Genomic DNA, 57,467 nt, shown 5'->3' on the forward strand with positions numbered 1-57,467 from the left:
AGCTGATCTCGCCGAGCGTCCTGAGCTCCAGCCGGAACATCACGGTGCGCGTGTCCTTGTTGTTCGTGCCGCTCAGCGCCCGGTCAGCGTAGGACTGGGTGTAGGACACGTCGAACACCGTGCATTCGTCGTGGTAGTTGAGCCCGAAATTCAACGAGGCGGTCTGCAATGGTCCGGTCTTCGGATAGGCCGGAACCGCGATCGCCGGGTTGAGCACGGCCGCTTCGTAGGTGTTGCGCCAGACCTCGCGGTCGTACTTGTATTTGTCGAGATCGAACAGGACGCCGGCGCGCACGCGCCAGTACTGCGCCACCTCGAGCGAGCCGTTCAGTCCGAGACCCTCGCGCCGGCGCGGGATGCCGAGCGCGGGCTGCGGCTCGTAGCGGCCGTAGCTGATCGAGCTGGAGAACTTGCCGGTGCTGTAGCTCGCCGCCGCGTCGATGCGCTGCGCCTCCATCGTACTCGCGTCGAAGCGCGCCGCGCCGCTGAAGAACAGGCCCTTCATCGGCGAGAGCTGGGCCCGCGCGACATAGTCGGACTTGTCGGTATCGAGACCGGAATTGAGGCCGGTATTGACCAGGTCGCCCTGCGCATAGGAGTTGCGGCCGGAGAGCTGGTAGGACTGCCCGACCAGGATGTTGGCATAGGCCTCGGAGCCGAAGCGGCCGGTATAGAGCGCGCCGACATTGGCGCGCGAGCCGCCCTCGACCCGGTCGAAGCCGGAGAACTTGCCGTTCCACTCGAACAGGTTGGTGTCGTCGAAGACGAGGCTCTGCGAATCCTCGTTGGCGACGCGCAGGCTGTTCGTCTCGTTCGGCCGGGCGACGACCTGCGCCACCGGCTCGATGATATGCGTGCCGAAGGAGGTCTTCGCCACGAAGGGATAGCGGTACATCAGGCCGACCGCCGGCATGACGCGGCCGAAGGCCTCGTCCGAGGTGTCGGCGATCGAGGAGACGTTGGCGTTGGCATAGCCGGTCGTCGACGGGCTGACCGAGAAGATGTCGGCCCGCACCGAGGCGTAGGGCGTCCACATCTGGCCGAGCGGGTCGATGAAGTTGCGCCGCCAGGACACCTCGGCCGTGGCGCGCGCCACCGAGCCGGCGATGCCGCGCACCAGGCAGGTGCTCTTCTGGTAGATGGCGCAACCGTCATAGAGCGAGCCGTAGGGCGTCGAGATCAGGTAGGTGCTCTGGGTCGGCAGTTCCTTGAACGCCGCCGCCTCGCGGGTCAGGTGCGTGACGTTGGCGGTGAACTCGATCTCGCCGCCGAGGAAGGACGGCTTGTGCACACGCTTGTCGTAGTCGAGCACCGGCAGCACGACGGGCTGCTGCTTCTGCCAGTCGGTCGAGGACAGCGACTGGAAGTAGTAGCCGCGCAGGTCGAACCAGGCGGTCGAGCTCTGGCCGTTGAGATAGGCCGTCGAGATCGATTCCTGGAGGAAGGTGGTCGAGCTGATGCTCTCGCTCTTGATGCGGTAGTTCTTCCAGAACCAGCGGTCGGTCGACATCGCGACGTCCCAGCCGAAGCTCCAGCGCGGGTTGATGAAGAACTTGCCGGAGGTTTCGAGCGAGCCGCGGAACTTGTTGTCGCCGGCGCCGTAGGGCGGGGCGAGGAAGGCTTCCTGCTCCTGCTGGAAGATGCCGGCGGCGCGGATGTTGTACGAGCCGTTCTCCAGCCGGTGCCGCCATTCGACCTGCCCGAGCAGGCCCTGGCGCGTCAGGTAGGTCGGCGTCAGCGTCACGTCGTAGTTCGGCGCGAGGTTGATGAAATAGGGCAGGCCGACGCCGTAGCCGAGCGGGCCGGTGTTGAGGAAGGTCGGCGACAGGAAGCCGGTCTTGCGCTTCACCGTCGAGTCCGGGCCCGACATGTAGGGGATGTAGGCCAGCGGGATGCCGGCGAATTCGAGCCGCGAATCCTCGTAGTAGATCGTCTGCTCGGACTTCTTGTGGATGATCCGCGCCGAGCGGACCTGCCAGAGCGGCGGCCGCTCCGGGTGCTCCTTGCACGGCTCGCAGGCGGTGTAGATGCCCTTCTCGAAGACGAAGGTCTCGCCGTCGGTGCGCTCGGCCCGCGGCGCGGTGAAGCGCGTCTTGTCCGGGTTCACCACGCGCAGCGAATCGATGAAGCCGTCGCGGAAGTCGTCGGTCAGGTTGAAGCGGTCGCCGGTGATGACGGTGCCGTTGGATTCGGTGATGCGGGCATTGCCGGTCGCGATCACGCGCTTGCTGGCGCGGTCATAGGTGACCTTGTCGGCCTCGATCGTGCGGCCCTGATACAGGATCTGCACGTCGCCGACGGCGGAAACGGCGTTGTTCTTGTTGTCGTAGACCAGCTCGCGAGCGTCGACGACCATGCGCTCCTGCGGCTTCTGCGGCGCCTGGGCTTGTGCCCATGCGTCGCCAGCCGGCAGGACATAGGCCAGGCTGGAGGCAAGGGCGGTCGCCGCAGCAAAACGCGCCATTCGTCTCACGCCTGCAGCCATACGCTCAACCCTAAATTAACCATAGGCACAGTACTGTTACCCATCTTCCTGATGCAGGAGGGCGAGGGCGCCGAGCAACGTCCCCACAATCGCGGGCAGCCAAGCGGCCACCGGCGGATTGACGATCCCCGATGCGCCCAGCTCTTCCGATAATTGCGTCGCAACATAGAGCACGAACCCAGCCGCTACGCCACCTATCACCAACTTGGTGACGCCACCAAACCTGAAAAATCTTAAGGAAACGGATGCAGCCACCAGCACCATGGCGACCAGCAGCAGCGGCCGGGCCATAAGTGACTGATAACGCAGCTCGTATCGCGTCGTATCGAGGCCTGCTTTCTGTGTCCTTTCGATGACGCTCGGCATCGACCAGAAGCCGACGGAATCCGGCGGAGTGAAGCTTTGCCGCATCTGCTCGGGCTCGAGCGTCGTCGCCAGCAGATAGGTCTTGTAGCTCTGTGGCTCTTCCGTGGCGGAGACCACACGGGCGTCGCTCAACTCCCAGTAGCCGTTGTAAAGTATCGCCTCGCGCGCCTCGATTCGCTCGCTGAAGCCGCCTTCCGGCCCGAAGGCGAAGATCGCCACCTGCGACAGGCCGCTGCCGTCCGGCAGTGCCGCCGCGGCCCGGATGATCGCCTGGCCGTCGACGCTGCGCTGGCGGATCCAGATGTCCTGGCCGCTGGTGGGCTGGCCGACGCGGGCGAAGATCGCCGCCTCCAGCGCCGTCGCGCGCCGCTTCATCTCGGCCGCGAGCGGGTTGTAGACCATGATCGAGAGCAGCCCGATCAGCAGCGCGACCACCGCCGCCGGCTGCAGGAACTGCCAGGCCGAGACGCCGACCGAGCGCGCCACGACGAGCTCGAGCTTCCGGCTCAGCGTCAGCAGCGCGAACATGCCGCCGAACAGCACGGCGAAGGGGAAGATCTGCTCGGCCACCGCCGGCGCCCGGAACAGCGCGAGCTGGATGACCTTGGGCGTGGTCGCGAGCGGCGAATCGCCGGCGCGCCGCATCAGCTCGACGAAATCGAGCGTCAGCACCAGGAAGAAGAAGGTGCCGAACACGCTCAGCATCGTGCGCGCGAAATACCGCGTCAGATAGCGGCCGAAGGTCGAGACGAGCAGCATCAGGCGCGCCGCAATCTGGCGGTCAGGCCATTGAACGGCGCGAGCAGCGGTGCGAGCAGGCGCGCCAGGAACGGCCTGAGCCTGTTGCCGTAGAAGATCAGCAGCAGCGCGATCGCGATCGTCGCCGCCGGCAGCACATAGAGCAGGACGACGGCGAAGGGCGAGCGGACGCTGGCGGTCCAGGCGGCGTAGGCACCGATGCGCACGGCACCGACGGTCAGGATCGCGGTCTGGATCGCGGCGTTGCGGCCCTGGCGCGTCGTGCGCGCCTCGCCGAGCACGGCGAAGGCGACGAGCATGAAGGCGATCGGGTAGAGCGGCGCCGAGAGCCGGTTATGCAGCTCGGCGCGGAAACGCCCGGCCTGGATCTTGTAGTAGCCCTCGTTCGGGTCCTGGTTGATCAGGGCCCAGGTCGTGCGCTCGCGCGGCTTGTAGACCACCTTGTCGCCATTGCCTTCGCCGTCGCCGCCGGTCGCATCGCCGGAGAGCGCCGAGAGGTTCAGCGCATAGCGCTCGAACGAGATGATCGAGGTCGTATCCCGGTCCTTGTCCTTGGTCTCGCGCTGGATCGTGCCCTTTTCCAGCAGCAGGAAGCTGTTGCCGTCGGCATCGACCGTGCGCCCGCGCTCGGCGATGTAGACCGCCGGCTGGGCCGGGTCGCGCCGGTCCTGCATGAAGATGCCGAGCAGCGCGTCGCCCTGCTTCTCGCGATAGTGGAAGGTGACGCCGGAATCGAGCGAGACGAACTGGCCTTCCTTGACGACGTTGGCGACGAAATCGGCGCGGATCAGCGTGATCAGGTCGCGCAGCGCCCGAAAGCCCGCCGGCATCACCGAGATCGACATGTAGCCGACGAGGAGCGAGGTCGCGATCGTCAGCATGACGAACGGCCGCGTCAGCCGGTGCGGCGCGATGCCGGCGGCGTTCATCACGATCAGCTCGGAATCGCCGTTGAGCTTGTTGAGCGTGTAGAGCGTCGACATGAACAGCGCGACCGGCGCGATGCCCGCGATCAGCGCCGGCAGCGAGAGCAGCGTCACCGTGAAGAAGATGAAGACGGTCTGGCCCTTGCCGGTGATCAGGTCGACCTCGCGCAGCGCCTGGGTCACCCAGATCACGCTCGTCAGCCCGATCAGGATCACGATCGCGGCGAGCGCGGCCATCTTCAGGATGTAGCGATCGATGAGGAGCAGACGCACGCTTTCGCTTCCGGTTTGGCCACCAAGGTACTGGCGCCCTTGGACGGTTCGCCAAACACACCCTATGGTATAGCCTTGATTATGGCGCAAACGGGAATCGTCCGCGCCGTCGACCTTGCCCCTGTCCGACCTCCTATTCCCGCCAATTGTGAGCAGCTTATGTCGCAGCGCCTGAAGCTTGATGTCAAAGCCCTGACCGCCATCGGGGCGGAGGACCTGGTCATTCTCGTCTCCGATCGGCTGGCGCCGGCCAAGGTCACCGAGGAATGGCTGGGCGAGGGCACGCATGCGCTGCTGGCGCGCGCCGCCGCGGCCGAGCGCTTCAAGGGCAAGGCGCTGAGCGCTCTCACCCTGCTCGCGCCCGATGGCGCCGGCTACGAGCGCCTGATCGTCATCGGCACCGGTCCCTCGGCCGAGCGCGACAAGCTCGACTTCGCCAGGCTCGGCGGCGCCATCGCCGGCAAGCTCGGCAGCGGCCGCTCGGCCGATATCATCGCGGCCTTGCCGGAAGGCGAGATCAGCGCGGCCGAGATCGCCGAGATCGGCCTTGGCCTCAAGCTGCGCTCCTACGCCTTCGACCGCTACAAGACCAAGAGCAAGGAGAAGGACGAGGCCGAGCCGATCGCCGTCACCCTGCGCGTCACCGACCCCTCCGGCGTCAAGAAGGCGCTGAAGGCGCGCGAGGCGATCGCGGCCGGCGTCGACATCGCTCGCGACCTCGTGAACGAGCCGCCGAACGTGCTCTTCCCGGAGGAGTTCGCCGACCGCGCCGCCAAGCTGGAGAAGCTCGGCGTCGAGATCGAGGTTTTGGACGAGAAGCAGCTCAAGAAGATCGGCATGCGCGCGCTTCTCGGCGTCGGCCAGGGCTCGCGCCGCGAGAGCCGCGTCGTGGTGATGCGCTGGAACGGCGCCAAGTCGAGCGTGCAACCCGTCGCCTTCATCGGCAAGGGCGTGACCTTCGACACCGGCGGCATCTCGCTGAAGCCCGGCGCCGGCATGGAGGACATGAAGGGCGACATGGCGGGCGCTGCCTGCGTCACCGGGCTGATGCACGCGCTCGCTGCCCGCAAGGCCAAGGTCAACGCCATCGGGGTCATCGGCCTGGTCGAGAACATGCCCGATGGCAACGCCCAGCGCCCCGGCGACATCGTCACCTCGCTCTCGGGCCAGACCATCGAGATCATCAACACCGATGCCGAGGGCCGGCTCGTCCTAGCCGATGTGCTCTGGTACACGCAGGAGCGCTTCAAGCCGCAATTCATGGTCAACCTGGCGACGCTGACCGGCGCCATCCTGGTCGCGCTGGCGCAGGAGAATGCCGGCCTGTTCTCGAACAACGATGACTTGTCCGAGCAGCTTGCCACCGCCGGCAAGGCGACGGGCGAGACGGTCTGGCGCATGCCGCTCAGCCCCGGCTACGACAAGATGATCGATTCCAAGTTCGCCGACATGAAGAACTCGGCCGGCCGCTATGGTGGCTCGATCACCGCCGCGCAGTTCCTGCAGCGTCATGTCAACGACACGCCCTGGGCCCATCTCGACATCGCCGGCACCGGCATGAGCTCGCCCAATACCGAGGTGAACCGCTCTTGGGGTTCGGGGTGGGGCGTGCGCCTGCTCGACCGGCTAGTGGCGGACCACTACGAGAGCTGATTCGATCTCTGCGCTACCCGGCGCAATGATCTGAAATAAAAGAGGTTTCGTGGCTGAGATTCTGTTCTACCATCTCCAGTCGCGCCCGCTTGAGCAGGTTCTCCCGACCTTGCTCGATCGATCGTTGGCGCGCGGCTGGAAGGCGGTGGTCGAGCTGTCGAGCAGCGAGCGGCTGGCGGCGCTCGACGATCATCTCTGGACCTATGCCGACGAGAGCTTCCTGCCGCATGTCACGGCAGCCGATCCCGATGCCCCGAACAACCCGATCGTGCTGACGACGAAGCCGGACAATCCCAACGGCGCGCAGGTGCGCTTCTGCGTCGAGGGGGTCCGCATTCCCGACGCATTGCAGGATTACGAGCGCGTCGTCCTGATGTTCGACGGCGACGATCCCGACGCGCTCGCTGCGGCCCGCGAGGATTGGCGCAAGCTCAAGACGCTCGGCGCGAGCGCCACTTATTGGCAGCAGGACGAAACCGGCCGCTGGGAGAAGAAAGCGTGAGACTACCTGTTCTGTTTGCCTGTGCCGTGGCCCTGGGCGGCTGCTCCGTCGATATCGGCGGCTTTTCCTTCACCCAGGATTCGAGCGGCACCCGCACGAGCAGCGTCTCCGCCCGCGCCTCGACGCAGGAAGCGATGCTGTCTGCCGACGGCTCCTGCACGGCCGATGTCTCGCTTGACCCGTCGACGCGGCCGCTGCCGAAGGAGATCGCGCTCGGCATCACCGAATGCGAGCTGGTCAAGCTCAAGGGCGCGCCGCCGACCGACGTGCTGATCGGCGAGAGCGGCAAGGGCCAGCGCGAGGTCCAGGTGCTCTATTCCGAGCCCGGCGCCCGCGAGATCTACATGTTCACCGACAACCGCCTGAGCCGGATCAACAAGCCGGGGCAGGGCTGACGCCGCGACGGCCGAGGCCGGCGTGGCGTCATGGTCGGGCTTTGTCCCGACCATCTCGGGCAGGAGGCACCTCCCGAGAGATGCCCCGGTCAAGCCCGGGCATGACACAGCTCAGGCGCTTTCCAGCTCCTCGCTCAGTCCGAGCCATTCCTCCTCCGCGGCAGCCAGCGCTTCCGACAGCTCCGCCCGCTGGCGGGAGAGCAGCAGGGCCTTGTCCGGATCGCGCGCGAACGCGGCGCCGTTGCCGAGCACGCCGTCGACCTTCTCGATCAGCCCGGTCAGCTTGGCGATGCGGGCTTCGGCGAGGTTGAGCTTCTGGCGCAGAGGCCCCTGCGCCTGGCGCTTGGCCGCCGTGCCCTTGCGCTCCTCGGCCTTGCCGTTCGCCGCTTCGGGAGCCTGCTTCTCGCGCCGCGCCGCCTTGGCGCCGCCAAGGACGAGCGAGCGGTAATCCTCCATGTCGCCGTCAAAGTTCTTCACGGTGCCGTCGCCGACGAGCCAGAGCCGGTCGGCGCAGGCCTCGATCAGGAAGCGGTCGTGGCTGACCAGGATGACGGCGCCGGGATAGTCGTTGATCGCGGTCACCAGCGCCGTGCGGCTGTCGATGTCGAGATGGTTGGTCGGCTCGTCGAGGATCAGCAGGTGCGGCCCGCCGAAGGCGGCGAGGCCGAGCATCAGCCGCGCCTTCTCGCCGCCCGACAGGTTCTTGACCGGAGTCTCGGCCTTGCTGGCGGGAAAGCCGATCTGTGCCGCCTTGGAGCGCACCTTGGCCTCGGGCGCATCCGGCATCAGGTCGCGCAGATGGGCGATCGGCGTGTCCTCCAGCCTGAGCTCGTCGAGCTGGTGCTGCGCGAAATAGGCGGTCTGCAGCTTGGACGAGCTGCGCATCTCGCCCGACAGCGGCGCCAGCTTGCCGCCGATCAGCTTGCAGAAGGTCGACTTGCCGTTGCCGTTCGAGCCGAGCAGGGCGATGCGGTCGTCCGGCAGCAGGGTCAGGTTGAGCTTCGAGAGCACCTTGCGCTCGCCATAGCCGGCGGCGACGTCGTCGAGCACGACCATGGGCGGCGAGAGCGGCCGCTCCGGCCCGGGCAGGCTGAAGGGCTGCACGTCGCGGTCGATGATGGTCGCGATCGATTCCATCTTCTCCAGCCGCTTGACGCGCGACTGCGCCTGGCGCGCCTTCGAGGCCTTGGCCTTGAAGCGGTCGACGAAGGCCTGGAGGTGCTTGCGCTCGGCGTCCTGCTTCTCGCGCGCCTTGGCGAGCTGCATCTGCTTTTCCGAGCGCTGGCGCGCGAAGGAGGTGTAGCCGCCGCGATAGATCGTCAGCTTGCCCTGGTCGAGATGCAGGATGTGGTCGACGCAGGTGTCGAGCAATTCGCGATCGTGGCTGACGACGAGTACGGTATGTGGATAGCGCTCGAGGTAGTCGTAGAGCCAGAGCGTGCCTTCGAGGTCGAGATAGTTGGTCGGCTCGTCGAGCAGCAGCAGGTCGGGCTCGGCGAAGAGCACCGCCGCCAGCGCCACGCGCATGCGCCAGCCGCCGGAGAAATCGGAGCAGGGGCGTTGCTGCGCCTCTTCATTGAAGCCGAGCCCGTGCAGCACGGTCGCGGCCCGCGCCGGGGCCGAATGCGCGCCGATATCGGCGAGCCGCGTCTCGATCTCTGCGATGCGGTGCGGATCGGTCGCGGTCTCCGCCTCCTTCATCAGGGCGGCGCGCTCGGTGTCGGCAGCGAGCACGACCTCGATCAGCGATTCCGGCCCGCCCGGCGCCTCCTGCGCCACGCCGCCGATGCGCATGCCGCGCGGCACGCTGACCAAGCCGCCCTCCGGCGAGAGATCGCCGGTGATGATGCGGAAGAGCGTGGTCTTGCCGGTGCCGTTGCGGCCGACGAGGCCGACGCGCGAGCCGTCGGGCAGGGCGGCGCTGGCCTTGTCGAGCAGGAGCCGTTCGCCAAGCCGGTAGGTAATGTCGCTGATCGTAAGCATGGCGCGGGATGTAGGGCCTGGCGGTGGGGCAAGCAACGGTTAACGCTGCTGGCTAACGCGATCGAAAGCCCCGTCATGCTTTTGACATGAAGTGGCCACGGCCTCGCCGGAGCTGCCCTTCAGCCAAGGGACTGCGTTTATCTCCATGATTCGCCACGAGAAATCGATGCAGCTTAGCCCCTGGAACCTGGTTCGGCGGCGGTTCTCCAATATGGCCGCGGCTCTTGTGATCGCCTCTCTTCTGCTCGGCAGCGCCGGCGCGATGAGCGTGCTGACGGTCGACGCCTTTGGCCCGGCCGCGCCGCACGGGCCCTATTTGCGCGATGCCGAGAGCCTGCGCGGGCTGAGATAGGTCCGATTCCCGCTCTCGCCCTGCGTGTATTGACCTATGGTTAACCGCGATCGTGTTCACTCGCTCCAAAGCGCAGGAATTGCCATTGGAGCCGGGGGAGATGCGGTTACTATCCAGTCTGCGGTTCCGATTGCCCTTCGCGATGGTCTTCCTCGCCGTGCTCGCGGCCGGAAGCGTGGGCTACGCCGCCTATCACTCCGTCAAATCCTGGGCTGACGAAGCCGTCCGGCATCGCCTTCACGCCGCCGCCGAGAGCGAGGCGCTCGCGATCGAGCGGCGCTGGGACCATATCCGCGCCGAGGTTGCCGTGCTGGCGCGCAGCGCCTTCGCCGCCAACGCCGTCCAGGAAGCCGACAAATGGATGGACTATGACCGCGGCGGCGTCGACGCCATCAAGCGCCGCTATCGCGGCGACGACACCCTGCCGCTGGCGGAACGCCTCGCCATAACCGGTCAGGGCGAAGCCGGCGGCTATGCCTGGCGCCATGTCGCGATGCATGAGACCTATGGCTCGGTCCACGCGAATTTCGGCCATGCCGACATCTTCCTGGTCTCGCCGGCCGGGCGCGTCGTCTACAGCGTCACCAAGGGCAGGGAGTTCGGCGAGATGCTGAACTCCACGGCCCTGTCCGGAAGCGGCCTTGCCAGGGCGGCGGCCTCGGTCAAGGCGGGCGAGCCCGGCGTCCAGACGCTGATCGATTTCGCCCCCTACGCACTGGCGGGCGACGCGATGCGCGCCTTTCTCGCCGAACCCGTCTTCAGCCTCGACGGCCCGCTGGGCACGCCGCGCCGTCATGTCGGAACCCTGGTCGTTGCGATCGGCCTCGAGATGCTCGACGGCGTGCTCTCCGCCACGGCGCAGCGGCGCTCGAGTTCGCGCGTTTTCGTCAGCGGCGCCGATGGCACCACCCGTTCGGCGGTGAACGCGCCCGAAGCCGGCTTCCTGCCGGCGGTGCCGCTCGATGGTTTGCTGCGCAGCTCGATGCCGGACGATACCGCGCATAACGTCCCAAGCCGCAGGGGCGGGCCGCTGGTCGTGGTCGCGCGCGACATCCAGGTCGGGCCCTGGACCTGGTATCTCTGGCTGACCGAGCCGCTCGACAAGGCCTATGCCGTCACCGACCAGCTCCGTTCGGCCATGCTCGCCGCCGGCATCGTCGTCCTGGTGCCACTGCTCTTCATCGCGACGACGCTGGGTTGGTCGGTGGCCCGGCCGATCGCCGGATTGTCCGACGCGCTCGCCGGCATCGCGTCCGGCCGCTCGGACCAGCCGATCACCGGGCGCTTCCGGCGCGACGAGATCGGCGGCATCGCAGCCTCGGTGCAGCGCATCCGCGAGAACATGGTCGCCGAGGAAAAGGCGCGCGACCGGGAGCGCGAGGAGCGCAGCCGCGACGCCGACGAGCAGCGCGCCTTGTTCCTCTCCGACCTCGCGGCCGATCTCGACCGCTCGATTCTTTCGGTGACCGGCGCGGTCTCAACGGCGGCCGAGGAGCTCAGCGTCACCGCCAACCAGCTCTCCGGCGGCGCGCAGGAGACGCAGGCCACGGTGGCGACGATGCATCAGGCGACGGGCCGCGCCATTGCCAGCATCCATTCGATCGAGAACGCGGCGAAGGATCTGCGCTCGGCGATCGACCGGCTCGGCAGCGACGTCCAATCCTCCGACCGCTCGGCGCGCAGCGCCCGCGACTATGCCGGCGAGATGAGCACGGTGGTCGATTCGCTCGCCGCCGGCGCGGCTCAGGTCTCGGACGTGGTCGGCCTGATCTCGGAGATTGCGGCGCAGACCAACCTGCTCGCGCTCAATGCCACGATCGAGGCGGCCCGAGCCGGGGAGGCGGGCCGCGGCTTCGCCGTGGTCGCCTCCGAGGTGAAGGGGCTCGCCGGCCAGACCGCTAGCGCGATCGGCGACATCTCGCGCCAGATCGCCTCGATGAACCAGGCGACGGCGGCGACGGTCGAGGCGATCTCCGGCATCCAGGCGATGATCGCGAACCTCAGCGACACGGTGCGCCGCTCGGCCGAGACGATGCGCCATCAGCAGGGCGTGACCCATGCCATCGTCGCCGATGTCGGCGCCGCGACCGGTGAGTTCAGCCGCATCGGCGAGGCGACGGGCCTGGTCCAGGCCGCCTCGCAGCAGACCGCCGATGCCGCCGGCGCCGTGCTGCGCGCGGCGGGAGACCTGACCGGGCTCGCCCATTCGCTGAAATCGCGCGTCGACGAGTTCATCGCGCAGGTGCGCGCCGCCTGAGCCCGGCTTGTCGCGGCCGCGGCGTAAGGCTAACCCTGTCGCATGAGCCACGTTGCCTTCTACGCCGGGTCGTTCGACCCCGTCACCAACGGCCATGTCGACATGATCGCGGCGGCCTGCCGGCTCTGCGACAGGCTGATCCTCGCCATCGGCGTCCACCCCGGCAAGGCGCCGATCTTCTCGGCGCAGGAGCGCGCCGAACTGCTGCGCCAGATCTGCGAGCCGGTCGCGGCCGAGCTCAACACCCAGCTCGAAGTCATCACCTTCGACGACCTGACCATCGACGCGGCCCGCCGCGTCGGCGCCACCATCCTGGTGCGCGGCCTGCGCGACGGCACCGACCTCGACTACGAGATGCAGCTTGCCGGCATGAACCACACCATGGTTCCCGAGCTGCAGACCGTGTTCCTGCCGGCGACCCCGCCGGCCCGCCACATCACTGCGACGCTCGTGCGCCAGGTCGCCTCCATGGGCGGTGATGTCTCGGCCTTCGTCCCGCCGGTCGTGCGGGACAAGCTGAAGGCGAAATTCGCCAAGCGCTGACATGGCGGCGAAGGCCGCCGGCTGCGGCTTTGCGCCATCTTCATCTGCACCAAGTCGATTAGCGTTTGCATTTTGCAAACCACGATGGTGTCTCTGGCATAACGTGACTCGGTGCGTACTCCCTCGCGCATCGCCCTCGAACGAGTGTTCCGATGCGCCTCTCCCGCTATTTCCTGCCGATCCTGCGCGACACGCCCAAGGAAGCCGAGATCGTCTCGCATCGGCTGATGCTGCGCGCCGGCATGATCCGCCAGCAATCGGCCGGCATCTATTCCTGGCTGCCGCTCGGCCTGCGCGTCCTCAACAAGATCAGCAATATCGTGCGTGAGGAGCAGAACCGCTCCGGCGCGGTCGAGATCCTGATGCCGACCATCCAGTCGGCCGATCTCTGGCGCGAGAGCGGGCGCTACGACGCCTATGGCAAGGAGATGCTCCGCATCAAGGACCGGCACGAGCGCGACATGCTCTACGGCCCGACCAACGAGGAGATGGTCACCGACATCTTCCGATCCTACGTCAAGTCCTACAAGGACCTGCCGCTGAATCTCTACCACATCCAGTGGAAGTTCCGGGACGAGGTCCGTCCCCGTTTCGGCGTGATGCGCGGCCGCGAGTTCCTGATGAAGGACGCCTATACCTTCGACCTCGACCAGGCCGGTGCCCGCCATGCCTATAACCGCATGTTCACGGCCTATCTGCGCACCTTCGCGCGGCTTGGCCTGAAGGCGATCCCGATGCGCGCCGATACCGGCCCGATCGGCGGCGATCTCAGCCACGAGTTCATCGTGCTCGCCTCGACCGGCGAGAGCGAGGTCTTCTGCCACAAGGACTATCTCGACTTCGCGACGCCTTCCGTCGACACCGATTTCGACAGCATCCCCGGCCTGCAGGGCGTCGTCGACAAGTGGACGAGCCTCTACGCCGCGACCGACGAGATGCACGACAAGGAAGCCTTCGAGGCCATTCCCGCCGACAAGCAGGTTTCGGCCCGCGGCATCGAGGTCGGCCATATTTTCTACTTCGGCACCAAGTACTCCGCTCCGATGGGCGCGACCGTGACGGGCCCCGACGGAGCGCAGGTGCCGGTGCACATGGGATCCTACGGCATCGGCCCGAGCCGCCTCGTCGCTGCGCTGATCGAGGCCGGCCATGACGATGCCGGCATCGTCTGGCCCGACGAGATCGCCCCCTTCGACATCGCCGTGCTCAACCTCAAGAAGGGCGATGCCGGCACTGACGGCGCCTGCGAGGAGCTCTACAAGGCGCTCGCCGCCAAGGGCTACGACGTGCTCTACGACGACACCGACGAGAGGCCGGGCGGAAAATTCGCGACGGCCGACCTGATCGGCATGCCCTGGCAGATCATCGTCGGCCCTAAGGGGCTGGCCGAAGGCAAGGTCGAGATCAAGCGCCGCGCCGGCGGCGAGCGCGAGCAGGTCTCGCTCGCGGCGGCGCTCGACCGCTTCCCCGGCCGCTCCGCATGAGCGCGCAGCGATGAACGCGGCGGTGGAGCCGATCGTGGGTGAGGGCGCAGGGCGCGACGCGGCGGATATGCCGACGGGTACGCGTCCCTTCGCCGGTTTCGAATGGCTGCTCGCCGGGCGCTATCTGCGCACGCGTCGGCGCGAGGGCTTCGTCTCCGTCATCGCCGGCTTCTCCTTCCTCGGCATCATGCTCGGCGTCATGACGCTGATCGTCGTGATGTCGGTGATGAACGGCTTCCGCAAGGAGCTGCTGGACAAGATCGTCGGCGTCAACGGCCATATCTTCGTGACCCCGATCGACCGCCCGCTCGACGATTACGAAATGGTCGCCAACCGCCTGAAGCAGATCCCGGGCGTGAAGTTCGCCATCCCGCTGGTCGAGGGCCAGGCATTGGCCTCGTCGCAATATGGCAATGGCGGCGTGCTGGTCCGCGGCGTTCGCGAGGCCGATCTCAAGTCGGTTCCCTATATTGGCGGCAACATCAGGCGCGGCACGCTCGACGGTTTCGACACGTCTGGCGGCATTGCCATCGGCAGCAGGCTCGCGGCGGCCCTGTCGGTGACGGCGGGCGACTCGATCCAGCTCTTCTCGCCGAAGGGCGCCTCGACCCCGTTCGGCACGGCCCCGCGCATCAAGACCTATCCGATCCAGGCGGTGTTCGAGATCGGCATGACCGAGTTCGACGCCTCCTTCGTCTTCATGCCGCTGACGGAATCGCAGGCCTATTTCGGTCGGGACAGCGATGTCAGCGTCATCGAGGTGTTCGTCGACAATCCCGACCGGACGCAATCCGTGCGCGACGCGATCGAGGCCGACGCGCCGCGCCCGCTTGTGCTTTCCGACTGGCGCCAGCGCAACCGCTCCTTCTTCAGCGCGCTCGAGGTCGAGCGCAACGTGATGTTCATCATCCTGACGCTGATCGTGCTGGTGGCGGCGCTCAACATCGTCTCCGGCCTGATCATGCTGGTGAAGGACAAGACCGAGGACATCGCGATCATGCGCACCATGGGCGCCTCGCGCGGCACGGTGCTGCGCGTCTTCCTGATCACGGGGGCGGCGATCGGCGTCGTCGGCACGCTGGCGGGGCTGCTCCTCGGCGTCCTCTTCGCCAACAACATCAAGTCGATCCTGGCCTTCCTGAACTGGATACTGGGCGCCGACCTCTGGAACCCGACTGTCCGCTTCCTGAGCGACATCCCCTCGGTGATCGACTGGCGCGAGGTCGCGACCGTGGTGGTGATGGCTCTGGTGCTCTCCCTGCTGGCGACGCTCTACCCCGCCTGGAAGGCGGCAAGGCTCGACCCCGTCCAAGCGCTGCGGATGGGCTGACGATCATGGCACAGGAAACGCCCACGCTCTTTCTCTCGCAGATCGAGCGCTATTACCCGCAGACGGACGCGCCGCTCGAAATCCTGCGCAAGGCCGATTTCGCGCTCTGGCCGGGCGAGCTCGTCGCGCTGGTCGCGCCCAGCGGCACCGGCAAATCGACCTTGCTGCACGTCGCCGGCCTGCTGGAAAAGCCCGATTCCGGCGAGGTCTTCGTCGGCGGGCTGGCCACGACCAAGCTCGACGACAAGGGCCGCACGCGCCTGCGCCGCACCGAGATCGGCTTCGTCTACCAGTTCCATCACCTGCTGCCGGAATTCACGGCGCTCGAGAACGTCATGTTGCCGCAGCGCATCCGCGGTCTCTCCAAGATCGAGGCGGAGGAGCGGGCGAAGGAGTTGCTGACCTTCCTCGGCCTCGGCCAGCGGCTCGACCATTTGCCGGGCGAGCTCTCCGGCGGCGAGCAGCAGCGCGTCGCCATCGGCCGCGCCGTCGCCAATGCGCCGCGCCTGCTGCTGGCCGACGAGCCGACCGGCAACCTCGACCCCGTCACCTCGCTCCACGTCTTCTCGACGCTGGTCGCGCTCGCCCGCGCCTCCGGGCTGGCGGCGCTGATCGCGACGCACAACCTCGACCTCGCCCGCCGCATGGACCGGCAGGTGACGATCCGTGACGGGCTCGTGGTGCCGCTGGGCTGAGCGGGTCGGCAACCGGACTCACGCCTCGAAGCAAGGGCGCGGGGAACCCTCTCCTGTAAGGAGAGGGCAGGGTGAGGTGTCGGCCCGAACACCAGTGAAGCTGAACCCCGTCATTGCGAGCGCAGCGAAGCAACCCAGGAGATGTAGAGCGCAATCCCCCTGGGTTGCTTCGCTGCGCTCGCAATGACGGTCAGCTTACGGCAGCAGTGTCCAACGGCCGACACCTCACCCAACCCTCTCCTTCCAGGAGAGGGCTCCCGCGCACTGTGCGGTGACCCGAACAGCGCTGCTTCTTTAGGTTTCGTTAACCGGCGATTCAGTCGAGCGACCCCAATCATTCAGGAGAGATTGACGAGAACAAAGCATGAATTAAAGTGAACATATCAGGAAATCAGGAGGCGGACATGGTTCTGGCACGCAAACTGGCACTTGGATTGGCGGAGCTCGCCTCCCTCGGCACCTTCCTCGGCATGATCTGGCTCTGGGCGGCGCTGCTCTCCGGCCCGAACGTTTGATGCGGCGATTTTCCCCTCAGCCCTCATGCTGAGGAGCCGCGCAGCGGCGTCTCGAAGGATGCTCAAGGGAGCGCTGTCACCACGAACTGGAGCATCCTTCGAGACGCGATCTGCGATCGCTCCTCAGGATGAGGGCTGAGGCAGCCGGGCCATCCACAGGCGGCGCATTGTCCTCTCGACGACGCTCGCGCCTGGCAGCCATATGATGTGGTGTGACGGCGCGAGTCGCAGGGCAGGGACGAAGGATGATGGCGGCATGAGCAGCGAGCGGGGCCGCGTCCTGGGCGAGGTGGGGTTCGTCCATCTCCACGTCCATTCCAGCTATTCGCTGCTCGAAGGCGCGATGACCGTCGCGACGATCGCCAAGCTCGCCGCGGCGGATGGCCAGCCGGCCCTGGCGCTGACCGACACCAACAACCTCTTCGGCGCGCTGGAATTCTCCGAGAAGCTCGCGGGCTCCGGCCTGCAGCCGATCGCCGGCGTGCAGCTTTCCGTCGATTTCGCCGATGAGGCCGAGGGCGGGCGCAAGCCCGTCCTGCAGGTCGTGCCCCATATCGTCCTGCTCGCCATGAACGAGGCGGGCTACGGCAACCTGATGAAGCTCGTCACCGAGGCGGCGCTGGCGAGCGGCGGCTCCGGCCAGCCGATATCGACGCTGGACAAGCTCGCCGCCCATCATGACGGCATCATCGCGCTGACCGGCGGCCATGGCGGGCCGCTCAACGCCGCCCTGCGCAATGGCCAGGTCGCCCAGGCGCAGGCGCGCCTCGCCAGCCTCCACGCCATTTTCGGCGATAGGCTCTATGTCGAGCTCCAGCGCCATGGCAGCGACGGCGAGGCGGCGCTGGAGGCGCATCTGCTCAAGCTCGCCTATGATTCCGATCTGCCGATCGTTGCGACCAACGAGCCCTTCTTCGCCAAGCCGGCCGATTTCGACGCGCATGACGCGCTGCTCGCGGTCGCCGAGGGCAGGCTGGTCTCGGACGGCGAGCGTCGCCGCGTCACGCCCGAGCATTATTTCGCCACCAGGGCCGAGATGAAGCGCCGCTTCGCCGACCTGCCGGAGGCGCTCTCCGCTACCGTCGAGATCGCCATGCGCTGCACTTGGCGCGTCGGCCTGCGCAAGCCGATCCTGCCGCGCTTCGGCGAGGAGGGCCGCGACGAGGCGGAGGAACTGGAAGCCCAGGCGCGCGCTGGCCTCGCGGCGCGGCTCGCCAAGCACGGCCCGTCTTCGGGCTACACGGTCGACGACTACGAGAAGCGGCTCGATTTCGAACTCTCCATCATCACCCGGATGAAGTTCCCGGGCTATTTCCTCATCGTCGCCGACTTCATCAAATGGGCCAAGGACCACGACATCCCGGTCGGCCCCGGCCGCGGCTCCGGCGCCGGCTCGCTCGTTGCCTATGCGCTGACCATCACCGACGTCGATCCGCTCCGCTTCGGCCTGCTCTTCGAGCGCTTCCTCAATCCCGACCGCGTCTCGATGCCGGACTTCGACATCGACTTCTGCCAGAACCGGCGCGAAGAGGTGATCGACTACGTCAAGCACCGCTATGGCGAGCAGCGCGTCGCCCAGATCATCACCTTCGGTACGCTGCTGGCCCGCGGCGTGCTGCGCGACGTTGGCCGCGTGCTCGAAATGCCCTATGGCCAGGTCGACAAGCTGACCAAGCTCGTGCCGCAGAACCCGGCCAAGCCGATCTCGCTGAAGGACGCGATCGAGGGCGAGCCCAAGCTGCAGGCTGCCGCGGAAGAAGAGCCGATCGTCGCCCGCCTCCTCGAAATTGGCCAGAAGCTGGAAGGGCTTCACCGCCATGCTTCGACTCACGCCGCAGGCGTGGTGATCGGCGACCGGCCGCTGGAGCAACTCGTCGCGCTCTCGGTCGACCCGCGCACCGGCATGCGCGTCACCCAGTTCAACATGAAATGGGTCGAGCAGGCCGGGCTGGTGAAGTTCGACTTCCTCGGCCTGAAGACGCTGACCACGCTGGCGACGGCGGTGACGCTGATCGCCCAGCGCGGCATCGCGATCGATCTGGCGAGTCTGCCCTTCGACGACCCCAAGAGCTACGAGATGCTGGCGCGCGGCGAGGTGGTCGGCGTGTTCCAGGTGGAATCCGCCGGCATGCGCCGCGCCCTGGTCGACATGAAGGCCGACCGGATCGAGGACCTGATCGCGCTCGTCGCGCTCTATCGTCCCGGCCCGATGGACAACATCCCGAGCTATTGCCGCCGCAAGCTCGGGCAGGAGGCGCCGACCTATCTCCACCCCAAGATGGAGCCGATCCTCTCGGAGACGCATGGCATCATCGTCTACCAGGAGCAGGTGATGCAGGTGGCGCAGGCGCTCTCGGGCTATTCGCTCGGCGAGGCCGACCTGCTGCGCCGCGCCATGGGCAAGAAGATCAAGGCCGAGATGGACGCCCAGCGCGACCGCTTCGTGCGCGGCGCGATCGAAGGCGGCATGACCAAGGACATCGCCTCCGAGATCTTCGACCTCCTGGCCAAGTTCGCCGATTACGGCTTCAACAAGAGCCACGCGGCGGCCTACGCCGTCGTCGCCTTCCAGACCGCCTATCTCAAGGCGAATTACCCGGTCGAGTTCCTGGCGGCGTCGATGACGCTCGACATGGGCAATACCGACAAGATTTCGGAATTCCGCCGCGACGCCGAGCGGCTCAAGATCGTCGTCGAGCCACCCTCGATCAACCGTTCCGGCGTCGAGTTCGACGTTGCCGACGGCGCGATCCGCTACGCGCTCGGCGCGATCAAGGGGGTCGGCCGCGCCGCGGTCGAATCGGTCATCGTCGCGCGCAATGCCGGCGGCCCGTTCAAGGACCTCGCCGATCTGGCCCGCCGCATCGACACCAAGCTGGTCAACCGCCGCACGATCGAGGCGCTGATCGCGGCCGGCGCGCTCGACATGCTGGAGAAGGACCGGGCGCGGGCCATGGCGGCGATCGACGGCATGCTCGCTTTGTCGAACCGCACCCGCGAGGCGGCGGCTGGCGGCCAGTCCGAGCTGTTCGGCGGCGGCATGGTGCAAGAGGCCTTCCGCATCCCGCCGACCGAGCCCTGGTCCCCGGCCGAGCGGCTCAGGCGCGAGCACGATGCCGTCGGCTTCTTCCTGTCGGGCCATCCGCTCGACGAGTACGAGCATGTGCTGAAGCGCCTGCGCGTGCAGCGCTTCGCCGATTTCGCCCAGACCGTGCGCGCCAACGGCACCTCGGTCGCCAAGGTCGCGGTCTCCGTCATCGACAAGTCGGAGCGGCGCACCAAGTCCGGCTCGAAGATGGGCATCGTCCAGCTCTCCGACCCGAGCGGCCAGTTCGAGGCGATCCTGTTCTCCGAGGGCCTGCAGCGCTATCGCGACTTCCTCGAGCCGGGCAGGGCGCTGGTGCTACGGCTGAGCGCCGTGCTCGACGGCGACGACGTCCGCCCGCGCATCGAAGACGTCGAGGTGCTCGACGATCTCGCCAACCGCCAGAAGCAGGACCTGCTGATCTATCTGCGCGACGACAAGGCGCTCGCCAGCATCGCCGAGCGCGTCAAGTCGCGTGGCGATGGCGGGCGCGCCGATGGCCGGATTTCGCTGGTGATGATCCTCGACGACGGGGCGCAGGAGGTCGAGATCGAGTTGCCCGGCCGCTACGGCGTCAACCAGCAAATAGCCAACGCAGTGCGGGCGGCGCCCGGCGTCATCGACGTGCAGTTGCGCTGAGCCGGCGTCCAGGTGCTGCGAAACGGGAGAGGGCGATGATCGATCCGCAAACCGCTCTCATCGTCGTCGACGTGCAGAATGATTTCTGCCCGGGCGGCAGCCTCGCGGTGGCCGGTGGTGACGAGGTCGTGCCGGTCATCAACGCGCTCGCCCAGCGCTTCGCCAATGTCGTCCTGACGCAGGATTGGCACCCCGCCGGCCATTCTTCCTTCGCCTCCAGCCATCTGGGCAAGGCGCCGTTCGAGACGGTCGCGATGCCCTATGGCGCGCAGGCGCTCTGGCCGGAGCATTGCGTGCAGGGCACGCGGGGCGCCGAGTTCCACCCCGGGCTCGACCTGCCGCAGGCGCAAGCCGTCGTACGCAAAGGCTTCCGTTCCGAAGTCGATAGCTATTCCGGCTTCCTGGAGGCCGATCGCACCACCCGGACCGGGCTCGGCGGCTACCTGACGGAGCGCGGCGTCAGCCGCGTCGTCGTTGTCGGCCTCGCCACCGATTTCTGTGTCGGCTGGACGGCGCAGGATGCCGCTGCGGCGGGGCTTGATAGCCTCGTCGTCGAGGAGGCCTGCCGCGCCATCGACCATGATGGTTCGCTGGCGCGGGCCTGGGCCGCGATGGCGGCAAGCGGCGTCCGGCGGGCGCGGGTCGCGGATCTGCCGGGCTGAGCTTCATCCGCGACGACGCTGCCGCAACCTGGCAAGACCTTCGTCTAGCCTGCTGCGGTCACCCACGCGACGGAGGCCGCCATGCTCGATGCCAATTTCATCCTTCTCTATGTTGACAGCCCGGCCGCCAGCGCCCGCTTCTATGCCGACCTGCTCGGCGCCGAGCCGCTCGAACTGTCGCCGACCTTCGCGATGTTCGCCTTGCCCTCCGGCGTCAAGCTCGGCCTGTGGTCGCGTCACACCGTCGAGCCGGCCGCGGCGGCGGCCGGAGGCGGCGGCGAGATCGCGACCGTGGCGCCGAACGCGGAGGCGGTCGATGCGACGCATGCCGACTGGCTGGCGCGGGGCCTCACCATTCTGCAGCCGCCGACCGATCTCGACTTCGGCCGCACCTTCGTCGCGACCGATCCGGACGGGCACCGGCTGCGGGTCTTCTTCCCGTTCGAGGGCTGATTCCCGGGGTGGCAGAGCCCGCAGGCAAGCCGTGCTCTCGACCTGCCCGGAGCAGCCGGCCGAGCCTGGATCGACGGGGCGTTCCGCCATTCCGATACCGTCACATCGCCTGGCCGGCGACACGAACCTGTTGCAGAACGCTGTTTGATCGGAGCCGCCCGGTTGCCTCGGCAGCCTTGCGGCGATATCAGCGCCCCGACGAATGTGCATATTTTTCATGCCCTTACGTCACTACGATACTTAAAAAGGGACACGCCAATGCGTTTCGATGCTTCATTCTCCGTGAAGTCGCTCGGCCTTGCCGCCGCGCTCGCTGCCGGTTTTTCGGCCGCTCCCGCCTTCGCCCAGCAGCCCGACCAGCTCAAGATCGCCTATGAGGCCGGCCGCAACCAGCTCGGCATCCTGGGTTATTGCAGCGACAAGGGCTTCGTCGGCGCTGACGTCGTCGACGTCCAGAGGAAGCTGCTCGGCATCATCCCGGTTCCGGCCGACAAGAGCGGTGGCGACGCCGCCGAGGCGCAGGGCAAGAAGGGCACCTTCGCGGCCATGGGCATGACCCAGGACATCGAGGCGATCGCCAAGGCGCAGAACTCGACGCCGGCGGCCTTCTGCAAGACGGTCGGCGACGCGATCAAGGCGGCCGCCGCTCAGCTGCCGAAGTGAGCTCTTAAGGCAGATTCGCACAACGATGATGCCGGCTCCTGCGGACGACGCAGGAGCCGGCTTGCGTTGGAGCCTTTATTCCTTGCGCAGCGGCGGCCCGAGAAACTCGACGCCCCAGCGCTGCCCGAAGGCGTTGAGCACCTCGCGATCGGGAACCCCGTCCCTCATGACGGCGCCGAGGCCGGTGAAGAAGGCAGTTGCGTCGAGCCCGGGCAGGATCAGGATCAGTTGCCGTGCCGGCTCGTCGGAGACGTTGACGAAGGCATGCGGCGTGCCGCCCGGCACACTGACCACGTCGCCGGCCTCAGTGTGGAAGCGCTTGCCGTCGACCTCGAACAGGTAGCGCCCAGTGAGGACGCGGAACACCTCGGTCTCGGCATGGCGATGCAGCGGCGGACCGAAGCCGGGCTGGTTGGTCGTCTCGATCAGGGTCAGCGTTCCGCCCGAGACGGGGCCGGGCAGGCGGACGAACAGGTCGAGCCCGATCGCCGGCACCCTGATCGGCTCTTCGTCACGGCGGGAATGCCAGGGGCTGAAGCTCATCTCGGACCTCCATGGCGGCTCGCCGGAGCTTGAGCCCGGCGCTGTCCCTGGGTCAATTCCGGATTCGGCTCGGCATTGCGGCGACGACGCCTTGCATTCCTGCCTCATCCCATGTATGGCGCAGCCCATCCCACATGGGGAGCATCGTCTCATCTCCGAGACGTTCCGGTGACTTGGCAGCCTATGCCTCGTTCATTCGCACCCCAGAGGCTCAACCGGAAGGACGATAGACACCATGGCTCTGCCAGATTTTTCCATGCGCCAGTTGCTCGAGGCCGGCGCGCATTTCGGCCACCAGTCGCATCGCTGGAACCCGAAGATGTCGCCGTATATCTACGGCACCCGCAACAACATCCACATTCTCGACCTGTCGCAGTCGGTGCCGATGCTCTCGCGCGCCCTGCAGGCGGTCAGCGACACCGTCGCCCGCGGCGGCCGCGTGCTCTTCGTCGGCACCAAGCGCCAGGCGCAGGACGCCGTCGCTGACGCCGCCAAGCGCTCGGCCCAGTACTACGTCAACTCGCGTTGGCTCGGCGGCATGCTGACCAACTGGAAGACGATCTCGGCCTCGATCCAGCGCCTGCGCAAGGTCGACGAGCTGCTCGCCGGCGGCAGCACCGGCCTGACCAAGAAGGAGCGCCTGATGCTGGCGCGCGAGCGCGACAAGCTCGAGAAGGCGCTCGGCGGCATCAAGGACATGGGCGGCACGCCCGACATGATCTTCGTGATCGACACCAACAAGGAAGCGCTCGCGATCAAGGAGGCCCAGCGCCTCGGCATCCCGGTCGCGGCCATCATCGATTCGAACTCGGATCCCGACGGCATCACCTTCCCGGTCCCGGCCAATGACGACGCCGGCCGCGCCATCGCGCTCTATTGCGATCTCGTCGCCCGCTCGGCCATCGACGGCATCTCGCGCGCCTCGGGCGACCACGGCATCGATCTCGGCGCCGCCGAGGCTCCGATCGTCGAGGAAGCCATCGCCGAGCCGGTTGGCGATGCCGGCCCGGCCTTCGAGTTGCTGACCGCGCCGCGCGGCGCCCCGGACGACCTCTCGAAGCTGAGCGGCATGGGCCCCGAGCTCCTGCAGAAGCTCAACGACGGCGGCATCTACCATTTCTGGCAGCTTGCCGCGATGTCGCCGGCCGACATCACCAAGGTCGACCATGACCTCAAGCTCGCCGGCCGCATCGAGCGCGACGGTTGGGTTGCCCAGGCCCGCGATCTCGCCGAGGCCTGATCGGTTTAAGCGAGGCGTCATCGGCGCGTCGCAAAACCCGATTGTTTGAGTGAAGTCAGCGCCGACGGCCGGAAACGGAGCGTCGGCGCTTCCCCATCGCGCCCAGGCGTGAAGAGAATTCAAAAGACGTGCCGTCGGTCGCCAGCTTCGCGCAGGCCCGGCACAGGACAGCAAGGATACGGACAGATGGCAGCGATCACCGCCGGCATGGTGAAGGAACTCCGCGACAAGACCGGCGCGGGCATGATGGATTGCAAGACCGCGCTCAGCGCCGTCGACGGCGACATCGAGGCCGCCATCGACTGGCTGCGCACCAAGGGCCTCGCCAAGGCCGCCAAGAAGGCCGGCCGCGTCGCCGCCGAGGGCCTCGTCGCCGTGTCGGTCTCCGGCAATCGCGGCGTCGTGGTCGAGGTCAACTCCGAGACCGACTTCGTCGCCCGCAACCTCGAGTTCCAGGCGCTGGCCCGCACCATCGCCGATGTCGCGCTTGAGCGCGGCGGCGATGTCGAGGCGCTCTCGGCGCATCACTACCCGGGCGGCGGCACCGTTGCCGACGCGATCGCGAACGCCATCGCCACGATCGGCGAGAACATGACCCTGCGCCGCGTCGCCGAGGTCAAGGTCTCGTCCGGCCTCGTCGGCCAGTACGTCCATGGCGCGGTCACCGACGGGCTCGGCAAGATCGGCGTCATCGTCGGCCTCGAATCGACCGGCAGCTCGGATGAGCTCGTCACGCTCGGCCGCCAGCTCGCCATGCACGTCGCCGCGACCAACCCCGTCGCGCTCGACCTCGCTTCGGTCGATCCGGCGATCCTGGAGCGCGAGAAGGCGATCCTGGCCGAGAAGAACGCCGGCAAGCCCGCCAACGTGCTCGAGAAGATCACCGAGAGCGGCCTGAAGAGCTACGCCAAGGAATATTGCCTGCTTGAGCAGGCCTATATCCATGACGGCTCGAAGTCGGTCGGCCAGGTGCTGAAGGAGATCGAGGGCAAGGTCGGCGCCCCGGTCAAGCTCACCGGCTTCGTCCGCTTCGCGCTCGGCGAGGGCATCGAGAAGGAAGAGACCGATTTCGCGGCCGAGGTCGCGGCCGCCGGCGGTACGACTGGCTGACGAAGCCGGATGCCGGACAGTGTGAAGCGGTTTTCGGACCACATCATGCGTTGGCTCTATTCCGTGGATGACTGAACGAAAAGGCCGCGCCCCGCGCGGCCTTTTTTGTAAGAAGACAGTGTTGGTGCCGAATCGCGCCCGTCCCAAGCAACGGAGAAAGCCGGTGAGACCCAAACGCGTCCTTGTGAAGCTCTCCGGCGAAGCCCTTGCGGGACCTCAGGGTTCCGGCCTGGACGGCGCGACCCTGACGGCGCTCGCGGCCGACATCGCCAAGGCGTCGCATGAGGGCGTCGAGATCGCCATCGTCGTCGGCGGCGGCAATTTCTTCCGCGGCCTGCAGGGCCTGACCAAGGGGCTCGACCGTCCCAGCGCCGATTCGATCGGCATGCTCGGCACCGTGATGAACGCGCTCGCCCTCGAACATGCGATCGAGAGCGCCGGCGCCCCGGCCCGCGCCATGTCGGCCGTGCCGATGCCCTCGCTCTGCGAGAGCTATGCGCGCCGCCGGGCGCTCGACCATCTCAGCAACGGCAAGGTCGTCATTCTGGGCGGCGGCACCGGCAATCCCTACTTCACCACCGATACCGGTGCGGCCCTGCGCGCGGCCGAGCTCGATTGCGAGCAGTTGCTCAAGGCGACGCAGGTCGACGGCGTCTACACCGCCGATCCGAAGACGGACCCGAGCGCCACGCGCTACGAGAGCCTGACCCATGCCGAGGCGATCCGGAAGGACCTCAAGGTGATGGACACCGCCGCGTTCGCCCTGGCGCGGGATGCCGGCCTCACCATCGTCGTCTTCTCGATCGCGGAGGCCGGCGCGCTCGCCGCCGTGCTGCGCGGCGAGGGCAGGGCGACCTACGTCACGCCCTGAGGAATTTCGGGGATGCCATTTGCAGCCCTCATCCTTCGAGACGCGCTCTGCGAGCGCTCCTCAGGACGAGCGCTGGTCGGTCAGTAACCCGGCCAGTTTCCCGGCGTCATCAATTCCAGCAGATGCCCGTCGGGGTCGCGGAAATACAGGCTCGTTCCGCCGCGCTCCCATTGCATCCGTCCCTCGACCGGGACGCCGTGCTCGCCAAGTCGAACCTCCCACGCTGCCAGCTCTTTGGCATCGACCGCAAAACAGATGTGGATCGGCCCCGCGCCGTCATGCCCGGGGATGCTTCCGTTTGGTAAGCTCTGCGTCTGGCGCGATTCCCCGCGCCGGAAGAGCAGGAGCACGCCCGCGCCGCCGACATCATAGGCTGTGAGGGTTCTGGTCCTGAGCAGGGCGTGAAGGTCGAGCACGGTTTCATAGAATGTGCCGGCACGGTCGAGATCGTCGACATAGAGCGCCGTCTCGATGATGCGGTTCAGCCGCGGCATGGCGTGTCTCCGGCTCTGAATCGGAGTATCGTCGCTGTTTCGGAGCGCAGGATAGCGCATTGTGGGGCAAGGAACCCGTCAGAGCGTCGGTCCCGAGCACGAAATCCTTGACCGTGGCGGGGGGCGTCGCCATGGTCGCGCCCGGTTTTCGGTGATTTGCAAGGTCTTGAATACGATGGCCCAGACGACGTTCGATCTCGCCGACCTCAAGCGTCGGATGCAAGGCGCGGTGCAGTCCTTCAAGGGCGACCTCGCCTCGCTGCGCAGTGGCCGCGCCTCGGCCAACATGCTCGATCCGATCCAGGTCGAGGCTTATGGCGCCCGTCAGTCGCTCAACCAGCTCGCTACCGTGAGCGTTCCCGAGGCGCGGCTGCTCTCGGTCCAGGTCTGGGACCGCAGCATGGTCGCGGCCGTCGAGAAGGCGATCCGCGAATCCGACCTCGGCCTCAACCCGCAGACGGAGGGCCAGGTGCTGCGCATCCGCATCCCCGAGCTGAACGAGCAGCGCCGCAAGGAGATGGTCAAGGTCGCGCATAAATATGCCGAGGAATCCAAGATCGCGGTGCGCCATGTCCGCCGCGACGGCATCGACCTGATCAAGAAGCTCGAGAAGGACGGCCACCTGACCAAGGACGACGTGACGCGCGAGTCCGACCAGGTCCAGAAGGCCACCGACCAGCACATCGCCGAGATCGACCAGGCGCTCGCGGCGAAGGAAAAGGAAATCCTGCACGTCTGAGCGCAATTGGCCGGAAGGTTGCAAGCCTTCCCGCATCCATCCCGCCGAAAGAGGCACGAGAATGTCAGCAGGCCAGCGTCCGGGAGACCACGCGCAAGTGCCTTCCCAAGCGCAAGTGCCTTCCCATGTCGCGGTGATCATGGACGGCAACGGCCGCTGGGCCCAGTTGCGCGGCTTCCCGCGCCAGGAGGGTCATCGCCGGGGGCTCGAGGCGCTGCGCCGCACGGTCAAGAACGCGGCCGATCTCGGCATCGAGTTCCTGACCCTCTACAGCTTCTCGACCGAGAACTGGCGCCGGCCCGCGACCGAGGTCTCCTTCCTGATGGGGTTGCTGCGGCGCTTCGTCGAGAAGGACCTGGCCGAGCTCGACGCCTCCAACGTGCGCGTCCGCATCATCGGCGGCCGCAGCGACCTTGCGCCCGACCTGCGGATGCTGGTCGAGCATGCCGAGGCGATGACGCGCGACAATACCGGCATGACGCTGGTGATCGCCTTCAACTACGGTTCGCGCGACGAGATCACCCGCGTCGCCCGCCAGCTCGCGGCTGACGCCGCCGCCGGCCGCATCGCGCCCGACGCGATCGACGAGGCCGCGATCTCGGCCCGGCTCGACACGGCCGAGATGCCCGATCCGCAACTGGTCATCCGCACCTCCGGCGAGACGCGCATCTCCAATTTCCTGCTTTGGCAGGCGGCCTATGCCGAATTCGTCTTCACGCCGGTGCTCTGGCCGGATTTCGACCGCGCCGCGCTGGAAGAGGCGCTGGCCGAGTACCGCCGCCGCGAGCGCCGCTTCGGCGGCCTGTCCGAGCCGACCGACCGCAGCGTGGGCGCAGCGTGAATGCCAACGCGACCGGCACCCCGGCGGCCGGCCCCGGCGAACTGAGGCTGCGCATCGCCTCGGCGCTGGTGCTGGCGGCGGGCGTCCTCGTCATCACCTGGCTTGGCGGCTGGCCCTTCCGCACCGTCTGGGCGCTTGTCGCCGGGCTGATCGCCTATGAATGGTTGGTCATCACCGCCGGCCCGCGCCCGGCCCTGGCGGGGGCGGCGGTCGCGGTTGCCGGCCTCCTTATCCCTCTCGCTCCACATTCCACGCCCGCGCTGGCCGGACTGGCCTCGCTTGCCGGCATCACCGCGGTCATCGCCAGCCTGCTGGTGCAGAACACCAAGCTCCTCTTCGCCTGCGGGCTGGTCTATGCGCTTGCACTCGCCATTCTCGTGCCGCTGCTGCGCGACCTGCCGCTGATCGGGCTCGGCCTGATCCTCTGGAGCTTCGCCGTCACCTGGTTCACCGACATCGCCGCCTATTTCACCGGGCGCGCGCTGGGCGGCCCCAAGCTGATGCCCGCGGTCAGCCCGAAGAAGACCTGGTCCGGCGCCATCGGCGGCACTTTGGCCGGAATCCTCGGCGGCGTCGCGATCTGGGCGGCGGCGCCGTCCTTCGGCGTGACGCCGCCGGGCTCGCTTGGCGCCGTCGCACTCGCCTCGCTCGTGGCCTCGATCCTGTCGCAGGCCGGGGACCTGTTCGAATCCTCCTTCAAGCGCCGCTTCGGCGCCAAGGATTCCGGGCATCTCATTCCCGGTCATGGTGGCTTCATGGACAGGCTCGATGGCTATTGGGCCGTCATCGTCTTTGCCGGCGCGGTACTCTGTCTGGCTCGGGCCTGGAACTGATGTCACGTCTGGTTACGCTTCTGGGAGCCACCGGCTCCATCGGCCGCTCGACTCGCGCTGTCGTGGCGGAGAATCCCGAGCGGCTGAAGATTGACGTCGTGGTCGGGGGCAGGGATGCCGCGGCGCTGGCCAGGGTCGCGGTCGAGACCGGGGCGCGCTTCGCCGCCCTGGCCGATCAGGCCGGCGGCGCGGCGCTAGCCGAGGCTCTCGCGGGCACAGGTATAAAGTGCGGGGCAGGGCGCTCGGCCGTGCTCGACGCGGCGGCGATGCCGAGCGATATCGTCGTTAGTGCGATCTCGGGCGCGGCCGGGCTCGAGGCGACCTTCGCCGCGCTCGTGGCCGGCCGCGTCATCGCACTCGCCAACAAGGAGAGCCTGGTCTGCGCCGGCGCGGCGGTGATGGCGCGCGCGCATCAGGTCGGCGCTCGCATCCTGCCGCTCGATTCCGAGCACAACGCGCTCTTCCAGGTGCTGGGGGCGGAGCCGATCGCCTCGGTCAGCAAGATGACGCTGACCGCCTCCGGCGGCCCGTTCCGCACCTGGCCGGCCGAGCGCATCGCCGCGGCGACGCCCGAGCAGGCGCTGGCCCATCCCAACTACGCCATGGGCGCCAAGATCACGATCGACTCCGCCAGCATGATGAACAAGGGGCTCGAACTGATCGAGGCCCGCTTCCTGTTCGGGGTGGAGGCCGATCAACTCGACGTGCTGGTCCACCCCCAGCAGATCGTGCACGGGCTCGTCACCTTCCGCGACGGCTCGGTCAGCGCCGGCATGGCCGTGCCGGACATGCGCATCGCCGCAGCCCATTGCCTCGGCGTCGATGGCCGGCTCGATGCGCCGGCTTCACGTTTCCTCGATTTGGCGATGACCGCACCGCTCAGCTTCGAGCGGCCGGACCTCGTCCGCTTCCCGGCGCTGCGACTGGCGCTGGCGGCGCTCGCGGCCAGCGGCGCCGCACCCGCCATCCTCAACGCAGCCAACGAAATCGCCGTCGAGGCCTTTCTCGCCGGACGGATCGGCTTTCCCGGCATCCCCGCACTGGTCGAGGCGACCTGCGAAGCGCTCGCTTCCGGCCTTGCCGCGCCCGAGGATATCGCCGGGGCGCTGGCCGTTGACCATGAGGCGAGAAACCACGCCCGGCTGCTCTTGTCGCAAGGTCGCTTCGCTGTCACCTAGGGGGGCAGGGATCGGGAGAAGTTTATGGACATCGTCACGCACATCTGGAACGCGGGCAGCTTCCTGCTCGGCTATCTGGTGCCGTTTCTGTTCGTCCTCACCATCGTCGTTTTCGTGCACGAGCTCGGCCATTTCCTGGTCGGCCGCTGGTGCGGCGTCGACGTGAAGACCTTCTCGATCGGCTTCGGCCGCGAGCTCTTCGGCTTCAACGACCGCCATGGCACGCGCTGGCGCTTCGCCTTGATCCCGCTCGGCGGCTACGTGAAGTTCTCCGGCGATGCCGATGCCACCTCGAGCGGCGTCGACAATCCCGAGTTCCAGCAGATGACGCCCGAGCAGCGGGCGCGCACCTTCCCGGCCCAGTCGATCGGCGAGCGCGCCGCCATCGTGGCGGCCGGGCCGATCGCCAACTTCATCCTGGCGATCCTGATCTTCGCCGGCACTGTCTATACGTTCGGCCGGCCGGTTCTGGCGCCGCGCGTCGAGCAGGTCGTGGCCGGCAGTGCCGCCGAGCGCGCCGGGCTGCGCTCCGGCGACCTCGTCCTCGAGATCAACGGCAACAAGATCCGCGGCTTCAGCGACATGCAGCGCGAGGTTTCGGTCCGTGCGAACGAGACGCTTTCGATCGTGGTCGAGCGCGCCGGCAGCGCGCTGACGATTCCGGTGACGCCCGATCTCGTCGAGACCTCGTCGGCGCTCGGCAAGCAGCGCATCGGCGTCATCGGCGTCCAGGCCTCGCGCCGGCCCGAGGATTGGTCGGTCCAGCACTTCACCTTCCTCGAATCGGTCAAGACCGGCTTCACCGAGACCTGGTTCGTCGTCGACCGCACCTACGACTACCTCTCCAAGCTGCTGAGCGGGCGGGAATCGACCGACCAGCTCTCGGGTCCGATCCGCATCGCCCAGGTCTCGGGCATGGTCGCCTCCAATGGCGGCGTTCTCGGCCTGATCAACCTCGCAGCGATTCTCTCGGTCTCGATCGGCTTGATGAATTTGCTGCCGGTTCCGATGCTCGACGGCGGGCATTTGATGTTCTACGCCCTCGAAGCGCTGCGCGGCCGGCCGCTGAGCGAGCGAGCCCAGGAGATCGGTTTCAGGGTCGGGCTCGGCCTCGTGCTGATGTTAATGTTGTTCGTGACCTGGAACGACCTCGTTCACGTGCGCTCCCTGCTCTAGTAACGGCAGCCTGGACGCTGTCCCGGGCTGAATCGAAGCGATTCCGCGGCCGCCTGGGCCATGATTCGCCCGAATTTACCGCGCGTTGCCTCATGGCCACGACCCGGTGAAAAATAATTCGTTAACGACAATGGACGTTTGCACCTCGTCGGAAACTTTGTAGAAGCGATTGGTCTGCAATGTCGCCAAGCCTCTGCTCAAAAGGCGGGGTCCCCCGGTCGGGGTTGGTGACCTGAGAAAATGGAATAGGCGACCCGATGACGTCGACCCAAAAGAGCCGGTCTTTCAAAACGCGGCTCTCTCGATCAGTCGGACTTTCGGCCGTCATGTTGGCCGTAAGCGGTGGCGTTGTTTTTGCGCAAGCCGTGATTGTCCAAGGCAATCGTCGCGTGGATGCGGAGACGATCCGCAACTACGCCACCCAGGGCGGCCCCCAGGATATCCGGCAGAACCTGCTGGCCACTGGGCTGTTCTCCAATGTCCAGGTCAGCCGCCGCGGGGCGCAGACGGTCATCTCCGTGCAGGAGAACGACACGATCAACCGCGTCGCCTTCGAGGGCAACCGCCGCCTGAAGAGCGAAGTGCTGATCCAGCAGGTCCAGTCGAAGGCGAGCGGGCCGCTCAGCCAGGCGCTGATCGACGCCGACGCGGCGCGCCTGCGCGAGGTCTACAAGCGCTCCGGCTATGCCGCGACCTCTGTCAGCGGCCGCATCGCGCCGCTGCCGAACGGCCGCTCCGACGTCGTCTTCACGATCAACGAGAGCGGCAAGACCGGCGTCAAGCAGATCAACTTCTCCGGCAACGGCGTCTATTCAGCGTCCCGCCTGCGCGGCCTGATGACCACGACCGAGTCGAATTTCCTGAGCTGGATCAAGACCTCCGACGTCTATGATCCCGATCGCATCACCTCCGACCTCGAGCTGGTCCGCCGCTTCTACCTGAAGAACGGCTATGCTGATTTCCGCATCGTCGGCCATACCGACCGCTATGACGACGCCCAGCAGGGCTGGATCGTCGACGTCACCGTCGATGAAGGCCCGCAATACAAGGTCGGCAACGTTACGGTCGATTCCGCCCTGCGCGACATCGATCCGGCGAACCTGCAGCGCTACGTCGCGACCTCTGCCGGCGACACCTACAACGCCGAGAACGTCGAGAAGTCGCTGGTCAACCTGACCACCGAGGTGGCGCGCCGCGGCTATGCCTTCGCTCAGGTCCGCCCGCGCGGCGACCGCGACGCGTCGGGTCGCCTGATCGGCATCACCTATGTCGTCGACGAGGGCCCGCGGGTCTATGTCGAGCGCATCAACGTGCGCGGCAACACCCGCACCCGCGATTATGTCGTGCGCCGCGAGCTCGATCTTGGCGAAGGCGATGCCTATAACAAGGTCATGGTCGACCGCGCCGAGCGTCGGTTGAACAACCTCGGCTTCTTCACCAAGGTCCGCATCACCAATGAGCCGGGCAGTGCTCCCGATCGCGTCGTTGTCAACATCGACGTCGAGGACAAGGCGACCGGCTCCTTCTCGATCTCGGGTGGCTACTCGACCTCGGACGGCGTGATCGGCGAGGTCTCGCTGTCGGAATCGAACTTCCTCGGCCGCGGCCAGTTCGTCCGCATCGCCGGCACGATCGGCCAGCGCACCCAGGGCATCGACTTCTCCTTCACCGAACCGTATTTCCTCGGCCACCGCATCGCAGCCGGCATCGACCTGTTCTCGAAGTACAACGACAACTACAACACCGGTCGTTTCGAGAGCCGCGTGACCGGTGGGCAGGTCCGCTTCACCTTCCCGATCACCGAAGAGTTCTCGGTGACGCCGCGCTACTCGATCTACACGACTGAGATCGAGATCCCGAACAAGTACGACCGGCCCTATAACGACTGTACTTTCCCGATCCCGGGTATCACGCCTGGCACCGCCGGTGCTCCGGCCGGCGTCGTCAACGGCTATAACTGCTTGACCAACGGCGAAGCCACGGTCGCGGTGAAGGAAGCGCAGGGCACCACGCTCACCTCGCTGGTCGGCCTGAACTTCAACTACAACTCGCTCGACAGTTACCAGAGCCCGCGCAACGGCTTCGTTGCCGAGCTGAAGCCGGAGTTCGCCGGCGTCGGCGGCGACTCGAAGTTCCTGCGCATTGCCGGTGACGCTCGCTACTACCGCGAGATCTTCGACGACGTCGTCGGCTTCGTCCGCGTCCAGGGCGGCCACGTCCAGGCGACCAGCGGCGACCTGCGCATGGTCGATCACTACTTCCTCGGACCGACACTGGTGCGCGGCTTCGCGCCCTCCGGCATCGGCCCGCGCGACGTGCTGAACGACCCGACTGCCAACGCGCTCGGCGGCACCACCTATTTCGGCGGTTCGCTCGAAGTTCAGTTCCCGATCTGGGGTCTGCCGCGTGACCTCGGCCTGCGTGGTGCGATCTTCGCCGACGCCGGTACGCTGTTCAACTATGACGGCGGGTCCAAGAGCATCACCTCGCCCGTGTCCTGCCCGAGCGGTTCTGAAGCGCGGCAATTCAATGTGTCCGTGGCTGCGAGCCAGTCGGCCTACCAGACCAACGTGGCCTGCGTTCGCGACAAGAACGTGCTGCGCTCCTCGGTCGGCGTCAGCTTGCTCTGGCAGTCGCCGCTCGGACCGATCCGCTTCGACTATGCTTACGCGCTGTCGAAGGATGACGGCCAGTGGGGCATGGGTCCGCAGGGCTTCGCCAAGTACGGCGGCGACCGTCTCCAGGCCTTCCGCTTCTCGGGCGGCGCCCGCTTCTGACGCGGCGGGGCGGCAGCGCCCCGCAACGGACTTTTTTCATGGCAGAACCTCAGTTCTTTCCGCTCGCGACCTCGCTGGACTTCGGCGAGGTCGCTGCCATTTCGGGCGCGCCGCTGCCTGACGGCGTCGATCCGGCACGGCGCGTCACCGGCGCCGCCGCGCTCGAACATGCCGGCGCGAACGACGTCGCCTATATGGACAACGCGAAATACGTCGACGCCCTGGCCGGGACAGCAGCAGGCCTCTGCCTGGTGTCGCCGCGTTTCGCCGGGCGCGTCCCCGCCGGCACCACGGCGCTGGTCTCGCCCGCGCCCTACCATGCCTTCGCCAATATCCTGGCGCGCCTGTTCCCGACGGCGCTGAAGCCCGGCTCGGTCTTCGGCTCGCAGGGCGTGGCGCCCGGCGCCTTCGTCCATGCCACCGCCCGGCTCGAGGATAACGTCACGGTCGATCCGGGCGCGGTGGTCGGGCCCGGCGCCGAGATCGGCTCGGGCACCGTGATCGCCTCGCATGCCGTCATCGGCCCACAGGTCCGCATCGGCCGCGATTGCGCCATCGGCTCCGGCAGCACGATACAGGCGGCGCTGATCGGCAACCGCGTCATCCTTCATCCCGGTGTCCGCATCGGCCAGGATGGCTTCGGCTTCGCCATGAGCCCGAAGGGCCACATGAAGGTGCCGCAGATCGGCCGCGTCATCATCCAGGACGATGTCGAGATCGGCGCCAATAGCTGCATCGACCGCGGCGCCAGCCGCGACACGGTGATCGGCGAGGGCACCAAGATCGATAACCTCGTCCAGATCGGCCATAACTGCGTCATCGGCCGCCATTGCGTCATCGTCTCGCAGGTCGGCATCGCCGGTTCCTCGACGCTTGAGGATTTCGTCGTGCTCGGCGGCCAGGTCGGCCTCGCCGGCCACCTCACGGTCGGGATGGGCGCGCAGGTCGCGGCCCAGAGCGGCGTCGCCGGCGATATCCCGCGCGGCGCCCGCTATGGTGGCTATCCGGCCCAGCCGGCGCTGAACTGGGCCCGCGAGAGTGCGCTCCTGAAGATGCTGGTTGCCAAGCGCAGCAAGATCTCGGGCGGCTCCGAGGGCTGATTCATGTCGAATTTGCTTGATCGATTCAGGCAAGTTCCGGCAAACGGACGCTGAGCCGGCATCGCCGGATAGTGTCGCTGGTGAATGATATTGCGGCCGGCAGCCGATCGGACCGCAGAGGAGACGGGACAGCATGAACGAAGCGACTGCATCGCTGGGTGTGGCCGACATCCAGAAGATCATGGCCTGCATCCCGCACCGCTATCCCTTTCTTCTGGTCGATCGCGTCATCGAGATGAATGGCGACGAATCCGGCATCGGGATCAAGAACGTCACCGCCAACGAGCCGCAGTTCACCGGGCATTTCCCCGGCCGGCCGGTCTTCCCGGGCGTGCTGATGATCGAGGCGATGGCGCAGACCGCCGGCGTGCTCGTGGTCAGCGCGCGCGGCATCGACGAGGCTGCGGTCAGCACGGTGCTCTTCACCACGATCGACAAGGCCAAGTTCCGCAAGCCGGTCGTGCCGGGCGACACCTTGCACTTCCACCTCACCAAGGTCGCCCGCAAGCGCAATCTCTGGTTCTACCGCGGCGAGGCCAAGGTCGACGGCGTGCTCGTCGCCGAGGCCGAGATCTCCGCGATGGTGGCGTGAGCCAGCCGCAATCTGCCGTAATCAGGACGGGCCTTCTATGAGCGCGACTATCCACCCGATGTCGGTTGTCGACCCGGCGGCGCAGCTGGGCGAGGGCGTGGTCATCGGCCCCTTCTGCACGGTCGGGCCCCATGCGGTCCTCGGCGATGGGGTCGAGCTGATCAGCCACGTCTCGATCGCCGGCCGGACCACCGTCGGCGCGCGGTCCAAGCTCTACCCTTTCGCCTCGATCGGCCACCCGCCGCAGGACCTGAAATACCGCGGTGAGCCCTCGACCCTGATCATTGGCGCCGATTGCATGATCCGCGAGGGCGTGACCATGAACCCGGGCACCGAGGGCGGCGGCATGACGACCACGGTCGGCGACCGTTGCTTCTTCCTCGCGAATTCGCATGTCGGGCATGACAGCAAGATCGGCAGCAGCGTCATCTTCTCGAACAACGTCATGTGTGCCGGCCATGTGACTGTTGGCGATTTCGTCATTGTCAGCGGCGGCGCCGGGCTGCAGCAGTTCATCCGCATTGGCGATCATGCCTTCATCGGCGGCGGGGCCGGCGTGCTGAACGACGTCATCCCCTTCGGCATGGTGCGGGACAATCCGGCGCATCTGGCTGGCCTGAACCTGATCGGCCTGAAGCGGCGGAATTTTACGCGCGAGCAGATCCACGAGTTGCGCCGCGCCTACCGCCTGCTCTTCGCCGACGAGGGCACCTTGTCGGAGCGGGTCGAGGATGTCGCCAGCGAGTTCGCCTCGCATCCGCAGATCCACGAGATCCTCGACTTCATCCGCGAGGGCGGCGACAAGGCCATTTGCGTGCCGCGCGACGTCAACGCGCCCGACCGGTGAGCGCCGCGCCGGCACAAGCGGCGTTCCCGCTCGCCATCATTGCCGGCAGTGGCGAATACCCGCCGCGCCTCGCCAGCCTCGCTGCGGCGCGCGGGCATGAGGTCTACGTCGCGGCGATCGAGGGCGCGGCCCAGCCCGGCGATTTCGCGCCCCATTCGGTTCGCGCCTATCGCCTCGGCCAGCTCGGCCGGTTGCTCGACGAGCTGAAGCGGCGCGGTATCGGCGATCTCGTCATGATCGGCGCGCTGCCGCGCCCGAGCTTCGGCTCGCTGTTGCCCGAACCCTCGACGCTGAAATACCTGCCGCATTTCGCCCGAGCCTTTCAGGGCGGCGACGATCACCTGCTCAAGGGCGTCGTCCAGTTCTTCGAGAACCAAGGCTACCGCGTCCATGGCCCGGCCGATATCGCGCCGGCATTGACCGCGCCGCTTGGCGCTCTCGGCCGGCGTCAGGCTCCCACCGTGGCGCGCGCCGTCATCGAGCAGGGCTTTGCCTTGCTCGCCGCCCTGTCCCCCTTCGACGTCGGCCAGGCCGCCATCGTCGCCGATCACCGCGTCGTCGCGATCGAGGCGGCCGAGGGCACGGACGCGATGATCAAGCGCGTCGCCGAGCTCGTCGCTTCCGGCCGGCTCAAATTCGCGCGGCACGACGGCGTGCTGGTCAAGGCGCCGAAGGACGGCCAGGACCTGCGCGTCGACATGCCGGCGATCGGCCCCGACACGCTCCGCAACCTCGCTCAGGCCGGCCTTTCCGGTGTCGCCTTGCGGGCCGGCAAGGTCCTGGTCGGCGACAGCGACCGCCTTGGCAAGCTTGCCGACGAACTCGGCCTTTTCGTCGAGGGCGTGGCGTGAGGCCCTTTCGCCTCGTCATCGTCGCGGGCGAGGCCTCGGGCGACGCGCTCGCGCTGCGCTTCCTGAGGGTGCTGCGCCAGCGCCTTGGCGAGCGGCCGCTCGAACTCGCCGGCGTTGGTGGACAGGGCCTGATCGAAGACGGCCTCAAGCCGTTCTTCCCGCAGGCCGATATCGCGGTGATGGGCTTCGGGCCCGTGATCGCCCGCCTGCCGCTCCTGCTGCGGCGGATGAGCGACGCGGCCAAGGGCACGGCGGAATTCAAGCCGGACCTGCTGCTCACCATCGACGCCCCGGATTTCGGACTGCGGGTGGCGCAGAAGGTCCGCAAGCGCGCCCCGGCGATCCCGATCGCGCATTGGGTCTGCCCGAGCGTCTGGGCCTGGCGCTCCGGCCGGGCGCGCCGGATGGCGCCGCATGTCGACCGCATCCTGGCGCTGCTGCCCTTCGAGCCCGCGGCGCTTGAGCGGCTGCACGGGCCGAAGACCGTCTATGTCGGCCATCCGCTGGTCGAACGGCTGGCGGAACTGCGCCCCGATGCCGATGAGGCGACCCGCCGTGACGATGCGGCCACGCCCGATATCCTGATCCTCCCCGGCAGCCGCCGCTCCGAGATCAACCACCTCATGCCGGTCTTCGGCGAGGCGGTGGCGCTGATCGCCAAGGCGGTGCCCGGCGCGCGCTTCCTGCTGCCGGCCGTCCCGCATTTGCACGGTCTCATTGCCGAGAGGGCCGCGTCCTGGCCGCTCGCGCCGCAACTCGTCGGGGGCGAGGCCGGCAAACTCGCAGCTTTCCGCAGCGCGCGCGCGGCGCTCGCCGCTTCCGGTACGGTGACGCTCGAACTCGCGCTGGCGCAGGTGCCGACCGTCGCCGCCTATCGCGGCGCCGATTGGGAGGCCGCCATCGCCAAGCGCCTGATCAAGCTGCCCAGCGTCATCCTGCCGAACCTGATCGTCGGCCGCAGCTTCGTGCCCGAATTCATCCAGGAGACCGCGACGGCGGAGGCGCTCTCCGGCAAACTCCTCGACGTCCTGGCCGAGGGTCCGGCGCGCGCGGCGCAGCTCGCGGGTTTCGACGAGGTCGAGGCGATCATGCGCTCGGCTGGGGCGAGCCCGGCTGCCAACGCGGTCGATGCGGCCCTGGCGCTGCTGGCTGAGCGTGGCTCGAGCGTCTGAGCCCAAAGCTTTAGGCGGATGAGCTTCAAAGAGCCGAGCACGGCTCAAGCAAAAAAAAGCCGGCGGGAGTGATCCCGCCGGCTTCCTTGTCTCAAAGCTCTGATCAGCGGCGGCCGATCGGCGTGTACTCGCGCTGCGGCGCGCCGGTATAGAGCTGGCGCGGCCGGCCGATGCGCTGGGACGGGTCCTCGATCATCTCCTTCCACTGCGCGATCCAGCCGACGGTGCGGGCCAGAGCGAACAGGGCGGTGAACATCGTGGTCGGGAAGCCCATCGCCTTCAGGGTGATGCCCGAATAGAAGTCGATGTTCGGGTAGAGCTTCTTCTCGATGAAGTACTCGTCGCTCAGCGCGATGCGCTCAAGCTCGATCGCGACGTCGAGCAACGGGTCGTCCTTGATGCCGAGCTCGTTGAGGACCTCATGCGTGGTCTTCTGCATGATCTTGGCGCGCGGGTCGTAGTTCTTGTAGACCCGGTGGCCGAAGCCCATCAGGCGGAACGGATCGTTCTTGTCCTTCGCCTTGGCGATGTATTTCGGGATGTTCTCAACGCTGCCGATCTCCATCAGCATCTTCAGCGCCGCCTCGTTGGCGCCGCCATGGGCGGGGCCCCACAGGCAGGCCGTGCCGGCCGCGATGCAGGCGAACGGGTTGGCGCCCGACGAGCCGGCGAGGCGCACGGTCGAGGTCGAGGCGTTCTGCTCGTGGTCGGCGTGCAGGATGAAGATGCGGTCGAGCGCGCGCGACAGCACCGGGTTGACCTTGTACTCCTCCGCCGGCACCGCAAAGCACATGCGCAGGAAGTTCGAGGTGTAGTCGAGCGAGTTCAGCGGATACACGAAGGGCTGGCCGATCGTGTATTTATAGGCCATTGCCGCCAGCGTCGGCATCTTGGCGATCAGCCGCATCGACGCGATCATGCGCTGCTGCGGGTCCGAGATATCCGTCGAGTCGTGATAGAAGGCCGACATCGCGCCGATCGAGCCGACCAGCACCGCCATCGGGTGCGCGTCGCGGCGGAAGCCCTGGAAGAAGCGGGCCATCTGCTCGTGCACCATGGTGTGGCGCGTCACGCGATAGTCGAAATCGGCCTTCTGGCTCGCCGTCGGCAACTCGCCGTACAGCAGCAGGTAGCAGGTCTCGAGGAAGTCGCCATGCTCGGCGAGCTGCTCGATCGGGTAGCCGCGATGCAGCAGCACGCCAGCGTCGCCGTCGATATAGGTGATCTCCGACTCGCAGCTCGCCGTCGAGGTGAAGCCGGGGTCGTAGGTGAACATCCCGGTCTGGGCGTAGAGCTTGGCGATGTCGATGACGGAGGGGCCGATCGAGCCCGTCTTGATCGCCATGTCGACCGTCTTGCCGTCGACACTCAGCTGGCTGGTGGTTCCGCTCATCGATACCGATCCTTTCAGACTCGCTGCTTCTCAGTCTTCAGTCCCGCTCGCCCCGGTCGGGGCTACCGGCCAGCATCCGTCATCGAAGAGGCCAAGTATGTCGGCCCCATGACAGGTGCGGCTGGCGGAGGAGTTGGCTGGCGGGTTCATCCGACTGATTTACAAGCAATATTTGTGCCCGGGAGAGGGATGTTACGCTAGGCACATGTCGCGTCACTAGCTCATTTGCCGGGGCCGTTCAACCGATCCGAACGGCTGGTCGGACCTGCGCCAGTTCACGATTGATCAGCCAGCCGGGCCAAGGTCTCCTCGCGGCCGAGCACCGCCATCACGTCGAACAGGCCAGGCGACATCGCCCGGCCGGTCAGTGCCGCGCGCAGCGGCTGCGCCACCTGGCCGAGCTTCAGCGCATGCGTCTCGGCGAAGCTCCTGACGACCGCCTCAAGCGGCGCCGATGTCCAGTCGTTCACGGCGGCGAGCTTCGCCGCGAGATCGGGCATGCGCTGGCGCGCCGACTCGTCGAGCAGGATCGCGGCCTTTTGATCGAGCGCGAGCGGGCGCTTGGCGAAGAGGTAGGAGGCGCTGTCGAGCAACTCGACCAGCGTCTTGGCCCGCTCCTTCAGGCCGGGCATGGCGGCGAGCAGCTTCGCCTCCAGCTCCGGCGACAACGTCGGGCCGAGCCCATGGGCCGCGCCGATCTCGGGCAGGATCGTCTTCAGCGCCGCGAGCAGGTCGCGATCGTCCGACTGGCGCATGTAGAGCCCGTTCAGGCTCTCGAGCTTGGCGTAGTCGAAGCGCGCCGGCGAACGGCCGATCGAGGAGAGGTTGAACAGCGAGATCATCTCCTCGGTCGAGAAGATCTCCTGGTCGCCATGGCTCCAGCCGAGCCTGAGCAGGTAGTTGCGCAGCGCCACCGGCAGATAGCCCATCGAGCGATAGGCATCGACGCCGAGCGCGCCATGGCGCTTCGAGAGCTTGGCGCCATCCGCGCCATGGATCAGCGGGATATGCGACATGCTCGGCACTGTCCAGCCGAGCGCCTGGTAGATCTGGCTCTGCCGTGCCGCATTGGTCAGGTGGTCGTCGCCGCGGATGATATGGGTGACGCCCATGTCATGGTCGTCGACCACGACGGCGAGCATGTAGGTCGGGTTGCCGTCGGAGCGCAGCAGCACGAGGTCGTCGAGATTCTCGTTCTGCCAGGTGACGCGGCCCTGGACCTCGTCCTCGACGATGGTCTCGCCGGTCTGCGGCGCGCGCAGGCGGATCACCGGCTTGACGCCGGCCGGCGCCGTCGCCGGGTCGCGGTCGCGCCAGCGCCCGTCATAGCGCATCGGCCTGCCCTCGGCGCGGGCGGTCTCGCGCATCTCCTCGAGCTCCTGCTGGGTCGCGTAGCAGTAATAGGCCTTGCCCGTGGCGAGCATCTGCTCGGCCACCTCGCGGTGCCGGGCGGCGCGCTGGAACTGGTAGACGGTGTCGCCATCCCAATCGAGCCCAAGCCAGGAGAGCCCGTCGAGGATCGCGGCGATGGCCGGCTCGGTCGAGCGTTCGCGGTCCGTGTCCTCGATCCTGAGCAGCATCTTGCCGCCATGGCGGCGCGCATAGAGCCAATTGAACAGGGCGGTGCGGGCCCCGCCGATATGCAGGAATCCGGTAGGCGACGGGGCGAAGCGCGTGACGACCGCATCACTCATGAAATGAAGGCTCCGACAAAGGCGGGAGGAGAAGAACGCCGGCATTGCGGCAATGAAACGACGCGCCGGCTCTGGAGACATGACAACCGGCGCGGCCCCTGTAACATGGTGTCGGGGCCGGCGTTAAGCACAACATCGCCGGATTTGGGGGAGGGCGGATGCGCTCGGCGCCGCCGGAGCTTGGACCGCGTCGCGGCGCCTTGGCCTGGGCCTTGCCCGGCCGGCCCGAACGCTCGCGCTTTCCCGGTGCGGGTTTGGAACTTGCGCTTGCCGAGACGCGCAAGCGCCTGCTTGCAGCCTGCGCGGCCGAGGCCGAGCGCCGCCGGCTCTTCCTCTGGCTGCCGGTGCTGATGGGCCTCGGCATCCTGCTCTATTTCGCCGCCGATCGCGAACCGGCGCTCTGGGCCCCGGTGGCGGGTTTCGCCGCGGCCTCGGCTTCCGCCATTCTGCTGCGCTCGCGCCGGACGGCGATGTTGGCCTGCATCGCCATCGCCGCGATCTTCGCCGGCTTCGGCGCGGCCGCGTGGCGTACAGCGAGCATTGCCGCGCCGATGCTCGACCGCACCCGCATCGGCCAGCTCAGTGGCTTCGTGGAAACGGTCGAGGCGCGTGATGGCGGCGCGCGGCTGATCGTGCTGGTGACGAGCATTGCCGGACTCGAGCCGGCGCAGCAGCCCAGGCGCGTGCGCGTCAACGTCAAGGCCGGCTCGGTCGCGCCCGGCGATCACATCAGCGCCCTCGCGCGGCTTCTGCCGCCGCCGGGGCCGGCTCGGCCGGGCGGCTATGATTTCGGCCGCGACGCCTTCTTCCGTGGCCTCGGCGCCGTCGGCACCATTCCAGGCAAGGTCAGCCTGTCGCCGCCGCCCTGGCCGGCGCCGTTCGACTTGCGGCTGCGCGCCGCGATCGACCAAGCGCGCAACGCCCTGACCGAGCGCATCGCCACGATCGGCGGCGGGCAGGCGGGAGCGATGGCTGCGGCGCTGGTCACCGGCAAGCGCGGCCTGATCACCGAGGCGACCAATGTCGACCTGCGCGCCGCCGGCATCTACCACATCGTCTCGATCTCGGGCCTGCACATGGTCCTGGCGGCGGGCACGATCTTCTGGCTGGTCCGGGCGCTGCTGGCGCTCTCGCAGACGCTGGCGCTGCGTTGGCCGATCAAGAAGCTCGCGGCGCTCACGGCAATGGCCGGCGCCGTCAGCTATTGCGTCTTCTCCGGCGCGGAGGTCGCGACCGTGCGCTCGCTGATCATGACGCTGGTGATGCTCGGCGCGATCCTCGTCGACCGGCCGGCGCTGAGCATGCGCAACCTAGCGTTCGCGGCGATGATCGTGCTGATCCGCGAGCCCGATGCGCTGCTCGGCCCGAGCTTCCAGATGTCCTTTGGTGCGGTTGCCGCGCTCATCGCCTTCGCCGAGCGCTGGGAGGAGCGACGGCAAAGCGAGCCGCCATCGCTCTGGCCCTGGCCGCTGCGCCCGCTCGTTCAGGCCGCGATCGGCATCGTCGTCACCACGCTGGTCGCGACGGCCGCCACAGCGCCCTTCGGCGCCTATCATTTCCAGGCCTTCAACCCGTTCGGCCTGATCGGCAACGCGCTCGCCTTGCCCTTCGTCTCGCTGATCGTGATGCCTGCGGCGGTCTTCGGCGTGCTGGCCTATCCGTTCGGGCTGGACTGGCCGGCCTGGGCGCTGATGGGGCTCGCGTCCGGCTGGGTCATCGATCTCGCCCATTGGGTCGCGAGCTTCGACCATTCCAGCCTGATCATCCCCGCCTTCGGCCCGGCCGCGCTCGCCTGCTTCGCGGCCGGCCTGCTCTGGGCCACGCTCTGGACGACGCCGATCCGCTATCTCGCGATCCTGCCCTTCGCCGCCGGGCTCGCGGTCGCGTCAAAGCCGGAGCGGCCCGATATCCTGATCGAGCGCGACGGCTCCGGCATCCTGGTGCGCGGCGCCGAGGGTAGGCTCATCCTGGCCGGCAAGCCGAGCCCCTTCGTGTTGCAGCAATGGCTCAACGCCGAGGGCGACAGCCGCAAACCGGACGATGCCAGCCTGCGCGAGGGCGCCGCCTGCGACGCGCTCGGCTGCGTCGTCCGCGACAGGAACGGGCGCAGCATCGCCTATGCCCGCGATCGACTCGCGATCGCCGAAGATTGCCGGCGTGCCGACCTCGTCGTCACGCCGATTCCCTGGTCGGCCACCTGCGCCGCCAAGCTGATCGACCGCACGGCATTGTCACGCGATGGCGCGACGGCGTTGACAAGCCAGGCCAGCGGCTGGCGCGCGCATCTCTCCGAGCAGGCCGAGACGAACCGGCCGTGGAGTCGCAAGCCGCGACAAGCACAGGTCACGCAGCCCGCAGCGGCTGCGCCGTCAGCGCAGCCGGATGGGGCAGGGGATGAGCTGGAGCGGCTGCAGTGACCTGAGCAGCGGCTCAGGAAGCCTCCACCGTCATGGTCGGGCTTGTCCCGACCAACCACGTCTTATCCAAGCCGCGCGGTCGCAAGACATGGATGCTCGGCACAAGGCCGAGCATGACGGCGAGGGCCGAACGTCCATGACGAAGTGTCAGTAGCGCCGGAACAGGTTCACCAACCGGCCCTGAATCTTGACCCGGTCGGGGCCGAGCACCCGCGTCTCATAGGCTGGATTGGCGGCTTCCAGTGCGATCGAGGAGCCGCGCTTGCGCAGCCGCTTCAGGGTCGCTTCCTCATCGTCGATCAGGGCGACGACGATGTCGCCGGTATTGGCCGTGTCCTGGCGGCGGATCACCACCGTGTCGCCGTCGAGGATGCCCGCCTCGACCATCGAGTCGCCGCGGACCTCGAGCGCATAATGCTCGCCGCCGCCCAGCATGTCGGCCGGCATCGAGACGTTGTGGCTGCGGCTCTGGATCGCCGAGATCGGCGTGCCGGCGGCGATCCGGCCCATCACCGGGATCGCGACCATCGAGCGGATGTCCTCTTCCGGCGCGGGCGGCTTGGCCTTACCGAGCCCGCCCTGGACGACCGAGGGGCTGAAGCGCGCGCGCGGCGCCTGCGGCCCGCCGCCGCCTTCCGGCATCTTGATCACCTCCAGCGCGCGGGCCCGGTTCGGCAGCCGGCGAATGAAGCCGCGCTCCTCGAGCGCCATGATCAGCCGGTGGATGCCGGATTTGGAGCGCAGGTCGAGCGCGTCCTTCATCTCGTCGAAGGAGGGCGGGACGCCGGTCTCGCGCAGGCGCTCCTGGATGAAGCGAAGCAGCTCGAACTGTTTACGTGTCAGCATGACCTGCGAGTGCCCCCAAAACGGAATCGAAACAAATCACGAACACCATACATGTTCGCGCTGTGTTCCGCAAGCCGAGCCAGAGAAAGGGCTCAGCGCAGCCGGATGATCCGGCAGGGGGAGTTTTGCTTTGCCGACTCCGCGAACGCCGACCTGATGACGAGGGCGTCGGCCCGCGACAATGCGGCGAGCATCGAGGAATCCTGCTTTTCGAACGGCGTCGCCTGCCAGCCGGCTTCGGTCAGCGCCAAACTGGCCCGCAAATAGTCCTGCCGCTCATCATTTGCCGGCAAATCTCTTCCAAGAATGCCCGGCTCGCTGCGGTCGCGCTGCGGCTCCGGCATGCCGAGCAGGGCCTCGACCAGCGGCAGCACGAAGAGATGGCCGCAGACGATCGAGGAGACCGGGTTGCCGGGCAGGCCGAGCGCGACCATGCGGCCGAGCCGGCCCGTCATCATCGGCTTGCCCGGCCGCATCGCGATCTTCCAGAAGCCGAGCGCCATGCCCTGCGCCTTCAGCGCCGCCTGCACGAGGTCGTGCTCACCCACGGAAGCGCCGCCCAGCGTGATCAGCACATCGGCATCGGCGCTGCGGGCGCGGCCGATCTTCTCGGCAAGGTCCTCATGCGTGTCGCGGGCGATGCCGAGATCGAGCGCGGCGGCGCCGGCCTGCTCGACCAGCGCGGCGAGCGCATAGCTGTTCGAGGCGACGATCTGGTCGGGACCGACCGGCTCGCCCGGCAGCACCAGCTCGTCACCGGTCGCCAGGATCGCGACCAGCGGCTTACGGCGCACCGAGAGCGTCGGGTGCCCCATCGCCGCGGCAAGGCCTAGCGAGGCGCTGTCGAGCCGGCTGCCGGCCTTGAGCAGGATTTCGCCCTCGCGGAAATCGAGGCCGGCAGGCCGCACGAACAGCCCTTTCCGAGCGCCTTCGCGCACCTTGATCACCGGGGTGCCGACGCCCTCGGCATTCTCCTGGATCAGGATCGTGTCGGCGCCTTCCGGCAAAGGCGCGCCGGTGAAGATGCGCACGGTCTCGCCGGCCGAGAGCGCGCCGTTGAAGGCCCGGCCGGCTGCGGATTCGCCGACGACATGCAGCTCGGCTCCAACGGAAAGGTCATCGCCCCGTACCGCATAGCCGTCCATCGCCGAGTTGGCGAAGGGCGGCTGGGTCCGGAGTGCCTTCAGATCCTCGGCGAGCACGCGGCCCGCGCAAGCTGCCAGCGGCAAGCTCTCAGCCGGCATCACGCCGGGTACGCTGTCGATCAGCGCCTTCAGCGCGACGGGAACGGGGGTGAGGCTCACGCTGCCGGCTCCGCGATGTCGTAGGCGCCCGATTTGCCGCCGGATTTATGGACGAGCCGGATGCCCTCGATCCGCATGGCGCGGTCGACGGCCTTGACCATGTCGTAGACGGTTAGGCAGGCGACGCTGACGGCCGTGAGCGCCTCCATCTCGACGCCTGTCTGGCCCCTCATTCTGACCTCCGCGCGCACGCGGACGCCGGGCAGGGCCTCGTCGATCGCGAGGTCGACCGCGACCTTGCTGATCAGCAGCGGGTGGCAGAGCGGGATCAGCTCATGCGTGCGCTTCGCTGCCATGATGCCGGCGAGCCTTGCGGTGCCGAGCACGTCGCCCTTCTTCGCCTCGCCGTCGCGGACGATGGCCAGCGTCGCCGCCTGCATCAGCACCAGGCCTTCGGCGATGGCGATGCGGGAGGTCTCGTCCTTGTCGCCGACATCGACCATGTGGGCCTGGCCCTGCGCGTCGAGATGGCTGAGCCGGCTCATGCCGCCAGCAGCTCCCGCGTCGCGGCGGCGACGTCCTGCTGCCGCATCAGGCTTTCGCCGACCAGGAAGGTATTGACGCCGCTGCGCTGTAGCCGCGCGATGTCGGCCGGCGTGAAGATGCCGCTCTCGCCGACGATGATCCGGTCGGCCGGAACGCGCGGTGCCAGCGTTTCCGTGACCGCAAGGTCGACATGGAAGCTGCGCAGGTCGCGGTTGTTGATGCCGAGCAGCTTGCTGTCGAGCCCGAGCGCGCGATCAAGCTCAGCCTCATTATGGACCTCGACCAGCACATCCATGCCGAGCCCCTTGGCGGTCTCGTTGAGCGCGCGCGCAGTCGCATCGTCGACGCCGGCCATGATGATCAGGACGCAGTCGGCGCCCCAGGCCCGGGCCTCGAAGACCTGATACGGCTCGTAGAGGAAGTCCTTGCGCAACACCGGCAAGCCGCTCGCGGCCCGCGCCTGTTCCAGGAATTCCGGCCGGCCCTGGAAGGAGGGCGCATCGGTCAGCACCGAGAGGCAGGCGGCGCCGCCCTCGGCATAGGCCTTGGCCAGCGCCGGCGGGTCGAAATCGGCGCGGATCAGCCCCTTGGACGGGCTCGCCTTCTTGATCTCGGCGATCAGCGCCGAACGGCCAGCCGCATGTTTCGCGGCCAGCGCCCCGGCGAAGCCGCGCACCGGCGCTGCCGCCAAAGCCAGCTTTTCGATCTGCGCCTCTGAGACCAGCGCCTTGGCGGCGGCGATCTCCTCGCGCTTATAGGCTTCGATGCGGGCAAGGATGTCGGTCATCGCCCCCTCATGCGTTCGAGCTTGCGACCAGCGCCGCCAGCGTGGCCTTGGCCTTGCCTGTGTCGATGGCGGATGTGGCGCGCGCCAGGCCGTCGCGCAAGTCGCCGGCCTGGCCTGCGACGACGAGGGCCGCGGCGGCGTTGAAGGCGGCGATGTCGCGGAACGCGGTCTTCTGGCCGTCGAGCACGGCGCGCAGCGCCTCGGCATTCTGCGCCGGCTCGCCGCCGCGCAGGTCTTCCGGCTTGGCGCGCGGCAGCCCGACATCGTCGGGGCTGATCGAAAAACTCTCGATCTTGCCGCTATCGAGCGAGACGACGCGGGTCGGGCCCGTCGTGGTGATCTCGTCGAGCCCATCCGAGCCGTGCACGGCCCAGATGCGCTGCGAGCCCAGCGTCTGGAGCACCCGCACCATCGGCTCCAGCCAGGTCTCGGAGAAGGCGCCGACGAGCTGCTTCTTGACGCCGGCCGGGTTGGAGAGCGGGCCGAGCAGGTTGAAGATCGTGCGAGTGCCGAGCTCGGTGCGCACCGGCGCGACATGGCGCATCGAGGCGTGATGCGTCGGCGCGAACATGAAGCCGACGCCGGCCTCGGCGATACAGCGCTCGGTCCCGGCCGGGTCGAGCCCGACCTTGACGCCGAGCGCGGTCAGCACGTCGGCCGCGCCGGAACGCGAGGACGCCGCGCGGTTGCCGTGCTTGGCCACCGGCACGCCGCAGGCTGCGGTGATGATCGAGGCCAGCGTCGAGACGTTGTAGGAGCCCGAAGCGTCGCCGCCGGTGCCGACGATGTCGATCGCGTCGGCCGGGGCCTTCACGGTCAGCATCTTGCCGCGCATGGCGCTGACCGCGCCCGCGATCTCCTCGGTGGTCTCGCCGCGCACGCGCAGAGCCATTAGGAAGGCGGCGGCCTGCGCGTTGGTGACCTCGCCGGAGAGGATGGTGTCGAAGGCGTCCCTAGCCTCCTCGCGTGAGAGCGAGGCGCCGGTCGCCACCTTGGCGATGAAGGGTTTGAAATCGTCCATGATCGTTCTTGGAAACTCAGGCTGTCTCGGTGAGGGCGGCACGGCTGTTCGCCTTCGACCATCGTTCGGCGAGGTCGAGGAAATTGCGCAGGATCGTCGCGCCATGCTCGGAAGCGATGCTCTCGGGATGGAACTGCACGCCGTGCAGCGGCAGCTCGCGATGCGACAGCGCCATGATCAGGCCGTCCTCGGTCGCGGCCTCGATCTCCAGCTCGGTCGGGCAGCTCTCGCGCGCCACGATGAGCGAGTGATAGCGCGTCGCCTGGATCGGCCCGTTGATGCCGTGGAACAACCCGCGGGCGCGATGCGTGATCGTCGAGATCTTGCCGTGCATCGGCAGCGGTGCGCGGATGACGTCGCCGCCAAAGGCCTGGCCGATCGCCTGCAGGCCGAGGCAGACGCCGAAGATCGGCACGCTTGCGGCGCCCTCGCGCACGAGGTCGAGGCAGATGCCGGCCTCGTTCGGCGTGCAGGGGCCGGGCGAGAGCACGATCGCGTCATGGCCGCCGGCGAGCGCCTCTTCAGCGCTTAGCGCATCGTTGCGGCGCACTTCGACCTCGGCTCCGAGCCCGCCGATCAGATGGACCAGGTTCCAGGTGAAGCTGTCGTAATTGTCGATCAGCAGGACGCGCATTGTCGCTCTCGGCCTCCCGACCGCGATTGTTGGCGAAGGTCATGCCCGTTCAAGGGTCTGCCGGTCAAGCTGTTGTACCGGCAAAGCCATTCCGCGCAGGCGGATCGACGCCTTCGCGATTGCCTAACGGCACCGGCAGGCGACATGATGCGAACCACTTGATAAATGCGATGCGGCCGTCACGGCTGCGTCAAGCGGCGGTGGCATGCGGTAGCGTGATGGTTGGAGTGTCTCAGATCGGGCGATGGCTGGCGGTTGGCGCAGCGCTTGTGCTTGCCGCATGCAATACCGGCGAGCGGCCCCGCGCGTTGCCAATGGAGGAACTGGCGACGGCCGAGGTCGTCAACTACGGCACGATCCGCTTCTGGGGCGATGCCGTCGCCGAGAACACCAGCCAGTATCTCGACAACCAGTACAAGCAGATCGCCGCCTCCGGTTGCCGTCCCTGCCAGTCCGCCGCGACCTTCCTCGCGCTGTCCGGCGGCAGTGGTGACGGTGCCTATGGCGCCGGCTTCCTCGCTGGTTGGACGGCGCGCGGCGACAGGCCGCAATTCGAGGCCGTGACCGGCGTCAGCACCGGCTCTCTGGCCGCGCCCTTCGTCTTCCTGGGATCGAAATACGATGATGCGCTGCGCGAGATCTACACCCGCTACGGCGACGAGCAGCTCTTCCGCACCAAGGGCGTCTTCGGGCTGCTCAGCGAGTCGCTCTACGACAACGCGCCGCTGCGGCTGATCATCGAGCGCTACACCACCGACGCACTGCTGGACGAAATCGCCGCCCAGCATCGCAAGGGCCGCCGGCTGCTGGTCCAGACCACCAACCTGGATGCGCAGCGCCCGGTGATCTGGGACATGGGCTCGATCGCGGCAAGCGGCCAGCCTGACCGCAAGAAGCTCTTCGTCGACATCCTGCTGGCTTCGGCCGCGATTCCGGCAGTGTTCCCGCCAGTGCGGCTCAACGTCACCAGCAATGGCCGGGCCTATGACGAGCTCCATGTCGATGGCGGCGTGACCTCGCAGATATTCTTCGCGCCGCCGGGGCTCGATCTGAAGGGCGCGGCGCAGCGCAATCTCGGCCATCAGCGCAAGCTCTCGCTCTACGTCATCCGCAACGGCAAGCTGAAGCCGGAATACCGGGCCTCGGTCCAGACCGTCGTCGGCCTCGCGACCCGCTCGATCGCGACGCTGGTGAAGTACCAGGCGCTGGCGAACATCTGGACGATCTCGGCTGCGGCCGAGCGCCTCGGAGCCCGCTTCTCCTTCACGGCGATCCCCGAGAGCTTCCAGGAAAAGCAGCGCTCGGATTTCGACACCAACTACATGAAATCGCTCTTCGATCTCGGCTTCGAGCAGGCGCAGAGCGGCAAGGCCTGGGAGACCGAGCCGCCGCTTTCGCCGACGCTGTCGATGCGGTGAGGCGAGGGAAGCAATGCTGCAGCGCGATCACCTGACCGTCATTGCGCCCTCGCTCGCCGAGGGCGTCGCCCATGTCCGGAGCTGCCTCGACCTCGACATCCCCTATGGCCGCGCCCATGACGGCATGGGCACACATAACCACCTGCTGCGGCTGGGCGACGACGTCTATCTCGAGGTCATCGCGGTCGACCCCGCTGCGCCGCCCCCCGGGCGCCCGCGCTGGTTCGGACTCGATGATTCCGGGCTGGTGCGAAGCAACTGGGACGAGGGCTTTCGCCTGCGCGGCTGGGTCGCGCGGACGACCGGCATCGCCGACATGCTGGCGCGGCACGGCGCCATTCTCGGCGAGGAGGTCCGGCTCACGGGCTCGGGGCGCTCCTTCTCCTTCGCGGTTCCGCCAGGCGGCGCGCTGCCGCTCGCGGGGCTCGCACCCTCGGTGATCGATCGCGGCGGGTATCCTCCGTCGATTGCCGCCATGCCGGAGCTCGGCGCCCGGCTGCGCTCGTTCACCGTCGAGCATCCGCAGCCCGAGGACGTGGCGGCGCTCTATGAGAGGCTAGGCGTCGAAAACCCGCCCGATATCCGCCGCGGCGAGCGCCTGCGCTATCGGGCGATGATCGAGACGCCGGCCGGGCTGAGAGAGCTCAACTGAAGCGGAGCGCTCCCGCTACTGCCCCCGCCCGGCCCGCGAGGCGAACCTGATCGCCTCTTCCGCCGCCTTGAACAGGGCCTTGGCCTTGTTGATGCACTCAAGCTGCTCGGAGACCGGGTTGGAATCGTAGACGATGCCGGCGCCGGCCTGGACGTGCATGCGCCCATCCTTGACCACCGCGGTGCGCAGCACGATGCAGGTGTCCATCTCGCCATTGGCGCCGAAATAGCCGATGCAGCCGCCATAGGCGCCGCGCGCGTCGTGCTCAAACTCGTCGATGATCTCCATCGCCCGCACCTTCGGCGCGCCCGAGACCGTGCCGGCCGGGAAGCCCGCCGCGAGCGCCGCGAGCGCGTCATGCTGCGGATCGATTTCGCCCTCGACATTCGAGACGATGTGCATGACCTGGCTGTAGCGCTCGATGAAGAAGGAATCCGTCACCTTCACCGTGCCGATCTTGCTGACGCGGCCGACATCGTTGCGGCCGAGGTCGAGCAGCATCAGGTGCTCGGCCCGCTCCTTCGGATCGGCGAGCAGCTCCTCGGCCAGCGCCTCGTCCTCCTGCGCCGTCTCTCCGCGCCGCCGCGTGCCGGCGATGGGGCGGATGGTGACGGTGTCGTCGCGCAGCCGGACCAGGATCTCCGGGCTGGAGCAGACGATCTGGAAACTGCCGAAGTCGAGATAGCACAGGAAGGGCGCCGGATTGACCCGCCGCAGCGCCCGGTAGAGCGCGAAGGAGGGCAGCGCGAACGGCGCCTCGAAGCGCTGCGACAGCACGACCTGGAAGATGTCGCCGGCGCGGATGTACTCCTGCGCCTTGCCGACCATCTCGTGGAACTCGGCCTCGCTCGTATTCGAGACGACCGCGGGCTCGGGCAGGGCGCTGATGTCGATCGCGGCCTCCGAGGGCAGGGGACCCTCCAGCGCCATCACCACGGCGTCGAGCCGCTCCTGCGCCCGCTCATAGGCGGCCCGCGCCGGAACGCCGACCTGCGGCCGGACCGGGGTGACGAGATGGATCTCGTCGCGCACCGAATCGAACACCACCATCAGCGTCGGCCGCATCAGGATGGCGTCGGGAACGCCGGTGCCGGTCTCCTTGGGTTCGGGCAGGCGCTCCATCAGGCGCACCATGTCGTAGCCAAGATAGCCGAAGATGCCGGCCGCCATCGGCGGCAGGTCGTCCTCACTCGGGATCGCGCTTTCGGCGAGCAGGGCGCGCAGGCTCTCGAAGGCCGGGCGCGGATCGGGCTGGAAGCTCTCGCCGAGCGCCGTGCGGCAGAGCGAGGCCTCGCCGTGGTGGCAGCGCCAGAGCACGTCTGGCTCGATGCCGATCATCGAGTAGCGGCCACGCACGGCGCCGCCCTCGACCGATTCGAGCAGGAAGGCCGGCCCTTGCGTGGCATGGCGCAGCTTCAGGAAGGCCGCGACCGGCGTCTCGCAATCGCCGACCAGCGCCTGGCGCAGCAACTGGACGTTGCCCGCGTCATAGGTCGCGGCGAAGCGTTCGAAATCGGAGAGAAGCGGCATCAGTTCGTCGTGCCGCCGGTGGCGTTCCTGAATGCGGCGTCGTTGAACGAGACGCCGAGATCGGCCTGCAGCTTGGCGACATAGGCCGTCAGCATGTCCTCGCTGATGCTGGAGCCGAGCAGGCGGGCGAAGTTCTCGGCCTCCTGCGTGGTGCGCGCATAGGGCGGCACCGTGGCGCTGTCGACCTTGAACAGCACGCGCCCGTCGCCGGCTGCGGCGGAGTTGCTCTTGCCGACAGGGGTGCCGAAGATCAGCGTCACGACATTGGCTGGCAGCTCCGGCTTCTGGTCCTGGCGTCCCAGGTCCTGCGCCTGCTCGATCGTCAGCCCGGCCGCGGCCGCGACGACCTCGAAAGCCTCGCCGGCATCGAGCTTCTGCACCAGCTCGCGGGTCTTGGCCGAGAGCCTGTTGGCGACCTCGTCGCCGTGCCATTGCGCCTCGACCTGCGCCTTGACCTCGTCGAAGCTCTGGTCGCGCGAGGGATCGATCTTGGTGACGTCGAACCAGACATAGCCGGCGTCGCGCGGTAGGCGGATCGCCTCGTTGTCGACGCCGATATCGGAGCGGAAGATCGCCTGCAGCGTGCTGTCGCCGCCCGGCAGCGCCTCTTCCTGGGTGCCGTCGGGCTTGCGCAGGCGGGCGTCGGCCGGGCCGAGCGCGCGCAGGTTCAGCTTGAACTCGGCGGCGATCTCGGCGAGCGGCTTGGCGGCGGCGCGCTGGTCCTCGATCTTGTCGTGCAGCTCGGTGAGCTGGCTCGAGGCCTTGCCGGTGGCGATCTCGGCCTTCACCTCGCCGGCGACCTCCTCATAAGGCCGCACATGCCCGGGCTCGACCTTGGTGACGCGCAGCAGCACCGGGCCGAAGGCGCCGTCGACCGGCGCGCTGACCGCGCCTTCCGCAAGCTCGAAGGCGCCGTTGCGCACGGCCTCGTCGAAGACCTGCGGGCGGGTGAAGGTGCCGAGCGTCAGGTCCTTCTCGGCGACGTTGCGCTCGGCCGCGATCGACTCATAGGTCGCGCCGCCGTCGATCTTGGCCTTGGCCGCCTGGGCGTCCGTCAGCGAGGGGAAGCTGATCTGCTGGATCGTGCGCTGCTCGGGCGCGGTGAAGCGCTGCGCCTTGATCTGCTCGTAGCGCGCCTTGGCCTCGTCGTCGCCGATGGTCGCAGGGTTGGCCAGCGCCTCGGCCGTGATCGCGAGCAGGTTGGCGCTGCGGTATTCCGGAGCGCGGAACGAGGTCTTGCGTTCCTCGAAATAGGTCTTGAGCTGCGCCTCGCCCGGCGCGGCGATCTCGCCGGCGGCGCTGGCCGGCACCTTGGCGAAGGTCACGGTGCGGCGCTCGTTGCGCAGGCGGTGGCCGAGCTCCTGCAGGGCGACGGGCGCACCCACTGCGCCGACGACCATCTCGGCCAGCTCCTGGCGCAGGATCGTCTCGCGCTGCGTGCGCACATAGCTCTGCTCGGTGAAGCCGTTGGTGCGCAGCAGGTCGTTGAAGCGCGGCGCCGAGAAATTGCCGGAGGCATCGCGGAAGTTCGGATCGTCGAGGATGAGGTTGCGGATCGTCTCGTCGGAGACGGCGAGGCGCATGTTGCGCGCCGTCTGGTCGAGCGTCGCCTCGGTCAGCAGCTTCGCCAGCACCTGGCGGTCGAGGCCGATCGCGCGGGCCATTTCAGGCGTGATCGCCCGGCGCTGCTGGCGCGTCAGGTTTTGCACCTCGTTCTGGTAGGCGGTGCGCATCTGCTCGATGCCGATCTCCACCTTGCCGACCTTGGCGACCTCGTTGCGGCCATAGCCGCGGAAGATGTCGCCGACGCCCCAGATCGCGAAGGCGCCGATCAGAACGCTGAACATCAAGACGATGAGAAGCTTGCCGAGGAAGGTCTCGCCCGCCTTGCGGATGCGCTGCATCATCATGTCAGTCGTTCTTTCCTGCGTCCTGCCGCGTGGTCGCGGCGTGAGCCTTCAGCTTTAATCGTTGGCGCTTATAGGAACCGATCGTGCCGCCCGCAATCGCCGCGTGCTCTTGCCGCCTGATTGCGGCGCCGGCTAGGCGTTGCTAGACGCAAAACGGACAACAAAAAGGGAGATCCGGCAGGTGACGCGCAGCATCAGGCCACTGGTGGCCGGCAACTGGAAAATGAACGGGCTCAAGGCCGATCTCGCCGTCGCGACGGAGGTGGCGAAGGGCTACGCGCCGGAGCTGAAGGGCAAGGTCGATCTCGCCATTTGCCCGCCCGCGAGCCTGCTTTTCATGGCGAGCGCCGCGCTGATCGGCTCGCGCATCGCCACCGGCGGGCAGGATTGCAGCGCGCAAGGCTCCGGCGCCTTCACCGGCGAGGTCTCCGCCGCGATGCTGACTGACGCGGGCGCGACCTATGCCATCGTGGGTCATTCCGAGCGCCGCACGCTCCATGGCGAGACCAACGCGATCGTGAAGGCCAAGGCCGAGGCCGCGCAGAAGGAATTGCTCGTCCCGATCGTCTGCGTCGGCGAGACCCGCGAGGAGCGCGAGGCCGGCAAGGCGCTCGCCATCGTCCGCAGGCAGATTCGCGGCTCGGTTCCGGATGGCGCGAGCGCCGCCACATTGGTCGTCGCCTATGAGCCGGTCTGGGCCATCGGCACCGGGCTCACGCCCACGGCGCAGGATGTCGCGGAGATGCACGCGGCGATCCGCGCCGAGCTCGGCAAGCTGCTCGGCAAGGCCGCTGCGGCCGGCGTGCGCTTGCTCTACGGTGGCTCGGTCAAGCCTTCGAACGCGGCCGAATTGATGAACGTCGCCAATGTCGACGGCGCGCTCGTCGGCGGCGCGAGTTTGAAGGCCGAGGAGTTCCTGGCCATCGCCAAGGCTTGCGTCTGAAAACCTGCGCCTGACGCCTCTGCAATCCGGCCGTTGCAGGAATGACGCAATTGCCGGGTGGCACAGTCTGAAACTGCGTGCTATGTGCCGCGCCGAAGCCGCTACCGGCGGCACGCGGCGCGGGCACCCTTGGCGGCGGCCTGCGCCATACCTATTTCGCGAGATCATGCAGAACGTTCTCATCGTCATCCATCTGATCATCGTGATCGCGCTCGTCGGCGTGGTCCTGCTGCAGCGTTCCGAAGGCGGCGGCCTCGGCATGGGCTCGGGCGGCGGAGGCGGCGTCGGCGGCTTCATGACCGGCCGCGGCCAGGCCAACGCGCTGACCCGCGCCACTGCGATCCTGGCGGGCGCCTTCTTCCTGACCTCGATCGCGCTCGCGATCCTGGCCAATCAGGGCCGCACGCAGCGCTCGATCATCGATGGCGCGCCGGCCTCGACTGCGCCTGCCGCGCCGACCGGCCCGAGCGCCCCCAATGCCAGCGGGCAGGGCGGCGTGCTCGACCAGCTCCGGCAGATGCAGAACCAAGGCAGCGGCGGCTCGCAACCGCCGACGCCATCGGCGCCCCCGGCGCCGCAGCAGTAACGGACGACAGGGCAGGGGCCGGGAAACCGGCCCTTCTCTTTTGTGGGAAAGCTGCCGGGAAACCGGCCCTTTTCTTTTGGTGTGAGCCTGCCGATGCGTCAGCGCGGCTAGGCTGTGGACAAGCGTGCGGGGCAGGGCGGTGTTGCACGCCGGCGCTTCGCGAATCGCAAACCTGGGTCTAGAGGAGAACTCCCATGACGCGGTACGTTTTCATCACCGGCGGCGTGGTGTCCTCGCTTGGCAAAGGCCTGGCGGCGGCGGCTCTGGCAGCCCTCCTTCAAGCGCGCGGCCACACGGTTCGCCTGCGCAAGCTCGACCCCTACCTCAATGTCGATCCGGGCACGATGAGCCCGTATCAGCATGGCGAGGTCTTCGTGACCGATGACGGGGCCGAGACCGACCTCGACCTCGGCCATTACGAGCGCTTCACCGGCCGGCCCTGCAATAGGGGCGACAACATCACCACCGGCCGCATCTACATGGACATCCTGACCAAGGAGCGCCGCGGCGACTATCTCGGCGCAACCATCCAGGTCGTCCCGCACGTCACCAACGCGATCAAGGAATTCGTCCTCACCGGCAACGAGGACTATGACTTCACCCTGGTCGAGATCGGCGGCACGGTCGGGGACATCGAGAGCCTGCCGTTTCTCGAAACCATCCGCCAGGTCAACCAGCAGCTGCCGCGCGGCCAGTGCATCTTCATTCACCTGACGCTGCTGCCCTATATCCCGACCGCCGGCGAGCTGAAGACCAAGCCGACCCAGCACTCGGTCGCCGAGCTGCGCTCGATCGGCATCCAGCCCGACATCCTGCTCTGCCGCACCGACCGCGAGATTCCGCGCGAGGAGCGCCGCAAGCTCGCGCTGTTCTGCAACGTCCGCGAGACCGCCGTGATCGAGGCCCGCGACGCCGCGTCGATCTACGACGTGCCGCTGTCCTATCATGCCGAGGGGCTCGACAACGAGGTCCTGGCCGCCTTCGGCATGGATGCCAGCGCCGAGCCCGACATCAGCGGCTGGAAGCGCATCTCCGAGCGCGTCAAGAACCCCGAGGGCGAGGTCACCATCGCCGTCGTCGGCAAGTATACCGGCATGAAGGACGCCTATAAGTCGCTGATTGAGGCGCTGACCCATGGCGGCATCGCCAACCGGGTCAAGGTCAACCTCGACTGGATCGAGTCGGAGGTCTTCGAGAAGGAGGACCCGGCGCCCTTCCTCGACCACGTCCACGGCATCCTGGTGCCCGGCGGCTTCGGCCATCGCGGCGCCGAGGGCAAGATCAAGGCAGCAACCTTCGCCAGAATGCGCAAGGTGCCCTATTTCGGCATCTGCTTCGGCATGCAGATGGCGGTGATCGAGGCCGCCCGCTCGCTCGCCCATATCGAGAACGCCAATTCGAGCGAGTTCGGCCCCACGGACGAGCCGGTCGTCGGCCTGATGACCGAATGGATGCGCGGCAA

General features: G+C 67.6%; 49 protein-coding genes (2 of these 49 running past the window's edge). 33 read left to right on the plus strand and 16 right to left on the minus strand.

The window, feature by feature from the left end; translation table 11 throughout:
* The 3 genes in view from DWF00_RS03535 to lptF are tightly spaced (at most 57 nt apart) and all read right to left on the minus strand, a layout consistent with a single transcriptional unit that may run on beyond the window.
* Positions 1 to 2,464 carry the 5' portion of an LPS-assembly protein LptD gene (locus DWF00_RS03535; protein WP_114830025.1) on the minus strand. Its footprint begins 62 nt before the window's first position, so only the first 2,464 of its 2,526 coding nucleotides appear in the window; it begins with the start codon at positions 2,462 to 2,464; the stop codon falls past the left edge of the window.
* Between the two features lie 57 nt (positions 2,465 to 2,521).
* Positions 2,522 to 3,610 (minus strand): LPS export ABC transporter permease LptG, encoded by a 1,089-nt coding sequence (gene lptG / locus DWF00_RS03540; RefSeq protein WP_114830026.1) that lies wholly within the window; start codon positions 3,608 to 3,610, stop codon positions 2,522 to 2,524.
* Positions 3,610 to 4,809, minus strand: a complete 1,200-nt coding sequence (gene lptF, locus DWF00_RS03545; protein WP_245973731.1) for an LPS export ABC transporter permease LptF — start codon at positions 4,807 to 4,809, stop codon at positions 3,610 to 3,612. Before lptF ends, lptG begins: the two co-directional genes overlap by 1 nt.
* A gap of 159 nt (positions 4,810 to 4,968) precedes the next feature.
* Here lptF and DWF00_RS03550 point away from each other — a divergent pair, with 159 nt between their 5' ends.
* From DWF00_RS03550 to DWF00_RS03560, 3 genes are read left to right on the plus strand one after another with little or no spacing between them, the layout of a single operon-like run.
* Complete coding sequence (locus DWF00_RS03550; RefSeq protein ID WP_114830027.1) at positions 4,969 to 6,462, plus strand: leucyl aminopeptidase; 1,494 nt, start codon at positions 4,969 to 4,971, stop codon at positions 6,460 to 6,462.
* Between the two features lie 49 nt (positions 6,463 to 6,511).
* Positions 6,512 to 6,964, plus strand: a complete 453-nt coding sequence (locus tag DWF00_RS03555; protein WP_114830028.1) for a DNA polymerase III subunit chi — start codon at positions 6,512 to 6,514, stop codon at positions 6,962 to 6,964.
* The gene (locus DWF00_RS03560; RefSeq protein ID WP_245973732.1) at positions 6,961 to 7,359 is read left to right on the plus strand and encodes a hypothetical protein; all 399 of its coding nucleotides are present in this window, start codon (positions 6,961 to 6,963) and stop codon (positions 7,357 to 7,359) included. Before DWF00_RS03555 ends, DWF00_RS03560 begins: the two co-directional genes overlap by 4 nt.
* A gap of 111 nt (positions 7,360 to 7,470) precedes the next feature.
* On the opposite strand, the gene DWF00_RS03565 is transcribed toward DWF00_RS03560, so the two are convergent.
* Positions 7,471 to 9,342, minus strand: coding sequence for an ABC-F family ATP-binding cassette domain-containing protein (locus DWF00_RS03565; RefSeq protein WP_114830029.1), 1,872 nt, complete (start codon positions 9,340 to 9,342; stop codon positions 7,471 to 7,473).
* Between the two features lie 145 nt (positions 9,343 to 9,487).
* On the opposite strand from DWF00_RS03565, the gene DWF00_RS03570 reads away from it, so the two are divergent.
* From DWF00_RS03570 to DWF00_RS03615, 10 genes are all read left to right on the plus strand, one after another.
* Positions 9,488 to 9,694, plus strand: coding sequence for a hypothetical protein (locus DWF00_RS03570; protein WP_147283723.1), 207 nt, complete (start codon positions 9,488 to 9,490; stop codon positions 9,692 to 9,694).
* 100 nt (positions 9,695 to 9,794) lie between these two features.
* Entirely contained in the window at positions 9,795 to 11,951 is a 2,157-nt protein-coding gene (locus tag DWF00_RS03575) for a methyl-accepting chemotaxis protein (RefSeq protein ID WP_114830031.1), read from the plus strand.
* Positions 11,952 to 11,993: 42 nt separating this feature from the next.
* On the plus strand, positions 11,994 to 12,494 hold the full coding sequence (coaD, locus tag DWF00_RS03580) for a pantetheine-phosphate adenylyltransferase (protein WP_114830032.1): 501 nt from the start codon (positions 11,994 to 11,996) through the stop codon (positions 12,492 to 12,494).
* Between the two features lie 152 nt (positions 12,495 to 12,646).
* Complete coding sequence (gene proS, locus DWF00_RS03585) at positions 12,647 to 13,978, plus strand: proline--tRNA ligase (RefSeq protein WP_114830033.1); 1,332 nt, start codon at positions 12,647 to 12,649, stop codon at positions 13,976 to 13,978.
* 10 nt (positions 13,979 to 13,988) lie between these two features.
* Positions 13,989 to 15,308, plus strand: coding sequence for a lipoprotein-releasing ABC transporter permease subunit (locus DWF00_RS03590; protein ID WP_425453049.1), 1,320 nt, complete (start codon positions 13,989 to 13,991; stop codon positions 15,306 to 15,308).
* Between the two features lie 5 nt (positions 15,309 to 15,313).
* Positions 15,314 to 16,003 carry an ABC transporter ATP-binding protein gene (locus DWF00_RS03595; protein WP_114830034.1) on the plus strand — a complete coding sequence of 230 codons (690 nt, stop codon included), beginning with the start codon at positions 15,314 to 15,316 and terminating at the stop codon, positions 16,001 to 16,003.
* A 771-nt stretch (positions 16,004 to 16,774) separates the two neighbouring features.
* Positions 16,775 to 20,242 carry a DNA polymerase III subunit alpha gene (dnaE, locus tag DWF00_RS03600; protein ID WP_114830035.1) on the plus strand — a complete coding sequence of 1,156 codons (3,468 nt, stop codon included), beginning with the start codon at positions 16,775 to 16,777 and terminating at the stop codon, positions 20,240 to 20,242.
* A 35-nt stretch (positions 20,243 to 20,277) separates the two neighbouring features.
* On the plus strand, positions 20,278 to 20,904 hold the full coding sequence (gene pncA, locus DWF00_RS03605; protein ID WP_114830036.1) for a bifunctional nicotinamidase/pyrazinamidase: 627 nt from the start codon (positions 20,278 to 20,280) through the stop codon (positions 20,902 to 20,904).
* An 81-nt stretch (positions 20,905 to 20,985) separates the two neighbouring features.
* A complete protein-coding gene (locus DWF00_RS03610) occupies positions 20,986 to 21,357 on the plus strand; it encodes a VOC family protein (protein ID WP_114830037.1) in 372 nt (123 codons plus the stop codon).
* Between the two features lie 258 nt (positions 21,358 to 21,615).
* A complete protein-coding gene (locus tag DWF00_RS03615; protein ID WP_181832713.1) occupies positions 21,616 to 22,020 on the plus strand; it encodes a pore-forming ESAT-6 family protein in 405 nt (134 codons plus the stop codon).
* A 75-nt stretch (positions 22,021 to 22,095) separates the two neighbouring features.
* On the opposite strand, the gene DWF00_RS03620 is transcribed toward DWF00_RS03615, so the two are convergent.
* Positions 22,096 to 22,563, minus strand: a complete 468-nt coding sequence (locus tag DWF00_RS03620) for a cupin domain-containing protein (RefSeq protein ID WP_114830038.1) — start codon at positions 22,561 to 22,563, stop codon at positions 22,096 to 22,098.
* A 235-nt stretch (positions 22,564 to 22,798) separates the two neighbouring features.
* Between DWF00_RS03620 and DWF00_RS03625 the strand changes: the two genes are divergently transcribed.
* From DWF00_RS03625 to pyrH, 3 genes are all read left to right on the plus strand, one after another.
* Entirely contained in the window at positions 22,799 to 23,803 is a 1,005-nt protein-coding gene (locus DWF00_RS03625; RefSeq protein WP_114830039.1) for a 30S ribosomal protein S2, read from the plus strand.
* A 186-nt stretch (positions 23,804 to 23,989) separates the two neighbouring features.
* Complete coding sequence (gene tsf / locus DWF00_RS03630) at positions 23,990 to 24,913, plus strand: translation elongation factor Ts (protein WP_114830040.1); 924 nt, start codon at positions 23,990 to 23,992, stop codon at positions 24,911 to 24,913.
* A 163-nt stretch (positions 24,914 to 25,076) separates the two neighbouring features.
* Positions 25,077 to 25,784, plus strand: coding sequence for a UMP kinase (gene pyrH / locus DWF00_RS03635; protein WP_245973733.1), 708 nt, complete (start codon positions 25,077 to 25,079; stop codon positions 25,782 to 25,784).
* An 80-nt stretch (positions 25,785 to 25,864) separates the two neighbouring features.
* On the opposite strand, the gene DWF00_RS03640 is transcribed toward pyrH, so the two are convergent.
* Positions 25,865 to 26,278, minus strand: a complete 414-nt coding sequence (locus DWF00_RS03640; RefSeq protein ID WP_114830042.1) for a VOC family protein — start codon at positions 26,276 to 26,278, stop codon at positions 25,865 to 25,867.
* 175 nt (positions 26,279 to 26,453) lie between these two features.
* Here DWF00_RS03640 and frr point away from each other — a divergent pair, with 175 nt between their 5' ends.
* From frr to lpxB, 11 genes are all read left to right on the plus strand, one after another.
* Entirely contained in the window at positions 26,454 to 27,017 is a 564-nt protein-coding gene (frr, locus tag DWF00_RS03645; protein ID WP_114830043.1) for a ribosome recycling factor, read from the plus strand.
* Positions 27,018 to 27,078: 61 nt separating this feature from the next.
* The gene (locus DWF00_RS03650) at positions 27,079 to 27,858 is read left to right on the plus strand and encodes an isoprenyl transferase (protein ID WP_114830044.1); all 780 of its coding nucleotides are present in this window, start codon (positions 27,079 to 27,081) and stop codon (positions 27,856 to 27,858) included.
* Positions 27,855 to 28,691: a phosphatidate cytidylyltransferase gene (locus tag DWF00_RS03655; protein WP_114830045.1), complete on the plus strand. Its 837-nt coding sequence runs from the start codon at positions 27,855 to 27,857 to the stop codon at positions 28,689 to 28,691. Before DWF00_RS03650 ends, DWF00_RS03655 begins: the two co-directional genes overlap by 4 nt.
* Positions 28,691 to 29,869 carry a 1-deoxy-D-xylulose-5-phosphate reductoisomerase gene (gene dxr, locus DWF00_RS03660; RefSeq protein WP_114830046.1) on the plus strand — a complete coding sequence of 393 codons (1,179 nt, stop codon included), beginning with the start codon at positions 28,691 to 28,693 and terminating at the stop codon, positions 29,867 to 29,869. The genes DWF00_RS03655 and dxr overlap by 1 nt, the downstream gene beginning before the upstream one ends.
* A 24-nt stretch (positions 29,870 to 29,893) precedes the next feature.
* Positions 29,894 to 31,045 (plus strand): RIP metalloprotease RseP, encoded by a 1,152-nt coding sequence (gene rseP / locus DWF00_RS03665; protein WP_114830047.1) that lies wholly within the window; start codon positions 29,894 to 29,896, stop codon positions 31,043 to 31,045.
* A 257-nt stretch (positions 31,046 to 31,302) separates the two neighbouring features.
* Positions 31,303 to 33,822, plus strand: coding sequence for an outer membrane protein assembly factor BamA (bamA, locus tag DWF00_RS03670; protein WP_114830048.1), 2,520 nt, complete (start codon positions 31,303 to 31,305; stop codon positions 33,820 to 33,822).
* A gap of 38 nt (positions 33,823 to 33,860) precedes the next feature.
* The gene (gene lpxD / locus DWF00_RS03675) at positions 33,861 to 34,922 is read left to right on the plus strand and encodes a UDP-3-O-(3-hydroxymyristoyl)glucosamine N-acyltransferase (RefSeq protein WP_114830049.1); all 1,062 of its coding nucleotides are present in this window, start codon (positions 33,861 to 33,863) and stop codon (positions 34,920 to 34,922) included.
* A gap of 133 nt (positions 34,923 to 35,055) precedes the next feature.
* A complete protein-coding gene (gene fabZ, locus DWF00_RS03680; RefSeq protein ID WP_114830050.1) occupies positions 35,056 to 35,514 on the plus strand; it encodes a 3-hydroxyacyl-ACP dehydratase FabZ in 459 nt (152 codons plus the stop codon).
* 37 nt (positions 35,515 to 35,551) lie between these two features.
* Positions 35,552 to 36,361, plus strand: coding sequence for an acyl-ACP--UDP-N-acetylglucosamine O-acyltransferase (gene lpxA / locus DWF00_RS03685; RefSeq protein ID WP_114830051.1), 810 nt, complete (start codon positions 35,552 to 35,554; stop codon positions 36,359 to 36,361).
* Positions 36,358 to 37,212, plus strand: a complete 855-nt coding sequence (locus DWF00_RS03690) for an LpxI family protein (protein WP_181832714.1) — start codon at positions 36,358 to 36,360, stop codon at positions 37,210 to 37,212. Before lpxA ends, DWF00_RS03690 begins: the two co-directional genes overlap by 4 nt.
* The gene (gene lpxB, locus DWF00_RS03695) at positions 37,209 to 38,384 is read left to right on the plus strand and encodes a lipid-A-disaccharide synthase (RefSeq protein WP_114830053.1); all 1,176 of its coding nucleotides are present in this window, start codon (positions 37,209 to 37,211) and stop codon (positions 38,382 to 38,384) included. Before DWF00_RS03690 ends, lpxB begins: the two co-directional genes overlap by 4 nt.
* A 103-nt stretch (positions 38,385 to 38,487) precedes the next feature.
* Here the strand turns inward: lpxB and gltA are convergent, their stop codons facing one another.
* Both gltA and gltX read right to left on the minus strand, forming a co-directional pair.
* Entirely contained in the window at positions 38,488 to 39,777 is a 1,290-nt protein-coding gene (gene gltA / locus DWF00_RS03700; RefSeq protein ID WP_114830054.1) for a citrate synthase, read from the minus strand.
* A 275-nt stretch (positions 39,778 to 40,052) separates the two neighbouring features.
* Positions 40,053 to 41,471: a glutamate--tRNA ligase gene (gene gltX, locus DWF00_RS03705; RefSeq protein ID WP_114830055.1), complete on the minus strand. Its 1,419-nt coding sequence runs from the start codon at positions 41,469 to 41,471 to the stop codon at positions 40,053 to 40,055.
* Between the two features lie 158 nt (positions 41,472 to 41,629).
* Between gltX and DWF00_RS03710 the strand changes: the two genes are divergently transcribed.
* Positions 41,630 to 43,888 carry a ComEC/Rec2 family competence protein gene (locus DWF00_RS03710; protein WP_114830056.1) on the plus strand — a complete coding sequence of 753 codons (2,259 nt, stop codon included), beginning with the start codon at positions 41,630 to 41,632 and terminating at the stop codon, positions 43,886 to 43,888.
* Positions 43,889 to 44,035: 147 nt separating this feature from the next.
* Here DWF00_RS03710 and lexA read toward each other — a convergent pair whose 3' ends face one another.
* The 6 genes from lexA to DWF00_RS03740 form a co-directional block, all read right to left on the minus strand.
* Positions 44,036 to 44,734: a transcriptional repressor LexA gene (gene lexA / locus DWF00_RS03715; RefSeq protein WP_114830057.1), complete on the minus strand. Its 699-nt coding sequence runs from the start codon at positions 44,732 to 44,734 to the stop codon at positions 44,036 to 44,038.
* 92 nt (positions 44,735 to 44,826) lie between these two features.
* Complete coding sequence (locus DWF00_RS03720; protein ID WP_114830058.1) at positions 44,827 to 46,038, minus strand: molybdopterin molybdotransferase MoeA; 1,212 nt, start codon at positions 46,036 to 46,038, stop codon at positions 44,827 to 44,829.
* Complete coding sequence (gene moaC / locus DWF00_RS03725; RefSeq protein ID WP_114830059.1) at positions 46,035 to 46,523, minus strand: cyclic pyranopterin monophosphate synthase MoaC; 489 nt, start codon at positions 46,521 to 46,523, stop codon at positions 46,035 to 46,037. The genes DWF00_RS03720 and moaC overlap by 4 nt, the downstream gene beginning before the upstream one ends.
* Positions 46,520 to 47,311, minus strand: coding sequence for an indole-3-glycerol phosphate synthase TrpC (gene trpC / locus DWF00_RS03730; RefSeq protein WP_114830060.1), 792 nt, complete (start codon positions 47,309 to 47,311; stop codon positions 46,520 to 46,522). Before trpC ends, moaC begins: the two co-directional genes overlap by 4 nt.
* A 7-nt stretch (positions 47,312 to 47,318) precedes the next feature.
* Positions 47,319 to 48,332 (minus strand): anthranilate phosphoribosyltransferase, encoded by a 1,014-nt coding sequence (trpD, locus tag DWF00_RS03735; RefSeq protein WP_114830061.1) that lies wholly within the window; start codon positions 48,330 to 48,332, stop codon positions 47,319 to 47,321.
* A 16-nt stretch (positions 48,333 to 48,348) separates the two neighbouring features.
* Positions 48,349 to 48,966, minus strand: a complete 618-nt coding sequence (locus tag DWF00_RS03740) for an anthranilate synthase component II (protein WP_114830062.1) — start codon at positions 48,964 to 48,966, stop codon at positions 48,349 to 48,351.
* A 314-nt stretch (positions 48,967 to 49,280) separates the two neighbouring features.
* On the opposite strand from DWF00_RS03740, the gene DWF00_RS03745 reads away from it, so the two are divergent.
* Both DWF00_RS03745 and DWF00_RS03750 read left to right on the plus strand, forming a co-directional pair.
* Positions 49,281 to 50,384, plus strand: coding sequence for a patatin-like phospholipase family protein (locus DWF00_RS03745; RefSeq protein ID WP_181832715.1), 1,104 nt, complete (start codon positions 49,281 to 49,283; stop codon positions 50,382 to 50,384).
* Positions 50,385 to 50,397: 13 nt separating this feature from the next.
* Entirely contained in the window at positions 50,398 to 51,036 is a 639-nt protein-coding gene (locus DWF00_RS03750; RefSeq protein WP_114830064.1) for a VOC family protein, read from the plus strand.
* 15 nt (positions 51,037 to 51,051) lie between these two features.
* Here DWF00_RS03750 and trpE read toward each other — a convergent pair whose 3' ends face one another.
* Together trpE and DWF00_RS03760 are read right to left on the minus strand one after the other, a co-directional pair.
* On the minus strand, positions 51,052 to 52,566 hold the full coding sequence (gene trpE / locus DWF00_RS03755; protein WP_114830065.1) for an anthranilate synthase component I: 1,515 nt from the start codon (positions 52,564 to 52,566) through the stop codon (positions 51,052 to 51,054).
* Positions 52,566 to 54,476 (minus strand): peptidylprolyl isomerase, encoded by a 1,911-nt coding sequence (locus DWF00_RS03760; RefSeq protein WP_114830066.1) that lies wholly within the window; start codon positions 54,474 to 54,476, stop codon positions 52,566 to 52,568. The genes trpE and DWF00_RS03760 overlap by 1 nt, the downstream gene beginning before the upstream one ends.
* Before the next feature lie 181 nt (positions 54,477 to 54,657).
* Between DWF00_RS03760 and tpiA the strand changes: the two genes are divergently transcribed.
* From tpiA to DWF00_RS03775, 3 genes are all read left to right on the plus strand, one after another.
* Positions 54,658 to 55,419, plus strand: a complete 762-nt coding sequence (gene tpiA, locus DWF00_RS03765) for a triose-phosphate isomerase (protein ID WP_114830067.1) — start codon at positions 54,658 to 54,660, stop codon at positions 55,417 to 55,419.
* Between the two features lie 166 nt (positions 55,420 to 55,585).
* Positions 55,586 to 56,005, plus strand: coding sequence for a preprotein translocase subunit SecG (gene secG, locus DWF00_RS03770; protein ID WP_114830068.1), 420 nt, complete (start codon positions 55,586 to 55,588; stop codon positions 56,003 to 56,005).
* 194 nt (positions 56,006 to 56,199) lie between these two features.
* Positions 56,200 to 57,467: the 5' portion of a CTP synthase gene (locus tag DWF00_RS03775; protein ID WP_114830069.1), read on the plus strand. The gene runs 361 nt beyond the window's last position; only the first 1,268 of its 1,629 coding nucleotides appear in the window; its start codon is at positions 56,200 to 56,202; its stop codon lies beyond the right edge, outside the window.

Origin of the sequence: Allobosea caraganae (assembly GCF_003351345.1) — a bacterium.
Taxonomy (GTDB): Bacteria; Pseudomonadota; Alphaproteobacteria; order Rhizobiales; family Beijerinckiaceae; genus Allobosea; species Allobosea caraganae.

Bases quoted from the DNA above. Each gene is read 5' to 3' on its own strand.
- lptG (WP_114830026.1), bottom strand. From the start codon at position 3,610: ATGCTGCTCGTCTCGACCTTCGGCCGCTATCTGACGCGGTATTTCGCG.
- DWF00_RS03550 (WP_114830027.1), top strand. From the start codon at position 4,969: ATGTCGCAGCGCCTGAAGCTTGATGTCAAAGCCCTGACCGCCATCGGG.
- DWF00_RS03565 (WP_114830029.1), bottom strand. From the start codon at position 9,342: ATGCTTACGATCAGCGACATTACCTACCGGCTTGGCGAACGGCTCCTG.
- DWF00_RS03570 (WP_147283723.1), top strand. From the start codon at position 9,488: ATGATTCGCCACGAGAAATCGATGCAGCTTAGCCCCTGGAACCTGGTT.
- DWF00_RS03575 (WP_114830031.1), top strand. From the start codon at position 9,795: ATGCGGTTACTATCCAGTCTGCGGTTCCGATTGCCCTTCGCGATGGTC.
- coaD (WP_114830032.1), top strand. From the start codon at position 11,994: ATGAGCCACGTTGCCTTCTACGCCGGGTCGTTCGACCCCGTCACCAAC.
- proS (WP_114830033.1), top strand. From the start codon at position 12,647: ATGCGCCTCTCCCGCTATTTCCTGCCGATCCTGCGCGACACGCCCAAG.
- DWF00_RS03590 (WP_425453049.1), top strand. From the start codon at position 13,989: ATGAACGCGGCGGTGGAGCCGATCGTGGGTGAGGGCGCAGGGCGCGAC.
- DWF00_RS03595 (WP_114830034.1), top strand. From the start codon at position 15,314: ATGGCACAGGAAACGCCCACGCTCTTTCTCTCGCAGATCGAGCGCTAT.
- dnaE (WP_114830035.1), top strand. From the start codon at position 16,775: ATGAGCAGCGAGCGGGGCCGCGTCCTGGGCGAGGTGGGGTTCGTCCAT.
- pncA (WP_114830036.1), top strand. From the start codon at position 20,278: ATGATCGATCCGCAAACCGCTCTCATCGTCGTCGACGTGCAGAATGAT.
- DWF00_RS03610 (WP_114830037.1), top strand. From the start codon at position 20,986: ATGCTCGATGCCAATTTCATCCTTCTCTATGTTGACAGCCCGGCCGCC.
- DWF00_RS03615 (WP_181832713.1), top strand. From the start codon at position 21,616: ATGCGTTTCGATGCTTCATTCTCCGTGAAGTCGCTCGGCCTTGCCGCC.
- DWF00_RS03620 (WP_114830038.1), bottom strand. From the start codon at position 22,563: ATGAGCTTCAGCCCCTGGCATTCCCGCCGTGACGAAGAGCCGATCAGG.
- DWF00_RS03625 (WP_114830039.1), top strand. From the start codon at position 22,799: ATGGCTCTGCCAGATTTTTCCATGCGCCAGTTGCTCGAGGCCGGCGCG.
- tsf (WP_114830040.1), top strand. From the start codon at position 23,990: ATGGCAGCGATCACCGCCGGCATGGTGAAGGAACTCCGCGACAAGACC.
- DWF00_RS03640 (WP_114830042.1), bottom strand. From the start codon at position 26,278: ATGCCGCGGCTGAACCGCATCATCGAGACGGCGCTCTATGTCGACGAT.
- frr (WP_114830043.1), top strand. From the start codon at position 26,454: ATGGCCCAGACGACGTTCGATCTCGCCGACCTCAAGCGTCGGATGCAA.
- DWF00_RS03650 (WP_114830044.1), top strand. From the start codon at position 27,079: ATGTCAGCAGGCCAGCGTCCGGGAGACCACGCGCAAGTGCCTTCCCAA.
- dxr (WP_114830046.1), top strand. From the start codon at position 28,691: ATGTCACGTCTGGTTACGCTTCTGGGAGCCACCGGCTCCATCGGCCGC.
- rseP (WP_114830047.1), top strand. From the start codon at position 29,894: ATGGACATCGTCACGCACATCTGGAACGCGGGCAGCTTCCTGCTCGGC.
- bamA (WP_114830048.1), top strand. From the start codon at position 31,303: ATGACGTCGACCCAAAAGAGCCGGTCTTTCAAAACGCGGCTCTCTCGA.
- lpxD (WP_114830049.1), top strand. From the start codon at position 33,861: ATGGCAGAACCTCAGTTCTTTCCGCTCGCGACCTCGCTGGACTTCGGC.
- fabZ (WP_114830050.1), top strand. From the start codon at position 35,056: ATGAACGAAGCGACTGCATCGCTGGGTGTGGCCGACATCCAGAAGATC.
- lpxA (WP_114830051.1), top strand. From the start codon at position 35,552: ATGAGCGCGACTATCCACCCGATGTCGGTTGTCGACCCGGCGGCGCAG.
- gltA (WP_114830054.1), bottom strand. From the start codon at position 39,777: ATGAGCGGAACCACCAGCCAGCTGAGTGTCGACGGCAAGACGGTCGAC.
- gltX (WP_114830055.1), bottom strand. From the start codon at position 41,471: ATGAGTGATGCGGTCGTCACGCGCTTCGCCCCGTCGCCTACCGGATTC.
- DWF00_RS03710 (WP_114830056.1), top strand. From the start codon at position 41,630: ATGCGCTCGGCGCCGCCGGAGCTTGGACCGCGTCGCGGCGCCTTGGCC.
- lexA (WP_114830057.1), bottom strand. From the start codon at position 44,734: ATGCTGACACGTAAACAGTTCGAGCTGCTTCGCTTCATCCAGGAGCGC.
- moaC (WP_114830059.1), bottom strand. From the start codon at position 46,523: ATGAGCCGGCTCAGCCATCTCGACGCGCAGGGCCAGGCCCACATGGTC.
- trpC (WP_114830060.1), bottom strand. From the start codon at position 47,311: ATGACCGACATCCTTGCCCGCATCGAAGCCTATAAGCGCGAGGAGATC.
- trpD (WP_114830061.1), bottom strand. From the start codon at position 48,332: ATGGACGATTTCAAACCCTTCATCGCCAAGGTGGCGACCGGCGCCTCG.
- DWF00_RS03740 (WP_114830062.1), bottom strand. From the start codon at position 48,966: ATGCGCGTCCTGCTGATCGACAATTACGACAGCTTCACCTGGAACCTG.
- DWF00_RS03745 (WP_181832715.1), top strand. From the start codon at position 49,281: ATGGAGGAACTGGCGACGGCCGAGGTCGTCAACTACGGCACGATCCGC.
- DWF00_RS03750 (WP_114830064.1), top strand. From the start codon at position 50,398: ATGCTGCAGCGCGATCACCTGACCGTCATTGCGCCCTCGCTCGCCGAG.
- trpE (WP_114830065.1), bottom strand. From the start codon at position 52,566: ATGCCGCTTCTCTCCGATTTCGAACGCTTCGCCGCGACCTATGACGCG.
- DWF00_RS03760 (WP_114830066.1), bottom strand. From the start codon at position 54,476: ATGATGATGCAGCGCATCCGCAAGGCGGGCGAGACCTTCCTCGGCAAG.
- secG (WP_114830068.1), top strand. From the start codon at position 55,586: ATGCAGAACGTTCTCATCGTCATCCATCTGATCATCGTGATCGCGCTC.